The organism is Halalkalibacillus sediminis (assembly GCF_002844535.1).
Taxonomy (GTDB): domain Bacteria; phylum Bacillota; class Bacilli; order Bacillales; family Alkalibacillaceae; genus Halalkalibacillus_A; species Halalkalibacillus_A sediminis.
Genome location: NZ_PJNH01000001.1, coordinates 1,038,086 through 1,095,756 on the forward strand (window position 1 = coordinate 1,038,086; position 57,671 = coordinate 1,095,756).

Annotated in this window: 65 protein-coding genes, 2 tRNA genes, 1 riboswitch and 3 other annotated features (2 of these 71 running past the window's edge); of the genes, 10 read left to right on the forward strand and 57 right to left on the reverse strand. The window is 38.8% G+C overall.

The annotated features are described in order from the left end of the window. On the reverse strand, positions 1–64 hold the 5' portion of the coding sequence (locus CEY16_RS05510; RefSeq protein WP_162297874.1) for an XtrA/YqaO family protein. The gene continues 107 nt to the left of window position 1, outside the view; only the first 64 of its 171 coding nucleotides appear in the window; the start codon lies at positions 62–64; its stop codon lies off the left edge, out of view. Between the two features lie 97 nt (positions 65–161). Then, positions 162–243: riboswitch (cyclic di-GMP riboswitch) on the forward strand. 23 nt (positions 244–266) lie between these two features. Here CEY16_RS05510 and CEY16_RS05515 point away from each other — a divergent pair. Beyond that, a complete protein-coding gene (locus CEY16_RS05515; RefSeq protein WP_238378759.1) occupies positions 267–638 on the forward strand; it encodes a response regulator transcription factor in 372 nt (123 codons plus the stop codon). A gap of 36 nt (positions 639–674) precedes the next feature. Here CEY16_RS05515 and CEY16_RS15170 read toward each other — a convergent pair whose 3' ends face one another. From CEY16_RS15170 to CEY16_RS05575, 14 genes are all read right to left on the reverse strand, one after another. Continuing rightward, entirely contained in the window at positions 675–845 is a 171-nt protein-coding gene (locus tag CEY16_RS15170; RefSeq protein WP_162297866.1) for a hypothetical protein, read from the reverse strand. Continuing rightward, positions 846–1,067, reverse strand: coding sequence for a LexA family protein (locus tag CEY16_RS05520; RefSeq protein ID WP_101330946.1), 222 nt, complete (start codon positions 1,065–1,067; stop codon positions 846–848). Continuing rightward, positions 1,067–1,696, reverse strand: a complete 630-nt coding sequence (locus CEY16_RS05525; protein WP_101330947.1) for a hypothetical protein — start codon at positions 1,694–1,696, stop codon at positions 1,067–1,069. The genes CEY16_RS05520 and CEY16_RS05525 overlap by 1 nt, the downstream gene beginning before the upstream one ends. A gap of 12 nt (positions 1,697–1,708) precedes the next feature. After that, positions 1,709–2,152: a RusA family crossover junction endodeoxyribonuclease gene (locus CEY16_RS05530; RefSeq protein ID WP_101331155.1), complete on the reverse strand. Its 444-nt coding sequence runs from the start codon at positions 2,150–2,152 to the stop codon at positions 1,709–1,711. 46 nt (positions 2,153–2,198) lie between these two features. Continuing rightward, a complete protein-coding gene (locus CEY16_RS05535; RefSeq protein ID WP_238378760.1) occupies positions 2,199–3,116 on the reverse strand; it encodes a DnaD domain-containing protein in 918 nt (305 codons plus the stop codon). Positions 3,117–3,128: 12 nt separating this feature from the next. Further along, on the reverse strand, positions 3,129–3,302 hold the full coding sequence (locus CEY16_RS15025) for a hypothetical protein (RefSeq protein WP_162297867.1): 174 nt from the start codon (positions 3,300–3,302) through the stop codon (positions 3,129–3,131). Further along, complete coding sequence (gene recT, locus CEY16_RS05540) at positions 3,295–4,164, reverse strand: recombination protein RecT (protein WP_101330948.1); 870 nt, start codon at positions 4,162–4,164, stop codon at positions 3,295–3,297. Before recT ends, CEY16_RS15025 begins: the two co-directional genes overlap by 8 nt. Beyond that, a complete protein-coding gene (locus CEY16_RS05545; RefSeq protein WP_101330949.1) occupies positions 4,164–5,111 on the reverse strand; it encodes a YqaJ viral recombinase family nuclease in 948 nt (315 codons plus the stop codon). The genes recT and CEY16_RS05545 overlap by 1 nt, the downstream gene beginning before the upstream one ends. Then, positions 5,108–5,308: a hypothetical protein gene (locus CEY16_RS05550; protein WP_101330950.1), complete on the reverse strand. Its 201-nt coding sequence runs from the start codon at positions 5,306–5,308 to the stop codon at positions 5,108–5,110. The genes CEY16_RS05545 and CEY16_RS05550 overlap by 4 nt, the downstream gene beginning before the upstream one ends. A 94-nt stretch (positions 5,309–5,402) precedes the next feature. Next, positions 5,403–5,675 (reverse strand): hypothetical protein, encoded by a 273-nt coding sequence (locus CEY16_RS05555; protein WP_101330951.1) that lies wholly within the window; start codon positions 5,673–5,675, stop codon positions 5,403–5,405. Next, entirely contained in the window at positions 5,676–5,891 is a 216-nt protein-coding gene (locus CEY16_RS05560) for a hypothetical protein (protein ID WP_101330952.1), read from the reverse strand. Positions 5,892–5,907: 16 nt separating this feature from the next. Then, a complete protein-coding gene (locus CEY16_RS05565; protein WP_101330953.1) occupies positions 5,908–6,426 on the reverse strand; it encodes a helix-turn-helix domain-containing protein in 519 nt (172 codons plus the stop codon). Positions 6,427–6,468: 42 nt separating this feature from the next. Continuing rightward, positions 6,469–6,660, reverse strand: coding sequence for a helix-turn-helix domain-containing protein (locus CEY16_RS05570; RefSeq protein ID WP_101330954.1), 192 nt, complete (start codon positions 6,658–6,660; stop codon positions 6,469–6,471). 13 nt (positions 6,661–6,673) lie between these two features. Further along, complete coding sequence (locus CEY16_RS05575; protein WP_101330955.1) at positions 6,674–6,931, reverse strand: helix-turn-helix domain-containing protein; 258 nt, start codon at positions 6,929–6,931, stop codon at positions 6,674–6,676. Positions 6,932–7,084: 153 nt separating this feature from the next. Here CEY16_RS05575 and CEY16_RS05580 point away from each other — a divergent pair, with 153 nt between their 5' ends. The 6 genes from CEY16_RS05580 (at position 7,085) to CEY16_RS05610 (ending at position 13,054) form a co-directional block, all read left to right on the forward strand. Next, the gene (locus tag CEY16_RS05580) at positions 7,085–7,483 is read left to right on the forward strand and encodes a helix-turn-helix domain-containing protein (RefSeq protein WP_101330956.1); all 399 of its coding nucleotides are present in this window, start codon (positions 7,085–7,087) and stop codon (positions 7,481–7,483) included. Between the two features lie 73 nt (positions 7,484–7,556). Continuing rightward, entirely contained in the window at positions 7,557–8,210 is a 654-nt protein-coding gene (locus CEY16_RS15315; protein ID WP_202908599.1) for an SHOCT domain-containing protein, read from the forward strand. A gap of 18 nt (positions 8,211–8,228) precedes the next feature. Then, entirely contained in the window at positions 8,229–9,479 is a 1,251-nt protein-coding gene (locus CEY16_RS05590) for a thermonuclease family protein (protein ID WP_101330957.1), read from the forward strand. 170 nt (positions 9,480–9,649) lie between these two features. Continuing rightward, positions 9,650–10,672, forward strand: coding sequence for a hypothetical protein (locus tag CEY16_RS05595; RefSeq protein WP_101330958.1), 1,023 nt, complete (start codon positions 9,650–9,652; stop codon positions 10,670–10,672). 689 nt (positions 10,673–11,361) lie between these two features. Next, a complete protein-coding gene (locus CEY16_RS05605; protein ID WP_101330960.1) occupies positions 11,362–11,862 on the forward strand; it encodes an ImmA/IrrE family metallo-endopeptidase in 501 nt (166 codons plus the stop codon). A gap of 16 nt (positions 11,863–11,878) precedes the next feature. Continuing rightward, entirely contained in the window at positions 11,879–13,054 is a 1,176-nt protein-coding gene (locus CEY16_RS05610; protein WP_101330961.1) for a tyrosine-type recombinase/integrase, read from the forward strand. Positions 13,055–13,174: 120 nt separating this feature from the next. On the opposite strand, the gene CEY16_RS05615 is transcribed toward CEY16_RS05610, so the two are convergent. The 22 genes from CEY16_RS05615 to zapA all read right to left on the reverse strand — a co-directional run bounded on the left by CEY16_RS05615 (position 13,175) and on the right by zapA (position 34,222). After that, positions 13,175–13,248: transfer RNA gene (locus CEY16_RS05615), tRNA-Arg, on the reverse strand. A 14-nt stretch (positions 13,249–13,262) separates the two neighbouring features. Continuing rightward, a tRNA-Gly gene (locus tag CEY16_RS05620) sits at positions 13,263–13,336 on the reverse strand. A 276-nt stretch (positions 13,337–13,612) separates the two neighbouring features. Then, positions 13,613–14,203, reverse strand: coding sequence for an XTP/dITP diphosphatase (locus tag CEY16_RS05625; RefSeq protein WP_101330962.1), 591 nt, complete (start codon positions 14,201–14,203; stop codon positions 13,613–13,615). A gap of 12 nt (positions 14,204–14,215) precedes the next feature. Further along, positions 14,216–14,956 carry a ribonuclease PH gene (gene rph, locus CEY16_RS05630; protein WP_101330963.1) on the reverse strand — a complete coding sequence of 247 codons (741 nt, stop codon included), beginning with the start codon at positions 14,954–14,956 and terminating at the stop codon, positions 14,216–14,218. A gap of 320 nt (positions 14,957–15,276) precedes the next feature. Beyond that, complete coding sequence (gene racE / locus CEY16_RS05635; protein ID WP_101330964.1) at positions 15,277–16,083, reverse strand: glutamate racemase; 807 nt, start codon at positions 16,081–16,083, stop codon at positions 15,277–15,279. 14 nt (positions 16,084–16,097) lie between these two features. Beyond that, positions 16,098–16,544: a MarR family winged helix-turn-helix transcriptional regulator gene (locus tag CEY16_RS05640; RefSeq protein WP_101331158.1), complete on the reverse strand. Its 447-nt coding sequence runs from the start codon at positions 16,542–16,544 to the stop codon at positions 16,098–16,100. A gap of 195 nt (positions 16,545–16,739) precedes the next feature. Continuing rightward, positions 16,740–16,964: a helix-turn-helix domain-containing protein gene (locus CEY16_RS05645; RefSeq protein ID WP_101330965.1), complete on the reverse strand. Its 225-nt coding sequence runs from the start codon at positions 16,962–16,964 to the stop codon at positions 16,740–16,742. Positions 16,965–17,082: 118 nt separating this feature from the next. Then, positions 17,083–17,529, reverse strand: a complete 447-nt coding sequence (locus CEY16_RS05650; RefSeq protein WP_238378761.1) for an acyl-CoA thioesterase — start codon at positions 17,527–17,529, stop codon at positions 17,083–17,085. Positions 17,530–17,619: 90 nt separating this feature from the next. Next, complete coding sequence (gene sdhB / locus CEY16_RS05655; RefSeq protein ID WP_101330967.1) at positions 17,620–18,381, reverse strand: succinate dehydrogenase iron-sulfur subunit; 762 nt, start codon at positions 18,379–18,381, stop codon at positions 17,620–17,622. Between the two features lie 16 nt (positions 18,382–18,397). After that, positions 18,398–20,152, reverse strand: a complete 1,755-nt coding sequence (gene sdhA, locus CEY16_RS05660; RefSeq protein ID WP_101330968.1) for a succinate dehydrogenase flavoprotein subunit — start codon at positions 20,150–20,152, stop codon at positions 18,398–18,400. Between the two features lie 47 nt (positions 20,153–20,199). Then, positions 20,200–20,814, reverse strand: coding sequence for a succinate dehydrogenase cytochrome b558 subunit (locus tag CEY16_RS05665; RefSeq protein ID WP_101330969.1), 615 nt, complete (start codon positions 20,812–20,814; stop codon positions 20,200–20,202). A gap of 234 nt (positions 20,815–21,048) precedes the next feature. Next, positions 21,049–22,869 carry an excinuclease ABC subunit UvrC gene (uvrC, locus tag CEY16_RS05670; RefSeq protein ID WP_101330970.1) on the reverse strand — a complete coding sequence of 607 codons (1,821 nt, stop codon included), beginning with the start codon at positions 22,867–22,869 and terminating at the stop codon, positions 21,049–21,051. A 137-nt stretch (positions 22,870–23,006) separates the two neighbouring features. Next, positions 23,007–23,321, reverse strand: a complete 315-nt coding sequence (gene trxA, locus CEY16_RS05675) for a thioredoxin (RefSeq protein WP_101330971.1) — start codon at positions 23,319–23,321, stop codon at positions 23,007–23,009. A 292-nt stretch (positions 23,322–23,613) separates the two neighbouring features. After that, positions 23,614–24,585 carry an electron transfer flavoprotein subunit alpha/FixB family protein gene (locus CEY16_RS05680; RefSeq protein WP_101330972.1) on the reverse strand — a complete coding sequence of 324 codons (972 nt, stop codon included), beginning with the start codon at positions 24,583–24,585 and terminating at the stop codon, positions 23,614–23,616. Between the two features lie 29 nt (positions 24,586–24,614). Then, positions 24,615–25,388, reverse strand: coding sequence for an electron transfer flavoprotein subunit beta/FixA family protein (locus tag CEY16_RS05685; RefSeq protein ID WP_101330973.1), 774 nt, complete (start codon positions 25,386–25,388; stop codon positions 24,615–24,617). Positions 25,389–25,409: 21 nt separating this feature from the next. Further along, a complete protein-coding gene (locus tag CEY16_RS05690) occupies positions 25,410–26,183 on the reverse strand; it encodes an enoyl-CoA hydratase (protein WP_101330974.1) in 774 nt (257 codons plus the stop codon). After that, positions 26,183–26,785, reverse strand: coding sequence for a TetR/AcrR family transcriptional regulator (locus tag CEY16_RS05695; RefSeq protein ID WP_101330975.1), 603 nt, complete (start codon positions 26,783–26,785; stop codon positions 26,183–26,185). The genes CEY16_RS05690 and CEY16_RS05695 overlap by 1 nt, the downstream gene beginning before the upstream one ends. 85 nt (positions 26,786–26,870) lie before the next feature. Further along, a complete protein-coding gene (locus CEY16_RS05700; protein ID WP_101330976.1) occupies positions 26,871–28,571 on the reverse strand; it encodes a long-chain-fatty-acid--CoA ligase in 1,701 nt (566 codons plus the stop codon). A 306-nt stretch (positions 28,572–28,877) separates the two neighbouring features. Continuing rightward, the gene (locus CEY16_RS05705; protein WP_101330977.1) at positions 28,878–31,223 is read right to left on the reverse strand and encodes an endonuclease MutS2; all 2,346 of its coding nucleotides are present in this window, start codon (positions 31,221–31,223) and stop codon (positions 28,878–28,880) included. Between the two features lies 1 nt (position 31,224). Next, a complete protein-coding gene (gene polX / locus CEY16_RS05710) occupies positions 31,225–32,940 on the reverse strand; it encodes a DNA polymerase/3'-5' exonuclease PolX (RefSeq protein ID WP_101330978.1) in 1,716 nt (571 codons plus the stop codon). 408 nt (positions 32,941–33,348) lie between these two features. Beyond that, positions 33,349–33,897, reverse strand: coding sequence for a CvpA family protein (locus CEY16_RS05715; RefSeq protein ID WP_101330979.1), 549 nt, complete (start codon positions 33,895–33,897; stop codon positions 33,349–33,351). Position 33,898: 1 nt separating this feature from the next. After that, positions 33,899–34,222, reverse strand: coding sequence for a cell division protein ZapA (gene zapA, locus CEY16_RS05720; protein WP_101330980.1), 324 nt, complete (start codon positions 34,220–34,222; stop codon positions 33,899–33,901). 87 nt (positions 34,223–34,309) lie between these two features. Here zapA and rnhC point away from each other — a divergent pair, with 87 nt between their 5' ends. Then, a complete protein-coding gene (gene rnhC, locus CEY16_RS05725; RefSeq protein ID WP_238378762.1) occupies positions 34,310–35,269 on the forward strand; it encodes a ribonuclease HIII in 960 nt (319 codons plus the stop codon). 67 nt (positions 35,270–35,336) lie between these two features. On the opposite strand, the gene pheT is transcribed toward rnhC, so the two are convergent. From pheT to CEY16_RS05740, 3 genes are all read right to left on the reverse strand, one after another. Next, a complete protein-coding gene (gene pheT, locus CEY16_RS05730) occupies positions 35,337–37,766 on the reverse strand; it encodes a phenylalanine--tRNA ligase subunit beta (RefSeq protein ID WP_101330982.1) in 2,430 nt (809 codons plus the stop codon). A gap of 15 nt (positions 37,767–37,781) precedes the next feature. Further along, positions 37,782–38,816 (reverse strand): phenylalanine--tRNA ligase subunit alpha, encoded by a 1,035-nt coding sequence (gene pheS, locus CEY16_RS05735; protein WP_101330983.1) that lies wholly within the window; start codon positions 38,814–38,816, stop codon positions 37,782–37,784. 49 nt (positions 38,817–38,865) lie between these two features. Beyond that, positions 38,866–39,104, reverse strand: a binding site (T-box leader). 303 nt (positions 39,105–39,407) lie between these two features. After that, positions 39,408–40,151 carry a TrmH family RNA methyltransferase gene (locus tag CEY16_RS05740; protein WP_101330984.1) on the reverse strand — a complete coding sequence of 248 codons (744 nt, stop codon included), beginning with the start codon at positions 40,149–40,151 and terminating at the stop codon, positions 39,408–39,410. Between the two features lie 274 nt (positions 40,152–40,425). Here CEY16_RS05740 and sspI point away from each other — a divergent pair, with 274 nt between their 5' ends. Next, positions 40,426–40,638, forward strand: coding sequence for a small acid-soluble spore protein SspI (gene sspI, locus CEY16_RS05745; protein ID WP_101330985.1), 213 nt, complete (start codon positions 40,426–40,428; stop codon positions 40,636–40,638). A gap of 60 nt (positions 40,639–40,698) precedes the next feature. On the opposite strand, the gene CEY16_RS05750 is transcribed toward sspI, so the two are convergent. From CEY16_RS05750 to CEY16_RS05765, 4 genes are all read right to left on the reverse strand, one after another. After that, on the reverse strand, positions 40,699–41,784 hold the full coding sequence (locus tag CEY16_RS05750; protein ID WP_101330986.1) for a M42 family metallopeptidase: 1,086 nt from the start codon (positions 41,782–41,784) through the stop codon (positions 40,699–40,701). A gap of 70 nt (positions 41,785–41,854) precedes the next feature. Beyond that, a complete protein-coding gene (locus CEY16_RS05755; protein WP_101330987.1) occupies positions 41,855–42,343 on the reverse strand; it encodes a dUTP diphosphatase in 489 nt (162 codons plus the stop codon). 35 nt (positions 42,344–42,378) lie between these two features. Further along, positions 42,379–42,957 (reverse strand): TVP38/TMEM64 family protein, encoded by a 579-nt coding sequence (locus CEY16_RS05760; protein ID WP_101330988.1) that lies wholly within the window; start codon positions 42,955–42,957, stop codon positions 42,379–42,381. 65 nt (positions 42,958–43,022) lie between these two features. Further along, complete coding sequence (locus tag CEY16_RS05765) at positions 43,023–43,274, reverse strand: DUF1294 domain-containing protein (protein WP_101330989.1); 252 nt, start codon at positions 43,272–43,274, stop codon at positions 43,023–43,025. 139 nt (positions 43,275–43,413) lie between these two features. On the opposite strand from CEY16_RS05765, the gene CEY16_RS05770 reads away from it, so the two are divergent. Continuing rightward, positions 43,414–44,349, forward strand: coding sequence for an NADP-dependent oxidoreductase (locus CEY16_RS05770; protein ID WP_101330990.1), 936 nt, complete (start codon positions 43,414–43,416; stop codon positions 44,347–44,349). 181 nt (positions 44,350–44,530) lie between these two features. Here CEY16_RS05770 and rplT read toward each other — a convergent pair whose 3' ends face one another. The 13 genes from rplT to polA all read right to left on the reverse strand — a co-directional run. Next, positions 44,531–44,887 (reverse strand): 50S ribosomal protein L20, encoded by a 357-nt coding sequence (rplT, locus tag CEY16_RS05775; protein ID WP_101330991.1) that lies wholly within the window; start codon positions 44,885–44,887, stop codon positions 44,531–44,533. Positions 44,888–44,935: 48 nt separating this feature from the next. Then, complete coding sequence (gene rpmI, locus CEY16_RS05780; RefSeq protein WP_101330992.1) at positions 44,936–45,133, reverse strand: 50S ribosomal protein L35; 198 nt, start codon at positions 45,131–45,133, stop codon at positions 44,936–44,938. A gap of 35 nt (positions 45,134–45,168) precedes the next feature. Then, complete coding sequence (gene infC, locus CEY16_RS05785) at positions 45,169–45,675, reverse strand: translation initiation factor IF-3 (RefSeq protein WP_101330993.1); 507 nt, start codon at positions 45,673–45,675, stop codon at positions 45,169–45,171. A gap of 68 nt (positions 45,676–45,743) precedes the next feature. Continuing rightward, positions 45,744–45,897, reverse strand: a sequence feature (ribosomal protein L20 leader region). A gap of 202 nt (positions 45,898–46,099) precedes the next feature. Beyond that, a complete protein-coding gene (thrS, locus tag CEY16_RS05790; protein ID WP_101330994.1) occupies positions 46,100–48,043 on the reverse strand; it encodes a threonine--tRNA ligase in 1,944 nt (647 codons plus the stop codon). 357 nt (positions 48,044–48,400) lie between these two features. Next, positions 48,401–48,619, reverse strand: a binding site (T-box leader). A gap of 51 nt (positions 48,620–48,670) precedes the next feature. Next, complete coding sequence (ytxC, locus tag CEY16_RS05795) at positions 48,671–49,462, reverse strand: sporulation protein YtxC (RefSeq protein ID WP_238378780.1); 792 nt, start codon at positions 49,460–49,462, stop codon at positions 48,671–48,673. 179 nt (positions 49,463–49,641) lie between these two features. Continuing rightward, positions 49,642–50,577 (reverse strand): primosomal protein DnaI, encoded by a 936-nt coding sequence (gene dnaI / locus CEY16_RS05800; RefSeq protein WP_101330996.1) that lies wholly within the window; start codon positions 50,575–50,577, stop codon positions 49,642–49,644. Positions 50,578–50,582: 5 nt separating this feature from the next. Further along, complete coding sequence (locus CEY16_RS05805; RefSeq protein ID WP_162297868.1) at positions 50,583–51,980, reverse strand: replication initiation and membrane attachment family protein; 1,398 nt, start codon at positions 51,978–51,980, stop codon at positions 50,583–50,585. A gap of 17 nt (positions 51,981–51,997) precedes the next feature. Further along, a complete protein-coding gene (gene nrdR / locus CEY16_RS05810) occupies positions 51,998–52,462 on the reverse strand; it encodes a transcriptional regulator NrdR (protein WP_101330998.1) in 465 nt (154 codons plus the stop codon). Between the two features lie 198 nt (positions 52,463–52,660). Beyond that, entirely contained in the window at positions 52,661–53,683 is a 1,023-nt protein-coding gene (locus tag CEY16_RS05815) for a glyceraldehyde-3-phosphate dehydrogenase (protein ID WP_101330999.1), read from the reverse strand. 104 nt (positions 53,684–53,787) lie between these two features. Next, positions 53,788–54,393, reverse strand: a complete 606-nt coding sequence (coaE, locus tag CEY16_RS05820) for a dephospho-CoA kinase (protein WP_101331000.1) — start codon at positions 54,391–54,393, stop codon at positions 53,788–53,790. A 9-nt stretch (positions 54,394–54,402) separates the two neighbouring features. Continuing rightward, the gene (ytaF, locus tag CEY16_RS05825) at positions 54,403–55,035 is read right to left on the reverse strand and encodes a sporulation membrane protein YtaF (protein ID WP_162297869.1); all 633 of its coding nucleotides are present in this window, start codon (positions 55,033–55,035) and stop codon (positions 54,403–54,405) included. Between the two features lie 59 nt (positions 55,036–55,094). Further along, positions 55,095–55,928 carry a DNA-formamidopyrimidine glycosylase gene (mutM, locus tag CEY16_RS05830; protein ID WP_101331002.1) on the reverse strand — a complete coding sequence of 278 codons (834 nt, stop codon included), beginning with the start codon at positions 55,926–55,928 and terminating at the stop codon, positions 55,095–55,097. Between the two features lie 15 nt (positions 55,929–55,943). Beyond that, positions 55,944–57,671: the 3' portion of a DNA polymerase I gene (gene polA, locus CEY16_RS05835; RefSeq protein WP_238378763.1), read on the reverse strand. The gene runs 924 nt beyond the window's last position; the window shows 1,728 of its 2,652 coding nt (coding positions 925–2,652); its start codon lies beyond the right edge, outside the window — the gene reads right to left on this strand; its stop codon occupies positions 55,944–55,946.

Genomic DNA, 57,671 nt, shown 5'->3' on the forward strand with positions numbered 1-57,671 from the left:
TACAGTATACGATACAAAACGGGGAATCTCCTTCAAAATTTACCGAAATTTGTCGTTTTTTCATATCTACTGGTATTTCATGTCCTCGCAATGAGCAGGCCCCCTATGATATAATAAGTTTCCCGATACTTAGCTGAGGGCACTTGCTCTTGGCTTTTTTTAAAATAAAAGGGCAAACCTTACGAAAGTAAGAGACGCAAAGCCACGGGCCTAAGGAATTTCTATGGTAGCCGGGTTGCAATCACTTGTCCCTTTCCTGATGGAAGGTGATTTCTATTTATAATGTTTTATTAGTTGATGATTCATGGTTTATTCGACAGTGGTTAAAACACATCTTAGCACAAACCGGTCGTTATCACGTCATTGCTGAAACCTCAACTGGTAGAGAGGCTTTACCTTTATATAATGAGCACCAACCAGATATAGTAATTTTGGACGTCATAATGGATGGCTTAGATGGCTTTCAAACCTTGTCGCTTATGAAAAGGCTTTTTCCAAGTGCTAAAGTCATCATGTGTTCTTCTTTAGCCCAAAAACATGTCATCCAGCGATGTTTGGACTTGGGTGCTAAGGATTTTATTGAAAAGCCTTATTTTGATGACCTTATTCAAAAATTAGATAACGTTTTAGTAGATTAAGCTAGGAATTCTAGCTTTTTTCTTTCCACCTTGTTATTAAAAATATGGGCTTTCTTTCACATTTTTAATTCGTTCAATTGATAACTGATTTTTTACCTGTGAGTATGTTGCTTTCTCCAGTTGCTTTCTGTTATAACCGAAATCATTTTCTAACTCATCGATCATGTTCTTTTTGATAACCTTCACTTGCCTAGACAACATAGCCATCTACTCACCCACTTTCACAACTTGCAGTGCCCTTGGGCTACCTTTAATTTTTTTCACGTAACCTTTACTCACTAGTTGTTGAACATGCGCATGTGCCGTTGATCCAGAATTAAGCTTCACTCCCTCAGCAATTTCCCTTACAGTTGGCGCATAACCATTTCTCAAGGTTTGCTGCTTAATATATTCAAGGACTTCTTCCTGTCTTTTAGTCAGAGGGTGCATTAGGCAGCACCCTCGTCTGATTCATTATCATCATTTCCCTGATCGTTGTTATCGTTTTTGCCTTCACCTGGTTTTTGTTCCTGCTTCCATTCCCACCATTTCTCAGCTAAAGGAGCTATTTGTTTAAAGTATTCATCAATCACTTTTGCTATTTTTCCTGAATTCATGTTTAAATCGCTGGCTATTTTTGAATAGGATTCTCCTTCTAATTTTCGTTTCACAATTCTAGTAATGTTTTCTGGAAAGTCGTCTAAATCTGGGGCCATGTCATTTAAGACAAATTGTTCTAATGCTTCTTTATCGACTTCTAGTTCTTTCTCCTCCGTCTTCCGCTCTTCTTTTGGAATGCCAGGTAATTCTAATTGCTCTGGATCCTTAACTTCTTGAACAATGCCTCTCTTGTCAACTTTATACTCTTTAAGTGGCTTATGAGATTGGGCGTCCACTGTCACGTTATACCGTACAATCGTTGATTCGATATCAATGTAAGCCTGGGTATCAATCATGTTTGCTAAATTTTCGAGTTGCCCTCTTGTTTCTGCATCAGAAACCTCCAGGACAACTTCTTGAATACCCTTGGGTTTTAAGTTCACTTTTTTAACAAGCGCTTTAAAGTTCGTATATGTCATTTGTGTCACTCCTTAATTTTTTAATAGCTGTTGTTGCTCGTTCAATTCGAGGCTTTCAACTTTCACTTTTACCCGAGGAATATCTGAATACCATTTGCGAACCTGTAAATCGACTATCTGCCGATCATCTTCCCAGATAACGTTTGATAGACCATCTTTGATTCCTTTGACATAATTGTCTACATCAGGTTTTGTAACAGGTCTTAGATCTCCGTTTTGAATCCATGCCCGCTTGTACTTCGGCATGCTCTTAGGAATTGGTCGATAGATATCAATCTCGACAGCTAACGGCCCGTTTAGCAGTTCCTTGGGCCGGTGTTGTGTTGCTGATAACTTGATATAGTGCTTATAGTCTCGCGATTTAACAGGATCATAAACTCTCGTATGACCGTTAATGGTCGTTGCTCTCGGTCTCCCTTGAGCGACTGGCTCACCGAATATCTCAAATTCAATCACGTTCCTCTGGCTTTCTAGCGTTTCCAAACAATTCACCCTTTCAACTTCAGTTATAATTGCTTCTTGGTCCGTTGCTTTCCTTAGCTCTCCCTTTGAAAAAATGCTCAAGGTCCTTCATTTCTTCGTCAGAAACTTTTGGCGGAGTTTGGGGCCGTTCTGGTTGTTGTTTTTTCTGTTGTTGCTCTTGGTACCACTTAGGTAATACTGCTTTGGGTTGTTTAGGCTTTCTGAAAGATTGATAGTTTGCTTGTTGATTCTCAAACTCTACTTCTTCCGCTTTGGCCTGTTCCATGGTTTTAATGCCTTTGCTAAACCAATCTTTTAAAATCTTCTCAGCATATCCCCATGATTTTTTATTTCGCTTAACTGCTCGGTCCATGGCTTCAATTACAAGATCATCCCCCATGTCGTCAATCCAGCTCAGCATGAGTTCAGCAATTCTCGGTGAGACGCCTCCGAAATTTTCTTGATAAAATTTGGTCGCGTCTGTAGTAGTAGATATATTCTTTTCATTCTTCTCTTTCTTTAATTCTTCTTCTGGTTCCAGCTTCGTTCCAGGTTCGTTCGGACTTCGTTCCAAGTTGGTGTCACGTTCTGTTCCATGTTCTTTTTTGGAATCGCCTTCAAACCCTTGATACTTCTGATAATTCAAGATAGTAAATAGTGTTCCAAGTTCTGTTTCACGTATCTCAACTATGTTGTTTTGAATGAGTTTCGAAACGGAACGCTTAATTGTACTTTTCGCTACCTTCTTGTATCCACGACCCTCGCGATATTCCAAATCCTCTTGTAATTTGGAATAAGATCTAATGTATTGTCCACGTTTCAATTCCATATTACGGACTTTCATACCGTCCTTGTGTGCTGCTTTTAGTAAAAGAAGGGTTAATAACCTAAACGTTGTCGGGTCATTCCAGAGATCATTATCCAGTATTTTTCGATGCAGTTTAATCCAACCGTCCAAACCATAACCCTCCTACTGATCTATTTTTTCAATGACAGCTATCTTTTTATTTATTCTCTTTAGACTCCATCCTGGGCAGTTACGGCGCACATACGCCGCAACATACCTTTTATACAATTGACCAGGATTCTTCGACTGCTTGGCCATCCACACGTAATCATGAGGAATGACAATCTCTCTAAGCATTTTTAGTTGCTTTCTCCTCTTCTGGACGTTCATTTTCGCCCTCTGTAGGCTCTTTCTCTTCTATCGACTCTTGATAGACCATTTCGATATACTCATCGTCATAAACGCTTTTCGCTTCATCTGTGATATCTTTACGAACAGTTTCATCTTGTGCTCCATGTTGCTGAAGCTCCACGCTAATCGGCAGGTACTTCCACATATGCCGGATAACCGTTTTCTTAGCCATCTCTTCATAATCAGTAGACCAAGGGCTGTATTTGGAACCAGCGGCTTTTGAGCGCTTTTTTCGTTTCTCTATTTCGGCCTTGGGCATGAATTCAAATTGATATCCACCATCTTTGAAATGAGCGACCGCATAAGCGCCAATGAAACCTCCCTTATTGCTATCCATTATGGGTTTATGATCGAGCTTGGGCTCTAGCCCTAACTCGTAATCAAATTCATCATTTTCATAAACTGAATGGGCATAGATGTTTTGAATTTGTCCCGAGCGCCTGGCTAAGTCGATCATTCCTTTATATCCGATAATGAATTGAACCTCGGTGATACCTTTTTTATTATTCTTGAATGGGAGAAGGTAACAGTGTCCGATCAATCCTGGTTCTAAGCCTAGCTGGGCTGCTTGCATGACCGCCCCTAACAAACTACCAACATCCGCTTTTTTTAAATCGGGGTTGGTTCGAATCGTGGTGGTGGCTAATCGCATGAGCCGATCAATATCCATGTGTTTCGGGAGCGCTTGCTCCATAGCTGGGGCCATTTTCTTAAGGTAATCTTCAATCGTTTTTGGTTTATTCGTTTCTTGCGGTTCCCCGTTTTTCTTCTGACTTAATTCGTTCTTTACAGCTTCATTCGTTGCCATTAGTTAGCCTCCTTAATAGTGAACCTTCGATAACTTGAAGGTTTAGCATATTTTTTAAACAAGTCTGGATGATCTTTTTTAAATGATTTGGAATCAAAGCGATTGGTTTGAATAGATTTCCATGAAACGATATGTCGTGAACTATAGGCTTTCTCAGCTTCACCAATCATTTGCTTCACCTTATTTTCGTACTCTTTCTTACGAGTCTCTAAATCTTTCATTTCAGTTTTAATAACCTCAATAGCATCAAAATAAGAATCCATGGCATCGGGTAACTCGACTTCATGTCCAGGTTCCGACTCTGGATACATGGAGGATAAAAACGATTCTGATGCTTCTGTTCCATCAATTTCAGGAGGTTCATCTTTTAACACATGCTGCTCCCAGAATTCCATTTCAATTTCTATTAAGTTATTAATTAATTCCTGATCTCTTTCAATACGTTTGTAGATAAATTTGTTTCCGCCTACTAAAACAGCTATCCACCAAACTTCATAACCTGTAACCGCCATGTAATGCTGACACTGTAGCAAATAGGCAGTCGGAATCTCTTCCCCTTCCCAGTCTTGTTTGGCATATTCGTTAGCCGTCTTACACTCAAGTCCTTCTTTTTTGCCGACAATCAGTCGGTCTACGTTCGCCAGCATCCAACCATATTCAGGATGCTTCAAAATGGCGTTGCGTTTTCGAACTTTCATTCCTGTCCGTTCTGTGAACTCTTTAGCTACTACGTCTTCCATCACGTTTCCCCAGTACATGGCTTCCTGATTGCGTATTTCTTCCTGTGGGGCTTTGTCCACTTTCTCCATAAATACTTGGAAAGGAGACTTCCAACGATTGAGTCCAGCAACAGCTGCCGCATCCGAACCGCCTATTCCTTTTTGTCTCGCTTTTAACCATTCCTCACGTGATAATTGTTCTGTTACAGTCAGTACTTCTGCGCTCATAGCGTGACCTCCTCATAAGTAGCATTTTCGAGCAAGTGGTTTTTCAGGCACTCTTCATCACAAAAGTATTCGCCTTCATGTAGTTTTACATCTTCATATCCTGAATAAAGCGTTTCATGACAAGACTCACACTCTTTTTCAGAATTAGGCATGTTGACTCGATCCATATTAGTTACCAATGGATTTTCTAACCCCATGAGATCTACCTCCTCTTGTTTTTACCGATAAACCATGGTTAAATAGAAGTATCAAAATAATTTCTTTTCGTTCCACTCATTTGCCGATGAGTGGTTATTTTTTTGTGATAAAAACCATGTGATGAAATGGAACTTCACTCATCATCGCTTTTCTAGTCATCTCGTATATTCGATCTTCCTCTGTCTTTTCTTCTCTCATTTTCTTTAATGCTTCTAATGATCGGTTCAAATCCTTCTGACGTTCTAATGCTGTCTCATAATCCCCTTGGTCAATCAACCGATCAATTCTAATAACTAACAACCTTGAACACTGAACTTCCATTTTCGCTTGTGGTAAGTCGCATATTCTAAAGTGACTGAAATTCATTTATGCTACCTCCAGAATCGACATTTCTAATTGAATGGCTTGGTGCAATTTCGATAGTTCTCGATTACTAGGATCCTTTAAATCAAATGCCTCTCGCATGTCCGAACAAATTAAATCCATAGCCCTCATAGGTTGATTGCTTTTAAGGGCTCTCTTAAATCGATCTACATACACTTCCAATGCTTTATTTAACGTTACAAACTCCCCGTGAGTCATTTTTCATTTTCCTCCTCTAGCTGAGTACGTATTTTCTAGCAACTAACTTATTGGTATGGCGATTCCAAACCTCAGTGACTGGTAGGTTATACTCGTCACAAACAACCGCGACAAAATTATGAACTGCTGTTACGACGTCAATACATTCTTGCAATGCTTTATCGATGTTTTGAATTTCGTGTGGTTCAACAAACTTGGGAGCCCTTGTTACATCCGTTTTACTTAGCTGATCTAATGCTTCCTGCAGCTCTTCTTTCGTTTTTAGATAAGTAGTTGTCCGATTTAAATCAACTGCTAACCCATCTAGTTTCATTGCGCCGAATGCTTTCGCATATTCTCCCGCTCGTTCGAGCGCTACAAATGGATCCTCAATTCTTTCTGTAACTTCTGGGCCTATTTTTCTTTCTCCTCGCTCCATCTTGGTGATTAATTCTCTGGATGAAAAAAGGTCGAAAGATAATTGTTGCTGTGTTTTTCCTTTTTTGAGTCGGTAAGCTCTTAATGCTTTTCCGGCTCTGCTTGTACCTTCTTTCATAATGTTCTCCTCTCTACGTACCGTAATAGTAAATATTGAGTGCTAGAATGAACTTACCGATTGATTTTGTTGTTGCTGATCTTTAATCCATTCATCGATCGTCGATTGTGAAAAGAAAATACGAGTTCGAATTTTATAATGTGGTATCTCTTTACGTCGCACCATGCGATAGATGGTATCTAGATGAACCCCAAGATATTCAGCTGTCTGTTTTGCTGTCATTTGACCTTGCATGTTCTCACCTCCTTCAGATAATTTCTAAAATTGAAGACACCTCCTGTTCTTCCTGTCCCTTGGACGAAACGTCCAGATTTTGGTCAAAAAAAAGTTCGTCTACTGTATGATCCAAGGCATCAGCAATCTTTTTAGCTAAATCAATGCTTGGAGTTCTTTTTCCTTGTTCTATTTTGTAATAGTAAGATGCTGATATACCAATATTTGCCGCAAGTTTGTCCACTTCCTTATACCCTTGCTTCATTCGAATGTTTCGTAGGTTCATTCGCATTTTTACACCTCCAATTTCTTGGACATTTTGTCCTGTTAATGTCTACTATAATGGACATTTCGTCCAAAGTCAACACTTAATTACCCGTTTTGTCCAAAAATATTTTATTAGTTGGACAAATAGTATAATATAAGTCTATATGGAGGCTTGAACATGAATAAATTTAGCAATAGATTAAGAAAGCTGAGAGAGAGAGAAAAATTTTCTAGAGAGCAATTAGCTAATAAATTAGGTGTTTCCTATTCAACTATCGCTAAATACGAAAGTGGAGCTAGAGAACCTGATTTCAATACCCTCGAGAAACTTGCTATTTTATTTGATGTATCCATAGATTATCTTCTCGGGAAAGTTGATAAAGAAAAAGAGTCAGACTTCGAGGCCATGGCCGAACACAACCGCCTTCTCGAAAAGTACGGCATTGAAGACTCAGGTTTCTTCGACATAGAGAAATGGAAACAGATGGGTCCAGAGGAATTAAGGCAGCTTGAAGAATACTTTCAGTTCATAACAGAAAAAGCTAAAAAGAGAAATCAAGATACAGATAGCGAATAAATACACATCATGATTGAGGCACACTAGGAATAGTGTGTCTTTATTTGTAACTACTTTTACCAGGAGGTTGAAAATGTCCAGATTAAATAAGATGTTCAGTAAGGCCAAAGAAGGATGGCAAAAGGCCAAAGAAGAAACTGATAAGAAAGAACAGCAAAGAAAAGAGAGAAAGTCTATTAAAAACAAAGAGAAAAATGCTTCATACCTAATATGGTTTGGTGGCAAACCGAGCTTCTCTGAAAAGCTCACATATAGTACTCACAAAGCTTCATTTAAATATGGAGAGCAATATGTACTTAATGATGAGAACCCATTGTATGTTGTAGATTGTAAATACAAAAACAAGAAATCAACTGGTATTCTAATTGCACTTGAAGATCATCTATATTTTATTCATGGGGCTGGAGAGGCCCAAAATGTAGAATGTTTTACATATGACAAAGTTTCAAATTTCAAATTTCAAACTAAGAAAAATTCAAAAATCGAAGTTGTTATTAAATACAAGGGGCGAAATCATACTTTCGAAAATTTAATGGCTGGAAAAGAAACAGACAAAATGATAAACATCCTCAGGTCTAAATTAGGAAATACGGTTCCAAGTAACCCCCAAACCACTTCTCAAAGCAATGATAAATATAACCAACTAGAAAAATTGGGTGATTTAAAAGAAAAAGGAATACTTTCTGAAGAAGAATTTAATAAGGAAAAAGAAAAATTGTTGAAATAACAGACAGGAGGAAAACAGATGGATATTATTGCATTTATATTTTTTGTTTTATTCATTGGATCTTTGTTCGCATTATTTAGAGGCCACCTAAATCTATTTAAGGTCATACCTATTCCAAATCGGAAAATCGCATCAATTCTAACAATCGTATTCTTCGTAGCATTTTTCATAGCGGTACCTGCCCCTACTGAAGACCCAAATGCTCAAGCAAATAATGAATCGGACCCCGAGACCAATTTAGAGAATGAAACAAGTGATATTGAGGAAGATGAATCGAAAGACAATACAGAAGAACAATCAGAGGAACAGGAATCTCAAGACGATAACAATTCTGCTAAGCAATCTGAAGATAGTAATCGTAATTCAAGTGATGATGATAAAGAAAAAGAAGATAAACAAGATGATGAAAATAATTCTAGTGATAGTAATGAGCCATCTAACAACTCTAGTAACGATAAAGAAAAAGAGGATTCTTCCAAAGAAGATTCGTCTAAGTCAGAGGACTCTTCATCCTCAAACGATAATAAAGCTAACTCTTCAACAAAAGAGAAAAATAAATCTAAAGATGATGGAAACAATTCCAACTTAGATACTGCTACTGTTACTCGAATTGTGGATGGTGACACCATTGAAATTAACCTTAATGGCACTGTTGAGAGCGTAAGACTTCTGCTAGTAGATACACCTGAAACGAAGCATCCTTCTAAGCCAGTTCAGCCATTCGGTCCAGAAGCAAGTAAATTTGCAACAAATGTATTATCTGGTAAAGAAGTTAAAGTCGAATATGATGGACCTAAACGAGATCACTATGGGAGATTACTAGCTTACCTGTGGGTAGATGGAAAAAACTTTAATAAAATGCTTCTTGAAGAAGGATTTGCACGTTTAGCTTACGTTTATGACCCACCTTATACTCATATGGATTCATTTACAAAAGCACAAACAAGAGCAATGAATGCTGGTAAAAACATTTGGAGTATTAAGGGGTATGTTCAATCAGACGGTTTCAATTACGAAGAGTCAACTACGAAAAACAATAAAGAGGATAAACAAGAAACAAAAGAAAAAGAAAAAAGTGATACATCTGATACTGCTTCTTCTGGTTATGATGGTCCTTATGATCCAAATGGTCCAGATCGTAATTGTGGAGACTTTGATACACATGCAGAAGCCCAAGCCTTCTACGAAGCAGCTGGTGGGCCTGAGAGCGATCCACACGGGCTAGACGGCAACGATAAGGATGGATTAGCTTGTGAGAGTTTACCTTAGGATATAAAGGCACACTAGGGAATGTGCCTTTTATTTTTACCATTGTGGCAAAATTTGTTGAGTTTTGCTGATTAATCAAACAGTTAATTCGGGGATTCGATGATAAAAAGTTCTCAATATTTATTAATCAAGAACTGAGAGAATAATTTAAAATGTAAAGGGGTATATAATTGACTACTACTTTGAATTTCTATAATTATTATTTTACTTATAATGGTGAGCTTACAAACTACAAAATTAGTGACTTTTTTAAATCTTTTATGAGGATCGATGAAACAAAAAGATTAAGAAATTTACCAAAATATGGTGAATTCACACTCTTTGGTGATTATATACCTACGAAAAGAGCTGACTTAAAAGCTGATGGTTTTGCGCATAAATTCAGTAACTTCGATAGATTAGTTTATTTAGGTCAATATCGTGATGATAAACCATATACTGGAACTAAAGGCAAAGATATTGCGAATGAAATAAAACAAGATGTATTGGAAATTACTCATTGTGCATTCTTTCCAAATTCTCAATTGTTAGTATTACCATACAAACATTTTGGAGCAAAAGCAGTTCATTTAGAGAGATATATAAATAGATTTTTACCCTACAATGAGGAAAATGGAGGGTGGCAGTTTTTTTTATACCAAATTGAAGACGGAAAAGGTCTGAGTACTATATTAAGATCAAATGAAATACGGTCAATTGATCTCAAAATAGATGTAACTGGTGATTCGAAGATTGAAGATTATCTTCCCAAGGACAAATTGTTTAAGGAATTCTTCACTAATTTTTTCAATACCCAAAAAAAAGTTGGATCAAATGTTGGAAGTGTTAATTTTAGTACAGGAAGGAAGACTTCTCAACCAATGGACACTAAAAAAATAATATATTTTTTAAGCGAGTCAAAATTAAGTGGTACTATGTTCGAAAGCGCAAAAGTAAGGTATGTAGATCCGGATACTAAAGAATTGGTTACGACAGATCTAAAACACGAGGGTCAGCTAAGAACTGAGTTAGAACTTAAAGATGGGGAAAACGGAAAAGAATTCATAGCTAAAAAGATATTAGAAAAATATATAGAAAGTGATAAAATGGGAAGTAATAAATACAAAGAACACAAAGATATAAAAAGGGATTATAATAAAGATGAAATTACAACTCACATCACAAAAAATTTTTTAGATAAAAAGAAGGGATAAAATGACCTTTTTTGAAGACTGGTTTCCTAGTACAACTGTTGTACTGTATTACATTTTCACTATATTTTTATCTATAGGTGTATTCCTTACTAACTTAATATCCATAGAATTTTGGAGAACTTTTATCATTCAAATTAACAATTTTTTTATAGACAATAGTAGTATCTTGTTAACGATAAGCTCTATATTAATTGGTATTTTCTTCACAGTATTTTCAATTCTAGGGAGCCTCAACGTAAACAGCACTTTTGCTATGATTAGTAGAGAAAATTTTATTAAGCTTATAAGGTTCATTTTATACTCATTCTCCTCTTCAATCTTGTTCCTTTTTATTATAATGCTTGCTCTTAATTTACCGATTAATATACAGATGTATTTAAATACTTTTATTTTACTTCCGTTGCTGATATATATTTTCTGTTCTTCTTTTAGACTAGGTTTTTATTTATTCCTTTTATACAGAAGAGAAATCGGCAATCTGCATAAAAAATTAGAGGACGAAAAGAAGAAAAATAACCATTTTGATGATATACTGCATAGATTAGATAATTATCTTAGTGATTATGAGGAAAATAAAGAGAAAGAATATTTGGATAAAAATAATGAATAACCTCTCCTTTCAACGGAGAGGATTTTTTTGTTGCCAAAACGAACATTTGTTCGTATAATGACACCAATGAGGTGATTCAATGTTCGAACATTACACAACTGCTTTAGAAGATTGGGTATCACATTTCTATAAAAAACAAAAAATGTATTCTGTACAAGATCTAAGTATTCGGAAGATTGCTAGATACTATCACATCTTTGTACATCAAAAACCAGTGCCCGCACGCCATGACATTGTGCATAGATACCGAGGAATTATTGTAGACAGCAGAGATCCCATTGAGCACCAGCGGGAACAATTTTTCCATGAGCTTTGCCACATCCTTAGACATTGTGGTCATCAATCGATGATGCCTGAGGCATTTCGTGAGCTTCAAGAATGGGACGCACGACATTTCACCCTCTATGCAGCTCTCCCCTATCATATGCTGCGATTCTATGATTTCAGTGACGATTTAATTATAGGTACAATCGCTGAAGACTTTAAAGTAACGAAAGAGCTTGTCTCAGAACGCCTGAATAGAATCTATCGCAATCAGAAGTGTACCAACACAACTGCTGATGGCACGCTATGGTATTAGTGAGGAGGTGTGAAGAATGGGAAGTGTTGAAAAAAGAGGGAAAAATAAATTTAGACTGTCTATTGTAACCGGCTATAATGAACGCGGCAATCCAGTCAGGATCAGAAAAACGATAACGGCAAAAAACAAAACTGAAGCTAGAAAAATACTATCACAGCTGGAGTCAGATTATCTGACTGATCAATTAATTGAAACCACAGATATGCGCTTAACAGACTTTTACCCCCTATGGCTTGAAAAACACGCACAAGAAGCTTATTCACCTGGTACGAGAGGTGACTATATCAATATCATTAATAAGCGTATCTTACCTAAATATGGCCACATCAAACTAAAAGACTTTAAAACCATTCACATCGTAGACTTTGTAGACGATCTAAAGAAGCCAGGAAGGCGTTTAAATGACGAAGAAGGGTATTTATCCGCATCTACCATAAGAAACTGTTATAAGGCATTTAACAGTCTTCTTAAACATGCGCATAAATGGGGATTAATAAAAGCAAATCCTGCAGAAGGGGTTGCCCTTCCCTCAGCTAAGCAGAAACATGACGTAGATTATTCTTCTGAGATTATATGGAAGATGATTGAACGCATCAGTCACGAAGACATTGAAAAGCAATTGATTTTCTGGACAGCCTTTATTACAGGTTGTAGACAAGGAGAATTAGCAGCAATCGAAGATCGGCATGTTGTTTTAAAGGATGGAAAGTACGCCATATATATCGAGCAATCTTTAACGGAGGAAAAAGGTAAAGGATTAGTTCTTAAAAGCATCAAAAATAATGTAGCTGGATACGTAGCCATTCCGGAGCCGTTAGCCGACATGTTGAACAAACAAATTCTTAAGAAACGTAGAGACAAACTCTTATTGCAAAATCAGTGGGCCTACCCAGGTAAAGTATTTATTTTCTCCAATGAAGTTGGCAAACCCTATCGACCCGATTCCATCAGTCAATGGTGGATTCGATTTAGAAAAAGAAACGATTTAGGAAATGTCCGCTTTCATGACTTACGGCATTTGTCAGTAACCTATCTCATTCATAAAGGTTTACCGATTAAAACCATTAGCGATCGTGCGAGACATACAAATATCGGAACCACGATGAATTTATATGGCCATAACATTGTAGAAATTGATCAAGTAGCTGCAGACCATTTTGGAGAGTTTTTCACCACGAAAGAAGTAAAATAAAAATCCTGCCCCAATTCTGCCCCAAAATCGCATTTACTTTAGTCGGATAAAGTGAAAGAATAACAAAAAGAAAACGCTCAATTCCTTTTATATCAAGGAGTTGAGCGTTTCTTTATTTAGCGTCCCAGGAGCGATTCGAACGCCCGACCGACAGCTTAGAAGGCTGTTGCTCTATCCTGCTGAGCTACTGGGACATTTTTGCATAAAATGGAGCGGGTGAAGGGAATCGAACCCTCATCATCAGCTTGGAAGGCTGAGGTTTTACCACTAAACTACACCCGCACATTGAAATATTATATTAATTAACTTGCTTCCTATCGTTTCGGACAAGATTCATTATATAAAACTGTCCGTGCTACTGTCAACACTTCATGTAATATTTTTATAAAGTTTTCCTAGATCAATTGTGCTTTATAAATAATTAACGTGCTTTCATCCAATTGATGTATAAATAACTCTATTTGTTTAACTCTTAATGAAGGAATTAATCAATTAAGTTACTCTTCACTGAATCATAAAATCAAAAAGGAAAGATGCGCCTTCGCGCATCTTTTCACCTTATAGTAATGGTTTGATTTGATCAATCATGGAATCAATAGCACGTTTACGGTGACTGATCTTATTCTTTTCATCTGGACCTATCTGGGCCATTGTTTCATTATAGCCTGCTGGGACAAAAATCGGATCGTATCCGAATCCACCCTCGCCTTGAGGTTTTTCACTTATGTGGCCATCACATGTGCCATCAGAGATAACCGTTTCCATGCTTGGTCTGGCGAAAGCCATTACACACTTGAATGAAGCACCACGATCTTCCTTACCTTCTAATTTCTCTAAAACTTTATTCAAGTTCTCCTGATCATTTTTCTCTTCACCAGCGTAACGAGCTGAATAGACACCAGGTTCTCCGCCTAAAGCATGGACTTCTAAGCCAGAATCATCAGCTAAAACCGGTATTTTATAAATTTCAGCAATCGTCTCTGCTTTTAATCGTGCATTTTCTTCGAAAGTTACTCCTGTTTCTTCAACATCTTCAACGTCGTCGAACTTATCAAATACACTGACAACATCCATTTTAATTTTAGAAAAAATCTCACGTAATTCTCTCAATTTACCTTGATTAGTAGTTGCTACATAAATGGTTTTCATCGATATCACCTCTTAGGATTGAATTTGTTCTGCAATATCGCCTAAACTTTCTTTTTGAATGGAAAATAACTCTTGGATGCCTTTTGTGGCGAGTTCGATCATCTCACTCAATTGAGCTGGTGAAAATGTCGCTTCCTCACCTGTACCTTGTAACTCAACGAATTCTTGTTCATCTGTCATTACAATATTCATATCCACAGCAGCTGTCGAGTCTTCTTCGTAACAAAGATCCAAAATGGATTCTCCTTGTTCGGTAACTCCAACTGATGTTGCTGCCAGATAGTGTTTGATCGGCATTTCTTCAATCAATTCGTCTTGAAGTAATTTCCCACATGCAAGAGCAACTGCAATAAATGCACCTGTAATCGAAGCCGTACGCGTTCCGCCATCTGCTTGTATGACATCACAATCTACCCAAATTGTCCGTTCGCCAATTTTATTCAAATCAATAACTGAGCGAAGTGAACGGCCAATCAACCTTTGGATTTCCATTGTACGACCCGATACTTTACCTTTTGAGGATTCACGGATGTTCCGCTGATCAGTCGCCCTTGGCAACATTGCATATTCTGCTGTAATCCACCCTTTTCCTTCTCCTCGCATGAAAGGTGGTACTTTTTTCTCCACGCTTGCGTTACAAATCACTTTGGTATCACCAACAGTGATTAAAACAGAGCCCTCTGGGTGTTTAGTGAATTCAGTTACTACCTGAATATCTCTTAATTGATCGTTTAAACGACCATCTACTCTCATTTGATAACCTCCAATAAGAACTATTAAACATAATTACATATCATTTTTGACAACGATTAGTATAACATAATGAGAAAAACTTGGCTTACCGCCAAGTCCTAATGGCGAAAGCCTTTGTTTTTCACATACTTTGATCCTTTAACAAAGGTAAACATTTTTAAAGTAGAACAAGTGAGACACTTATACTTATATCCTCGTGAATACTCAATTCAGTCACACAAGCTTCTTGCAAACATCCTAGCTTACCATCTGTAACATCTTAATATTTACCCACATAAAAAAACTTATACCAATCATCTAAAGAAGGTATAAGTTCAATATTAAGTCAACGTAATATGAGCCATCTGAGCACTTTTGAATTGAAAAAGTTCTTCTTTTATTTGATGGAACGTATGCAAACTTCCTGTGGTCAATATAATTGGATCTTGACGATCAATGTTATCGTCTGTTGCTTGCATACTGTGATAAGTCAAAACAGAACTTACTTCAAATCCAGTTTCTAGCGCTGACGACAAAACGGTAATCTGGCCCCCTACAACTTCCTCGATGATCGATTGGATAATTGGATAATGAGTACAACCTAATATCAAAGTATCAATCGTTGGAAATTCCTTCAGTTCTATTAAGCTATCTTCAACGATATGGTATGCATCGTATCTGTCGAACGTACCACCCTCTATTAATGGTACAAACTTTGGACATGCTACACCATATGTCTCTAGGTCTGGCTTGATAGATAATAATTCTTTTTCATAAGCTTGGCTATCGATCGTATTTTGGGTACCGATAATCGCTACATGATTAGTTTGAGTAGCCTTGATTGCAGCCCTAGCACCAGGTGCAATGACCCCAATTACCGGTATAGGTAGCGTTTGTTTCAATTGCTCAAGAACAATTGCGGTGGCTGTATTGCATGCAATCACTAACATTTTAATATCGAACTTTAGTAAGTAATGGACAATATCCCAAGTAAACTGTTCCACTTCTTCTTTTTCTTTCGATCCATATGGGCAACGTAATGTATCTCCCAGATAAACAAAGCGTTCTTTCGGTAGCTGACGCTTTAGCTCATGGAGTACGGTTAGTCCACCTACACCTGAATCGATTACTCCGATTGGCTGATTCAAGATGACTATCCCCTTTATTGCTGTTCTTCTTCGTGTGTTTTCATCTCTTCGAATAGCTGGGTTAAAGAACTTCTTAAGTCATTGACTTCATCTGTAGAAAATTCTTGTAGTATTTCTTTTAAGTACAATTGACGCTTTTCAATAACTTCAGCAATAATCTCTTTCCCTTTTTCTAATAGATGTATTCGTACAACACGACGATCTTTTGGATCACGAACACGTTCTATCAGTTCATTCTTCTCCATTCGATCGACTAAGTCGGTTGTCGTACTGAATGCTAAATACATCTTTTTAGACAACTCGCCAATTGTGAGGTCGCCTGAATCTGAAAGCCACTGTAAAGCCACGAATTGTGGGGGTGTAATCGGGTAATGATCAAGGATTTCACGTCCTCGTTGTTTCACGATGTGATTTATGTAACGAATATTCTTTTCGAGTTCTGCTATCACTTGCAAATCCATAGTTGAGTGCACAAAACTTCCTCCTTAGAAACGCTTCATAACTTCTATTCTCGTGGTTTTTTAAGAAAAATTCAAGTATATCGACTAAAAATGCAGAAAATCATCGTTTTTTCGCTTTAAATAATCATGAAATTTGGGCGATTGGGCTTTCAGGCAAGCATTAATAGCTTGCCGAAAATCCCCGCATCCAATTCATTACAATTGAATTTCGCCCAGCCGAATGAGTTCGACTACGGCTTGCGATCGCCCCTTGACTTGCAGTTTCTGAATTGTATTGGATATATGATTTCGAACGGTTTTTTCGGAGATGTATAGCGCATCTGCGATTTCCTTCGTCGTTTTATCCTGCACCAACAATTCAAAAACTTCTCTTTCCCTTTTTGTTAGGATGTTGCTCGGTCGATATTTGTCGTTACTCAAGCTGTAACCCCTCCTCTGTCTAGAAGTGAGCTACTTGACCATTTGAGGAAAAGTGTGTTCATGATAATTTATGAAATAATCGGCTTTACCGTTCGAGATAAATGACCTGTATTTTAGATTATTCATTTACTCCGAGTTTTTTCCTTTGTACATCATCGAAAGGAGTAGGTGTCCCAGTCTGGGAATCAATTTGAACGACTCGCCCACGCCCAACAATACACAACTCCTCTTTTTGGTTCAAAGCCATGTAATGAATGTCTAAGGAGCTTTTCCCTACATTATCGGTTTTTACATACATCTTTAATTGGTCTCCAAAATACATTTGTTTTAAATAGTTACATTGTAAATCTGCAACGACGGGGACCTTTTTTGTTTCTTGGGACATCGGGCCGAATAAGTCGACTTCATTCATGTAAGCAATCCTTGCCTCTTCAAAATAAATGAATGGCGAAACATTATTAACATGCCCAAACATGTCCGTTTCAGAAAAACGTACATTAACTGGAATATAAAAAGAAAACTCTTGTTGCCATGTTTGAAAGTCTTCTATGTAAGCGATATTCATTAGTATCATCTCTCTTTCTATAAATCTTTGGAATTAAAAATAGGGCTGACATCGAAGTCAGCCCTATTCGTGTTGTTGATCCAATTAGTTTTAGTAGTCACTGCCAAAGAAACTCTTGAATGAGTGTGCAGTAGCATCTCTGTTAAGAGCAGCAATTGAAGTTGTCAAAGGAATCCCTTTTGGACAAACTTGCACACAGTTTTGAGAGTTCCCACAGTCTTGAAGACCACCCTCACCAGTTACTGCATCTAAGCGTTCGCCCTTATGCATTGCACCAGTTGGATGAGAATTGTGTAGACGGACTTGTGATAGTGCAGCTGGACCAATAAAGTCCGAATTGCTGTTCACGTTCGGGCAAGCTTCTAGACAAACCCCACAAGTCATACATTTAGAAAGCTCATATGCCCATTGTCTTTTACTTTCAGCCATACGAGGACCTTCACCTAAATCGTACGTTCCGTCAATCGGTACCCATGCTTTCACTTTCTTAAGTGAATCGAACATGCGGCTACGATCAACTGCCAAGTCACGCATTACCGGGAATGTCGTCATTGGAGATAAGCGAATCGGTTGCTCTAACTGATCAACTAGCGCTGTACAAGACTGCCTTGCAGCACCGTTGATATACATAGAACACGCTCCACAAACTTCCTCTAAACAACCCATTTCCCAAAATACAGGTGTAGTTTCTTCACCTTTAGCGTTAACAGGGTTTCTGCGGATTTCCATCAATGCAGAAATCACGTTCATATTCGTACGATAAGGTACTTCAAATTCTTCTTCGTATGAAGCAGATTCTGGGTCATCTTGGCGTTGAATGATAAATTTGACTGTCTTTTGTTCTTCCGCCATGAATCTCTACCCCCTTTTATTTTGATTTCGAATAGTCACGTTTACGCGGTTCAATCAATGATGTATCGATTTCTTCATAAGTGATGTCTGGACCATTTTTCTCAGGATTAAATGTCGCGATTGTCGTTTTCAACCAATCTGCATCATTACGATCAGGGAATTCTGGTTTGAAGTGAGCTCCACGGCTTTCATTACGATTGTAAGCACCTTTAGTGATTACACGTGCAAGTTGAAGCATGTTGTTCAACTGACGAATGAACATTGCCGTTTGGTTGGCCCAGCGAGAGGTATCATGAATATTGATATCTTTCGCTCGTTCCATCAATTCCACTATTTTTTCATCTGTTTTAAGTAACTTTTCATTATCACGAACAACCGTTACGTTATCTGTCATCCACTCACCAAGTTCGCGGTGGATTTGATAAGCGTTTTCTTTACCAGTCGTCATATTCATGATTTGATCGAATTTATCTTGTTCAGTTTTAAGTTGTGCATCGAAAAATTCTTCATTCTGATCTTCAGCTAGATCTTCTAACCCATCAATGTACTTGATTGCGTTTGGTCCAGCGACCATACCACCATAAATACATGATAGAAGTGAGTTAGCGCCCAAGCGGTTTGCACCGTGGATCGTGAAATCACACTCACCAGCAGCGAAGATACCTGGGATGTTTGTCATCTGATCATTATCAACCCACATACCACCCATAGAGTAGTGTACTGCAGGGAAAATCTTCATTGGTACTTTACGAGGATCTTCACCAACGAATTTTTCGTAAATCTCAATGATTCCACCAAGCTTAACATCTAACTCTTTTGAGTCTTTATGAGATAGATCAAGATAAACCATGTTTTCACCGTTAATACCAAGTTTTTGGTTTACACAAACGTCGAAGATCTCACGAGTTGCAATATCACGAGGTACAAGGTTACCGTAAGCAGGATATTTTTCCTCTAGGAAGTACCAAGGTTTACCGTCTTTGTATGTCCAAACTCGTCCACCTTCACCACGAGCAGATTCACTCATGAGACGAAGTTTGTCATCCCCAGGAATAGCTGTAGGGTGGATTTGGATGAACTCACCGTTCGCATATTTGACACCTTGCTGATAAAGTATTGAAGCTGCAGAACCAGTGTTGATAACTGAGTTCGTTGATTTACCGAAAATGATTCCAGGTCCACCTGTAGCCATGATCGTTGCATCTGCTTTAAATACTTTCATTTCATGAGATTGGATATCTTGAGCAATTACTCCGCGAGAACGTCCGCTCTCATCAAGAACTGCTGATACGAATTCCCAACCTTCATATTTTGTCACAAGTCCATTTGCCTCATGGCGTCGAACTTGTTCGTCTAATGCATATAGTAACTGTTGACCAGTTGTCGCTCCAGCAAAAGCTGTGCGGTGGTGTTGAGTACCACCAAAACGACGGAAATCCAACAGACCTTCAGGTGTACGGTTGAACATAACACCCATACGATCAAGCATGTGGATGATGCTAGGTGCAGCGTCACACATTGCTTTTACTGGTGGCTGATTCGCTAAGAAATCCCCACCGTAAACGGTATCATCAAAGTGTAACCAAGGGGAGTCCCCTTCACCTTTAGTATTAACCGCACCGTTGATTCCGCCTTGTGCACATACTGAGTGGGAGCGTTTAACAGGTACAACTGAAAGTAAATCTACGTGGACGCCTGCTTCGGCCGCTTTAATTGTTGCCATCAAACCAGCCAAACCACCGCCGACTATAACGATATTTTTTTCACTCATAGAAATCTTTCACTCCCTTATAATTACGAAATTATGTTTACTTCATTTTATGAAACAAATGCTAGTATGGATGCAATACCCATGTAAGTGAAAATGACGAACACACCTAAAGATACATAAGTCATAACACGTTGAGATTTTGGTGTTACAGTAATTCCCCATGTAACCGCAAAAGACCATAGCCCGTTTGCGAAGTGGAAGACTGTAGAAATTACACCGATGATGTAGAACCAGAACATGAATGGTGATGACAAAATAGTAGCCATCATATCGAAGTTCACAGGTGTTCCGAAAATCGCGTTAGCTAGACGCGTTTCCCATACGTGCCATACGATGAATATCAATGTGATGATACCAGTGATTCGTTGGAACATGAACATCCAGTTACGGAAAAAGCCGAAACGCTTAGCATTCGGTTGTGCCGTAAAAGCGATGTACACCCCGTAAATCGCATGGAAAATAATCGGTAAAGCAATAATGAAAATTTCTAAACCGACACGTAATGGTAAGCTCTCCATGAAGTGTGCAGCAGCATTGAACGTTTCACGACCATATGTAGCGAAGTGGTTGACGACCAAGTGCTGAATCAAGAAGATACCAATAGGAATGACACCTAATAGTGAATGTAATCTACGATTAAAGAACTCACGGTTTTCCGACATGTGTTACCCCCCTCATTTTGCTGTGAAAAAATCAATTTTTCTAATGATTATCACGAATGGATCCATATATATGGATGCTAATATGTAAAAAAATAATGGCAACCACCGCTTATTTCGGCTTCCAACCACACTTTTTTACATTTAAAAAAAGTATAGAAGACATGTATTATTGTACTTCTATCGAGTGATAGCGTCAAGAAAACATGTCATGATAATGACATGTTTCAACATTTATCATGACCCATTTTCAGCACTGGTATCCTCAGCATCCGAATGTTCTTCCTCTTGTGCAAAATATAGTTGAATATTTTCTGCTACATTTTCCGGAATACCCAGGCTTTTTATATCTTCTAAGTCCGCATCTTTTATACGATCAATCGATCCATAATGTTGAATTAATAGTTGCTTCCGTTTACCACCAATTCCTTCAATTTCATCTAGACTGGATTTGAAAGCGTTCTTCCCGCGCAATTGACGATGGAAGGTAATGGCGAACCTATGAACTTCATCTTGAATCCTCTGTATCAGATAAAATGGTTGATCATTTCTCTTCAAATTCACAGGCTGAGGAGGATCGCCGTATAATAATTCGCTCGTTTTATGCTTATCATTCTTTGCTAGACCACAAATCGGGATATCTAGACCTAGTTCATTTTCAAGGACATCTCTTGCAGCAGACATTTGCCCTTTTGCCCCATCGACCATTAATAAATCTGGTAGCGGAAGCCCTTCTTTTAATACGCGTTTATAGCGTCTTCGGACAACTTCACGCATCGTCTCATAGTCATCGGGTGACTCCACAGTTTTAATTTTATATTTGCGGTAGTCATTCTTCTTCGGCTTGCCATCGATGAAAACGACTAACGCTGATACAGGATCTGACCCTTGGATGTTCGAGTTATCAATCGCTTCGATTCGGTGAGGGGTTTCTACATTCAACGTCTCTCCTAATTCTTCAACAGCTTTAATGGTTCTCGCCTCATCTTGCTCAATTAACGAGAATTTCTCTGTCAGAGCGATACTTGCGTTTTCTAAAGCTAGATCAGCTAACTTTTTCTTTTGGCCCCTGTAAGGAGATTTCACTTTCACTTCTAGATAATCTTCGAGTAACTGAGTATCTGTGCCAACAGGAACTAATACTTCTCTTGGCTTGATATGGTTAGAGTGTGAATAAAACCTTGCTACATAACTGACAAACGCGTCCTGTGCGTCATCATAAAATGGAAACAGAGCGACATCTCTCTCGATCAACTTTCCATTTCTGATGAAAAATACTTGGACACACATCCACCCTTTATCAAAAGAAAAACCGAAAACGTCACGGTCAATAAGATCAGGAAGTTCCATCGTTTGTTTTTCCATGACAGACTCGATATGTTCAATTAAATCTCTGTATTCTTTTGCTTTTTCAAAGTCTAGATTCTCGGAAAATTTGTGCATCTTCTCTTTTATTTCTTCTTTAATCTTTTTATGTCCACCACTTAAGAACGAAGTGATTTTTTGCACAATCTCTTGATTGGTCTGTTTCTCTACAGGAAATTCACATGGACCTAAACACTGACCAATATGGTAATATAAACAAACACGCTTAGGCATGACGTTACACTTACGTAATGGATATAGGCGATCAAGCAATTTTTTCGTTTCGCGAGCTGCGTACACATTAGTATAAGGTCCAAAATACTTTCCGCGATCCTTCTTAACTTTACGAGTGACAATTAATCGTGGATGCTCTTCACTTGTAATTTTTAAGAAAGGATAACTCTTGTCGTCCTTAAGCATGACATTATATTTCGGGTCATATTTTTTCACTAAGTTAAGCTCTAGAATAAGTGCTTCCATCTCAGAAGCTGTAACGATATATTCAAAGTCTGCAATCTCATTCACCAGTCTCTGGGTCTTCAGATCATTTGCACCGGTAAAATAAGAACGCACCCGATTTTTCAAAATCTTAGACTTACCTACATAGATGACTTCGTCTTTTTTATTTTTCATTAAGTAACAACCAGGTTTAGCTGGAAGAATTGCTAATTTCTCTTGAATGCTTGTAGCCATCGTAGACACCTCTGAACGCTTTTGTATTTATTGTAGCATGATTAAATGTATGTAGAAAAAGATAAACAGAAAATACGTTCGGGTATTTAACAAAAATAAAGAGCTGAACCTTCATGAGGCCAGCTCTCTATCCAGTTTTACGCGTTCTTTTCAACAAGTTGTTGTAAAGCTTCTTTTGGTTGGAAACCGTGAGCTTGATCCACTTGTTCGCCATCTTTGAATAAGATTAGCGTTGGAATGCTCATTACACCGAACTTTTGTGCAGTTTCTTGGTTTTCGTCAACATCAAGCTTAACAATTTTCACTTGATCACTTTTTTCTGCATCTAGTTCTTCTAGTACAGGAGCAATCATTTTACATGGACCACACCAAGGTGCCCAGAAATCTACTAATACTAAACCATCAGAAACTTCTTCATTAAAGTTTTGGTCTGTTGCACTTACAATTGCCATAATTAAATTCCTCCTACTCAATCAATTTCAAAATCAGTATAGCATGTTAAAGATTATTCTTACCAATAGTTTGTTTGTGATTCCCATAAAAAAGTTATACATTTAAAAAACCTTTTATTATTACCCTGTTTATAGAGAAAACTTAACAGTGCTTCATGAGAAAAACTTGGCTTTTCGCCAAGTCTTAATGGCGAAAGCCTTTGTTTTTCACATACTTTAATCCTTTAACAAAGTTAAACATTCTTAAAAGTACAAAAAAATACGGAGAGCTTAGCCTCCGCATTTTTGGTTATTATCCTTTTAGAGCTTTGATTTCTTCAGTCAGTTTTGGAACAACATCAAATAAATCCCCGACAATTCCGTAGTCAGCTACGTTAAAGATATTTGCTTCCGGATCTTTATTGATCGCTACGATCACTTTTGAGTTAGACATACCAGCTAAGTGTTGGATTGCACCTGAAATACCACAAGCGATATATAGATCAGGAGTTACAACCTTACCAGTTTGTCCAATTTGAAGTGAGTAATCACAATAACCAGCGTCACATGCACCACGCGATGCACCTACAGCTGCGTCTAATTCGTCAGCTAATGAGTAAAGAGGTTCGAAACCTTCTTCACTTTTCACACCACGTCCACCTGCAACAATGATGTTCGCCTCAGATAGATCGACCCCATCTGATGCTTTACGGATAACTTCTTTGACGATGGTACGAAGATCTTTGATCTCAACGTCCACTGAGGTCACGTCACCTGAGCGACTATCATCTTTTTCTAGTGGAGCGATGTTATTAGGACGGATCGTAAAGAATGTTTTTCCATCTTTGATAACTTTCTTTTCAAAGGCTTTACCAGAATAGATTGGACGTACAAATTGAACTTCGTCACCTGTTCCTTCGATTTGAGTTACATCTGAAATAAGACCACTGCTTAATTTACTTGCTACACGTGGAGATAAATCTTTACCTGCAGATGTATGCCCCATAACGATAGCATCTGGATCTTCTTGTTCAATTACAGCCATAGCAGCCTGAGTGTATGCGTCAGCTGTGAATTCTCTTAATTTATCATCAGAAACAGTAACTGCACGATCTGCTCCGAATTTAATCATTTCATTACCTAATTCTTCTAAATCAATTCCACCGAAAACAACTGCTACTACTTCTCCGCTTTCATCGATATGACGAGCGGCAGCAACTGTTTCGAACGAAACGTTACGTAGTTCTCCTTCACGTACTTCTGCAAATGCTAAAATTTTACTCATTGTTTCAATCTCCTTTCTTCACCTGGTTGTTACAGTACTTTTGCGTCGCTGCGTAGTAGAGATACAAGTTCTTTTACTTGATCGTCGATTTCTCCTTCTAACACTTTACCTGCTTCTTTTTCAGGTGGAAGGTAAATCTCCACAGTAGCTGTTTTAGCTTCAACATCATCTTCATCAAGATCTAAATCATCTATTTCTAATTCTTCTAAAGGTTTCTTTTTCGCTTTCATGATTCCTGGTAGTGAAGGATAACGTGGCTCGTTTAAGCCTTGCTGACAAGTAACTAGTAACGGTAGAGAAGTTTCCACTTTTTCTACATCACCTTCAACATCACGGTCGATCTTCACAGTTTCACCATCAACAGAGATTGCTGTAATAGTAGTTACAAATGGGATGTCCAATTTTTCAGCCAGACGTGGACCTACTTGACCACTTGCTTCGTCAATTGCTACGTTACCAGCTAGAATAATATCGACATCTTTGTCTTTGAAGAAGGCTTCTAGAATCTTAACAGTTGTAAACTGGTCGCCTTCTTCTAAATCATCTTCAGTATTGATTAATACTGCTTGATCAGCTCCCATTGCAAGTGCTGTGCGAAGTTGCTTTTCAGACTCTTCGTCACCTACTGTAACCACTGTTACCTCGCCACCGTGTTCGTCGCGAAGGTTGATTGCTTCTTCAATCGCATATTCATCGTAAGGATTGATGATGAATTCTGCACCCTCTTCGTCAATTTTTCCACCATTAATCTGAATTTTTTCTTCAGTATCAAAGGTTTTTTTCATTAAAACAAAAATATTCATTGGATGACCTCCTTTAATTCGCTATTGATCATTGAAGTTTGGTTTTCTTTTTTCCATGAATGCTTGAATCCCTTCCTTGGCATCGTCGTTTCCGAATACTTTTCCGAATTCGACTGCCTCTTGCTCTACACCATCTTTGAATTGTGATGTTCGAGCATATGGTAGAAGTTTCATGATTGCTTTGATTGAAGGACCACTTTTTGATGCGAATTTGTTCGCAAGTTTCAAAGTTTTTTCCTCTAACTCATTTTCATCCACGGCATGATTAGCTAGACCTAACCTAGCAGCTTCTTCACCAGAAATAGGTTCACCAGTTAGAAGCATCTCATACGCTTTAGGTAATCCTACATATCTTGGTAAACGCTGTGAACCTGCAAAGCCTGGAACAATCCCAAGATTCATCTCAGGTAGTCCCAATTTCGCGTCTTTCGTCACAATCCGCACATGACAAGCCATTGCTAATTCAAGACCTCCACCAAGTGAAGCTCCATGAATCGATGCAATGACTGGAATGTGATATTGCTCGATACGATCGAATAATTCTTGACCTTTTCGAGCTAATCCAGCGTAATCGCTTTCATTCTGGAATGAAGTGAATTCCTTGATATCTGCTCCTGCAGAAAAGAATTTGCCTTCACCTTTCAACACGATCGTCTTAACTGATGCATCTTGATCGATTTCATCTAGAATCGCTGAGAGATCTTTCAGTATTCCGGACGATAGCGCGTTTGCTGGTGGGCTTTGGATGGTGACGATTGCGAGATGGCCTTCTTTTTTCCAAGAAAGATTCTCCATTATGCCAACTCCTTATTACTATGGATTTTCAGCCCATTGGATATTACAAAATGGACTTCTTCCGCCTGTTCCATCAAATCATAACGTTGATCTTTCATCACCCAGTTTGTCACGATCTCATCAAGCGTACCGAAAATGACTTGACGGACAAGCTTGACGTTCAAATGGCCGTGGAAAGTCCCTTCCTCCATACCTTGTGTAAGAATATTGTCGACTAATGCTAAATATCCTTTAAGTACGTCGTTGATTTTCATACGAAGGTTTTTGTTGGACTGACGTAATTCGAGCTGAGTGACGATCGCCAAATGATGATTTTCAGCTAACTGACGAAAATGCATTTCTATTAAAGCATACAACTTTTCGTCCGCTGTGTCATTCTCATCGATGACAGATTCGATTCTTTCGATAAATTGTCCCATTTTTTCTTGAAAAAGCGAGACGAGAATATCTTCTTTATTGTCGAAATAAAGATAGATCGTCCCGTCCGCTACTCCAGCTTTTTTGGCAATTTTCGAAACTTGTGATGCATGATAGCCATTTTCTGCTATGACTTCAACAGCTGCATCTAATATTTGTTTGTACTTCGGTTTGTTCTTCTTCATTGCAATATCTCCCTAAAAATGAATGAATGGTCATTCACCAACTATATTATAAATAATATGAGTTGGTGTCAACCAGTTCGATTGATTATTGTGTTTGTTGATTTGCAAGCTTCTCTTTTTCTTCATCAACAAGTTTTCTCCTTAAAATTTTACCTACTGCTGTCTTAGGCAGTTCTTCTCTAAACTCATATATTTTAGGGACTTTATATGCAGCTAAATTTTCTCTACAAAATTTATCTAAATTGTCTTCTGTTACTTCGTGACCCTCTTTTAATACGATATAAGCTTTCACAGTCTCACCGCGATATGGATCTGGAATCCCAGCTACAACTGTTTCTAAAATTGCATCATGTTCATATAATACTTCTTCAACTTCTCTTGGGTAAATATTGAATCCACCTGCAATAATCATATCTTTCTTTCGATCGACTACGTAGAAGTATCCATCTTCATCCATATAACCCATGTCACCAGTCAACAACCAACCATCTTTCAACGTATTAGCTGTTTCTTCTGGACGGTTCCAGTAGCCTTTCATGATTTGTGGACCTTTGACAACGATTTCGCCTACTTCTCCAACTTCAGCTTCTTCGGTAGTCTCCATCTTGAAGATTTTAGAATCTGTATCTGGCCATGGTACACCAATCGTTCCACCACGACGGTTTTCCCAAACAAAATTCGAATGAGTAACAGGTGAAGATTCGGTGAGTCCATAACCTTCAACTAGACGTCCACCAGTCACTTTTTCAAATTGTTCCTGCACTTCTGATGGTAACGGAGCAGAACCACTGATACAAGCTTCAATTGAAGATAAATCATATTTTGATAACTTAGGATGATTCAATAAACCAATATAAATAGTTGGTGCTCCTGGGAATAACGTCGGTTTTTGTTTGTCGATTGCTTTTAGAACACCATCTACATCGAATTTCGGAATAAGAACCATTTTTTGAGCCATCATGATTGAATTATTCATCACAGTTGTCATTCCATATACATGGAAGAACGGTAAAATGCCTAAGACGACTTCTTTCCCGTATTCTGTTTTATAAAGCCATTTAGAACACATTTGAGTATTGGAAACTAAATTAAAATGCGTCAACATGACTCCTTTAGGATAACCTGTCGTTCCACCTGTATATTGCAATAACGCCAAATCTTCTTTTGGATCGATCTCAGGCTTTTCATAATCTCCGGTAGCCTCTTCCATGACACGGTTCCATACATGAGTACCGCCACCATGTTCAGGTTTTACTACAATATTGTATTGTTTCTTTTGAATCATTGGATATAACATATTTTTCGGAAATGGAAGGTAATCTTTGATACCGGCTACTATAATATGTTCAACGTCGGTATTTCCTTTGACGCTTGATGCACGAGGTAATAATATGTCCAAGCATACTAAGAATTTAGAGCCTGAGTCCTTCAGTTGATACTCCAGTTCCCTTTCAGTATAAAGTGGGTTCGTTTGTACAACAATCCCGCCGGCCATTAATGCTCCATAATAAGAAATTACTGCTTGGGGTGTGTTCGGTAACATGATTGCTACCCGGTCCCCTTTTTGTAAACCTAAATCTTGAAAATAACTTGCCATTTTTTTTGATGAATCGAAAAGTTCTTGATAGGTTATTTCTTTACCCATAAAATGAATAGCAACTTTGTCTGGTAATTTTGTCGCAGATTTTTCTAGAAAATCTTGAAGAGGAATGTTGTCATATTCGATTGACGTAGGAATCTCCTCTGGATAATGCTTAAACCATGGTTTGGTTACATTTACCCCCATATTCATACTCCTCCTTTTATTGGTTACTACTTTTATTATAAACATGAAACGGATAAATTTAAAATATTATTTGAAATTATCTGAAATTTATTACTGGAATGTACTTCAAAATTCATCCGCCATGAGTTGGATAAAAAAATCTCCTCACAACCGGGAAAATTGGAGGAGATTCTTTAGATCAGTTCATGTATATAAATATCGCACCGACGAGTACAAATGCTATTGCTACCCATATTAAAACTTTTGCGAGAGTTTCCATCAGACTTCATTCCTTATTATCATATTCATGGATGATAAATTTTAGAATTATTTTAGCTCTAAAATTGTCACTCCACTTCCGCCTTCATTGGCATGACCAAACTTGTATCCCTTAATTCTTGAGTGGCCTTGGGCAAATTGTTGCACACCTTTCATCAAAGCGCCAGTACCTTTTCCGTGAATAATCGACACTTGATGATAGTTAGCCAAGATTGCGTCGTCAATATACTTATCTAAACGATTCAATGCATCTTCATAACGTTCGCCACGAAGGTCTAACTCTGGTTTCACGTGATAATTCTTTCCTTTGATTGTTGATAAAGGCTTTTTCTCCACTGGCTCCGGGCGCTTAACAAATTCAAGGCTTTTAACAGGGACCTTCATCTTCATGATTCCGAGTTGGACTTCATATTCTTTGGCGTTCACTTTCGCCACGACATATCCATTTTGATTGAATGTCAGCACGTGGACTTCATCTCCTGGTTTTAGTTCCTGAGATGGTTTTTTAGCCGTTTGAGTTTTTGAAGTCTCCTTCGTTTCAAAGCTTTCTTTTTGATCAGATAATTTCTTTTTTGCATCAATAAATCGATGCTCTTTAATATTCGCTTCATCACGCATTTCACGAATTTCTTGCAAAATTTCTTCAGCTTGTTTCTCGGCTTTTTCCACGATGGATTTAGCTTTTACTTTAGCGTTTTCATCTAGCTTTTCTTTCTTCTGTAGATATTGATTGAATTCATGTTGTAGCTCTTGGTGAATCTCTGTTGCTTGTTCAAGGATTTCTGCTGCTTGCTCATGGTCTTGCTCAGCCTTTTTCCTAGAGTCTTCCAAAGAAGCAATCATATTTTCTACAGAGCGTGAATCGTCACTTACCATAGATTGAGCCTGTTTAATTACACCTTCACTCAACCCGAGACGCTTGGAAATATCAAACGCATTACTGCGGCCAGGTACTCCTAGTAATAATCGATAGGTCGGCTGTAATGTTTCAATATCAAACTCAACTGATGCATTCGTAACTTCATCTCTGTTGTACCCATAAGCTTTGAGTTCCGGATAGTGAGTGGTAGCAATAACTCGTGCCTGCTTTTGTACAACATCGTCTAGAATGGCCATTGCTAAACTTGCACCTTCTTGGGGATCCGTCCCAGCTCCGAGTTCATCGAATAAAATCAGTGTGTTCTCATGCACTTTTTCCAAAATACTTACGATATTCGTCATGTGAGAAGAAAATGTACTTAAGTTTTGTTCAATGGACTGTTCGTCCCCGATGTCTGCGAACACTTGATCAAATACGGCCATTTCACACCCATCGAGCGCTGGCACTTGTAAGCCGGATTGAGCCATTAATGTGCACAGCCCGACCAATTTAAGAGTTACCGTCTTACCACCAGTATTTGGTCCAGTAATGACGATAGCGGTAAAATCGGTTCCGATTTCGATATCATTCGCAACTACTTCATCCTCTGGAATCAACGGGTGACGGGCCTGTTTCATCCGGATGCGACCTTCTTGATTCATCGTCGGCCTAGCAGCACGTTGTTTTTGAGATAACTTCCCTTTAGCAAACATGAAGTCGACTGCTTTCAGAATACTCACGTTATAAGAAAGGGGTTCGCTATCCTCATTAATTTGGCTTGTGAGCTCTTGAAGAATGCGATCAATTTCCTGCTGTTCTTTTACACGCGCTTCCTGTAATTGATTATTCAATTCAACTACAGCTTGAGGTTCTACGAACATAGTCTGACCAGAAGAAGATTGATCGTGTACCATTCCCCCGAAGTTTGCACGATATTCACTTTTTACTGGTAAAACATAACGATCATTACGAATGGTCACAATTGCATCAGAAAGCATTTGACTCTTAGATTTCGTCAACTGTTCTAAATGGTCTCGAATCCTACTTTCGTGTGTACGGATTTGAGTTCGAATGGTACGCAGTTTGCTAGAGGCTCCATCCATCACTTGCCCATAGTCATCGATACACCCTTTAATCGACTGTTCTAAGGAGGTTAATGGAGTGATCTGTTCCATTTTATCTAACAAAATAGGTATCTCAACGTCTTCAAGTTCTTCAACGAATTTTTTCAGTTGCTTTCCACCGTAAATTGTACTGGCAACATCTAGACATTCAGAAGGACTTAATAAAGCACCAATATTTGCTCGCTTGATATGCGGGCGGATATCGGTGATCCCCCCTAGAGGTACATGCCCTTTCAATCTCAACACAGATACTGCCTCATCTGTTTCAGCTTGCCATTGCTTCACCTCTTCTAGATCAGGTGAAGGTGCCAACTGTTGAGCTTGTTCCTTTCCAAGACTAGTCGATGCATTTTCATGCAACAAATGTTTGATTTTATCAAACTCAAGTTGTTTATATATTTTTTGATTCATGTTATTCACCTTTTTTCTGGTCTAAAAATGAAATCAGTTCATCTTTTGACCAAGCGTTTACGATATTCTCCTTCTTCAACCAACCTTTGCGGGCAGCTTGGACACCGATTCTCATATCCGATAACATTTTGTAATTATGAGCATCGGTATTGATGGCTATCTTTGCACCACGCTCTTGTGCCTCATGAAGAAGTTCCCATGAAAGATCTAGTCGATTTGGATTTGCGTTTAATTCAATAATCGTATCCGTTTCCACTGCTAAATCTATGAATTCGTCCGTATTCAAAGGATAACCCTTTCTTCGGCCAAGCAAACGGCCGGTCGGGTGAGCAATCATATCCACATACGGACACTCCATCGCGCGCTTCATTCTTTTCATGATCTGATCTTCTGATTGATTGAAACTAGAATGGATCGATGCGATGACGAAATCCATCTCTTTTAAGAATTCATCAGAGAAATCAAGTTCACCGTTTGGTAAAATATCCATTTCAATTCCACAAAGTACGTGAATCGATGGGTATTTTTCACTTGCCTTTTGTATGGCTTCGCGCTGCTTCCTTAAACGATCTTCATTCAAACCATTTGCTACTTGCAAAAATTTGGAATGATCAGTAATAGCCATAAAATCATATTCATACTCTACACATTTTTCGATCATCTCATCAATTGATTGGGCCCCGTCACTCCAGGTAGTGTGCATGTGTAGGTCACCACGGATGTCACTCAACTCAATCAAAGATGGTGATTTTTTAACCCCAACTTCTTCTCCTGTTTCACGAACTTCAGGTGGGAGATAAGGAACTTCTAGAAATTCGAAAAATTCCTTCTCTGAATTAAAAGTATGCAGTTCTTCTGTTTCAAGATTTTCGATTCCATATTCACTGATTTTATAACCTTTTTGTTTTGCCAATCCTCTCATTTCAACATTATGATCTTTTGACCCCGTGAAATGATGCAAAGTAGTTATAAAATGTTCAGGCTCTATCAATCTGAAATCCACCGATATATTCCAGTCTCCAGAAACTACAACTGTCACCTTCGTTTCCCCGTGAGATACGACCTCTTTTACATTCGATAATTTCGTCAATTGTTCAGATACTTGTTCAGGTTCTTTAGTAGCAATGATAAAATCTATGTCTTTTGCTGTTTCTTTTAACCTTCTGAGACTACCAGCCACTGAATATCGATCAATACCTTCTAGTTGGTCTAATTCTCGTTCAATCTCTTCAGCCACAGGTAGTACATCTGCAATCGGTAAACGTTCGGGCCGAGTTCCTGCATCGTCCAATGCCTTCAATATTTTCTCTACGGATTTTTTTCCAAAGCCGCCTAGCTCCTCAACTTCACCATTTTCACATGCTTTGCGTAAAGTGGCTTCATCGATAACACCTAGTTCTTGGTATAATTTTGCTAGTTTCTTACCACCAAGCCCTTGGATTTTCAATAAAGGAACAAGACCTTCAGGAACCTTCTTTTTAAGTTCATTCAAGGTTTCAGTCTCGCCATTTTCAATAAATTCTAAGATAACAGCATTGGTTCCTTTGCCGATTCCATTCATGGAAGAAAAATCATCTATTTCACCTAGCGAACGATCATCGCGCTCCAGTGCTTGAGCCGCCTTGCGATAGGCAGAAGTTTTGAACGCATTTTCACCATTTAACTCCAGATAAACCGCGATAGTTTCCAAATGTTTGATCACTTGTTTCTTATCCATAAACGATGACCACCTTTTTTATAGACACTTTTAAAACTCAAAGTTGATTTTGAAAGACTCCTCTGCCTCGCTGGTTCTGACGAATCGTTAGAGGTGGCGACTCTTAGCCGGCTATAAACGGCCACGTCCTGTGGCCAATGCCGACACTAGACCATCCAGGTCGTCGGGGGAATTGATTGCACGGTCTGAAAATCACGCGAAACTCGTGGAAAACGAGTTTTGGGAAGTTGAAGCCGTGCCCCAGGTCAGCTAACACCCAATACATCCTGTATCGAACACCGACATTAGACCGTCCGGTTCGTCAGAAAGCGTCCACCTATAAGTGATTCGTTAGAATCAACAACAACTTTAAGAGAGTCTTTTTATAAAAAAACAAAGAAAAGAGGTTGACCCTGATAGGAGTAACCTCTAAGCATTTCTCTCAATCTCTGTAAACCATTTTTCCTTCAATTGTTCTGAAAAAACGGGCGTTTGTTCAATAATAAATGTAGCTAGTGATGACTGACTTACAAAGTCTTGAACGAAACCTGATGGAACCAACGAAAGGACAAATAGAACGACAAAAATGATCAAGTACATCTCTATAAAACCTACTATTGCTCCAAGCAAATTATTGACACTATGTAAGACAGGAAAATGTGCTACAAAGTCTAGCAAATTAGCAATGATTTGCATTAATATTTTCACCGTGAAAAATATTGCAAAGAAGGAGATTCCGTAATAAAAAGCACCTTCAATCACATCTGACTGGAAAAAGCTAGACCAGAAATGACCATCTGATGGTGCAGGGAAAGGGATCCATAATTCTAGTTGATCTCCTAAATCCCTATAGTACAAGAGGGCCACAAGAAATGCTACGATGAAGCCTGCTAAGTGAAATACTTGCAAGATAAACCCACGTTTAAGCCCGATTAAAAATCCTAAAATAAGTAGTATTAATAAAATAATATTCAACATGTTACCTGCGATCCTCTTTCCTATCTTTATAGTTAAACTGTTTTTGATTTGTATTGTTGTTCATTGATTTTTGATTGAATGATTGTTGTTGCTTCAAATGATTATAGTCTTCTTTAAGTTTCATATAATCGTTCATTGTATTAAGAGCTGTTAAAACAGCAAGCTGAGCAGAGTCGATCGACGGTTTTGCATGTCTAATCTCATCCATTTTTTGATCCACCATACTTGCTACCTTTTTGATATGATCGGATGATTCTTCGCCTACAACAGTATATTTACGGTTATGAATTTCAACCGTGATTTTTGACTTTCCATTTTGCGACATTCGAAAGCCTCCTCACACGTATTCTAAACCATATAGTAACACGTTTTGCTAGTATTAGGGAAGTACTGTATCATTTAAGGTAGATTTTTGGCAGAATTAATAGATATGAATATTTTTCAAAAGGAGTTCGACATGGGACAGACCGTCATTAAAGTAGATCAAGATACGATATTCAAAATGAAAAAACATTACCACTCATCCATTTCATCTAAACAACCTCCACACGCAACCTTTGTTGCTAAAAAAAACGGGCTGACAATTACAGCCTATACATCTGGAAAAGTCATGTTCCAAGGGGATCAGCATGAAGAAGAAGCTTCTCTATGGGGAAGTGGAGTGAAGTCTAATAATAAGAAAAAATCATCAGGCGAGCCTGAACTTCCTAAGTTCCTTTCACAAGATCATATTGGCTCTGATGAAGCAGGAACAGGTGATTACTTTGGTCCAATTACGGTAGGAGCTGTTTTTGCAACTGCACAGCAACAAGAATTATTGCGTGAATTAGGCGTGCAAGATTCGAAAAATATGAAAGACGATACGATCAAGAAAATCGTCAAAGATATTTTGAAAACGGACATCGTTTATAGCACGGTTACATTGTCGAATGAAAAATACAATTCACTAAAACAGAAAAATTGGTCGCAAGTACGAATGAAAGCATGGATGCACCATCAAGCAATTAAACACGTGATTGGAAAACTAGATGGGCAAGAGTCAAAAGGCATTCTCGTCGATAAATTTTGTGAACCAGGGATTTTTTATAATAAAATTCGCGCGTCGAACGAGCAACCACTTGAAGGAATGACTTTCTTAACAAAAGGAGAAAGCAAATCCACCTGTGTTGCGGCCGCTTCCATGCTTGCAAGATATCGCTTTGTTCAAGAAATGGATAAACTATCTGGAATGGTTGGTTTCAACTTACAAAAAGGTGCCTCAAACATCGTTGACAAACAGATTAAGCGAATCATCAATTCTAAAGGAGAACCTTTCTTAGATAAAATCGCGAAAGTTCATTTTGCTAATACAGACAAAGCCAAGAAGTTGTAGATGAACAAAATAAATTTAGAAAAAAGCTGAGCATTCGGGCCATAACCCGATCACTCAGCTTTTCTTTTTAACCTCTTAATACAGCGTTATATTCTTTTTCTAAGTGGGACACAATTGCTCCACGTGCTTGCTCGATTTCTTCGTCTTTGAGTGTACGTTCCTGGTGCTGGAACATGAGGTTGAAAGCGATTGATTTCTTCCCTTCTTCCATATGTTCACCTTCATACACGTCAAACACTTGAACTGAACGCAAATGAGGCTGTCCTTTATCCATTATAGCATCCTCTAGTTGCTTAGCAGGTAAATCAGCATCTACTACGAAAGCCAAATCCTGTGCGATTGCAGGATACTTCGTGATTGCTTCATAAAAATCATGATCATTAACCTGTTCTAATACTGCATCAAGATCTACGTCAAACACATAAGTTTCTTGAAGATCATATTCTTTTTGAACAGTTGGATGTAACTGACCAACATAACCTATGTTTCGTTCATCTAGTTTAATCACTGCTGTTCGACCTGGATGCATTCCTTCAAGTTCAGCTTTCTCGAAAGTAACAGACTCTTCTAGTAAGTAGTCGAATAATCCTTCCAAGATTCCTTTCATTACATAGAAGTCCACTGCTTTTTTATCTGCTTGCCAAGCATGATTTTCCCATAGACCGGTCACTACTGAAGATAGTCTAGCTTTTTCTTCAGGTTGTTGTGTATCTTGGAGTGAACGTACGTAAACTGGACCTACTTCATATAAGCCGACATTATATTGATTTCGAGCTACGTTGTATTGAACACTAGCCAGCATTTCAGGTAGTGCACTTAAACGTAAATGACTATGCAAGTCTGTCATCGGCATAGCGAGCCCAACTGGTTGAGGATTCAACTGTTTGATTTCTGGACTTACAAATCGTGTCGAGCGATCCTCTGTAGTCAGCGAGTATGTTACAGCTTCATTCAACCCAGCTTTTTGCATATATTCATGTACTTCTCTTAATAACTTCTGTCGTTTAGTCAAACCGCCTTTGTTCATCTCTCCAAGCGGCAACGTATAAGGGATATTGTCATAACCATACAGACGAGCAATTTCTTCAACCATATCCTCTTTGATCGTCATCTCATTTCGGCGACCAGGGATAGTTACAACAAAATTACCACCGTTCTCTTCATACTCTAAACGTAAACGTTCTAGAATATTTTTCATCTGGTCCAACGGGATATCTGCACCGATACGGTCCACCATCTCTTGATGATTGAAACTGATTTCGGCAGGGGTCCATTCAGTTGAACCAGCTTCTACCATAGATTCACCTAGTACTGTTCCACTACCTAATTCAGCAAGTAATTGAACCGCACGCATAGCAGCTTCTTTAACACGGGTGATGTCGAGACCTTTTTCGAAACGGACACTTGCTTCACTACGTATACCATGATCTTTTGAAGCACGGCGTACCGTTTGGGGATCGAAATAAGCCGCTTCTAATAAAATTGTGTTCGTGTCTTCTTGAACTTCTGATTCTTCGCCACCCATTACTCCAGCGATTGCGTGCGCTTTCTCTCCGTTAGTGATGACGAGCTGATCAGCTTTCAACGTGCGCTCCTCTCCATCGAGGGTCACAATCGTTTCACCTTCTTTAGCAGCACGAGTGACCACTTTATCTGACCCGAAACGATCGAAATCAAACGCGTGTAAAGGCTGACCATATTCAAGCAATACATAGTTCGTAACGTCGACAACATTGTTGATTGGACGGATGCCTGCACTGATCAAACGGTTTTGAAGCCATAGTGGTGAATCGTGTACTGTTATATCCTTAATAATCCATGCTCCGTAATAAGGATTCATTTCTTTGTCTTCAATTGAAACTGAAACATGGTCACTAGATGGTTCTTCAGATATCTGCACAGTTGTATCTGGTAGCTCAATATTACGATCATAAATTGCAGCAGTTTCGTATGCCATCCCTAGCATACTTAAACAATCCGCGCGGTTAGGTGTTAATTCAAACTCGATAACCGTGTCATCCAGGTTCAATAGAGGACATGCTGGCTCTCCAGGAGTAACCTCTTCTTCAATTACATATATTCCGTCTTGGTACTTCTCAGGGACGAACTTTTCATCCATTCCAAGCTCTTGCAGAGAACAAATCATTCCTTCTGATGGCTCTCCACGTAGCTTAGCTTTCTTGATTTTCATACCTCCTGGCAAACGAGCGCCAGGCTTTGCAACTATGACATGTTGGCCAGCCGCTACATTAGGTGCCCCACAAATGATTTGTGAAGTTTCTTCGCCCGTATTGACCTGGCAGACATTCAATTTGTCCGCATTAGGATGTTGTTCACATTTTTCAACATAACCAACGACGATTTGATCGTTGTCCAGTTGTGGAGGAATGACCTGTTCGACTTCTACTCCACTTTTCGTAATTTTTTCAGCTAATTCTTCTGAATCAAGGTCATCAATTTTTACATATTGATTTAACCATTTTAAAGATACTAACATTGTCTCATTCCTCCTTTATACTCTGTGAAATTGTTTTAAGAATCGGACATCATTCGTGTAGAAATGACGGATATCTTCAATACCGTATTTCAACATGGCAATTCGTTCAGGCCCCATTCCGAAAGCGAAACCTGTATATTTGTCCGGATCGAATCCAGCCATCTCTAGAACGTTCGGATGGACCATTCCTGCACCAAGAATTTCAATCCAGCCTGACCCTTTACATACGGAACAACCTTCTCCGCCGCAAACCTTGCATGAAATATCCATCTCGACAGAAGGTTCAGTAAACGGGAAGTAACTTGGACGCAAGCGGATTTTACGATCTTCACCGAAAAGATGCTTCGCTAGCACATTCAATGTCCCTTTTAAGTCACTCATGCGAATTTTTTCATCAACATACAGTCCTTCAATTTGTGTGAACTGGTGCGAGTGTGTTGCATCATCCGTGTCACGACGGTAAACTTTTCCAGGACAAATGATTTTGACCGGACCGCGACCTTCGTGTCTGTTCATCGTACGTGCTTGAACAGGTGATGTATGTGTACGCATTAATAATTCTTCGGTAATATAAAAAGTATCCTGCATATCTCTTGCCGGGTGACCTTTAGGTAGGTTTAGAGCTTCAAAGTTGTAATAATCCGTCTCAACTTCTGGACCCTCAGCCACTTCATACCCCATACTGGTGAAAAGGTCTTCGATATCACGAATAACATCCATCAAAAGATGCGATCCACCAGCTTGAACAGGTTTACCAGGAAGTGTTACGTCAATCGCTTCTTCCCTCAATTGTTTTTCGATTTGTTCATTTTCAAGTTGTTCAGATTTTGAATCAAGTGCTTCTGTGAGCGTGTCTCTAACTTCATTTGCTAGTTGACCAATCACTGGACGTTCCTCTTTAGACAGTTTACCCATCCCTTTAAGAACATCTGTAATTTGGCCCTTCTTACCAAGATAGTAAACGCGTACATCCTGGAGAGCTTTCGTGTCATCAGCAGCTTGAATTTTCTCAAGTGCTTCCTGCTTTAATTCTTGTAATCGCTCTTTCACGACTTGTTCCTCCTTTATATATGACAAAATAAAAAAACTCCTCCCATAAAATAGGGACGAGTTTGCATTCCGTGTTACCACCCTGGTTGAACAGTCACGAGACTGCACCACTTCATTCAAATAACGGATTGATCTTATCCGGGCTACCTTTACTCTTTGTGAGAGGTCCAAGCGCCAGCTCCTGAGTGAAATTCAGTTCTAATCCGAATAAAGACACTTTCAGTCAAGGTATCTCTTCCCTGCAAACGGATTTGGTAGGAACTTACTAGGCTCATTCATAGCTTTTTCGATTCATTTGTTCTCAATGTATTATAGAAAAAAATCCGGTATTGCGCAAGTTTTTATTTAGAAAAGCTCAAGCGCCCTCTTATCAACGTATCAATTGGAGAAGAGTATCAGAAATAAAGGAAACACCGTGAGTTAGCGAACGGATGTTGACTTATTGACTGATCCTCTTTGAAATTGACTAGTTGATGGGCGTTTGGGTTAGACAAGTTTTTATTTAGAAAGGCTCAAGCGCCTACATTGAAACGTAGTGATTCGAGCTAGACAATTATATGCCACTCTTTTCACACATGTTTAAAAAGCCTTTCAATCCGTTGAAAAATGATACAGCATAATACTTGTAGCTACTCCCACATTCAACGATTCACTTTCGTCTTGGATGGGAATGAACACTTTTTGATCGACTTGAGATAAGATGTCATCTTGAATTCCACTCCCCTCATTTCCTACCACAATAGCGAAACGATCAGTTTTGTGGAGTTCCGATAGAGGCGTCGCTTCACGATCCAAAGCACTTCCGTATACAGGTATATCTTTAGTCTGAAGTTGTGTAACCCATTCATTTAAATCTCCTCGAACCACCGGTAGATGAAAAAATGCTCCTTGGGTTGATCTAAGAACCTTTTCATTAAAAAGATCTACTGAACCTTTACCAAGAATGACTGCATCGATTCCGAAAGCCAGGGCACTACGAATGATTGTTCCAACGTTTCCTGGATCTTGTACACCGTCTAATAACAGAAGCTTCTCATGGTTGAAATCAGTCATGTCTTTCTGTCGAACAACCGCGATAATCCCCTGAGGTGTTTCCGTCTGTGATATTTCAGAAAATATCTTTTTAGAAACTAATGTGACTGGCACGTGACGCCAATGTTCAGGAATATCGATATTTTCTGTGCGGATGATATTTTCCACATGCCACTCGCTCTGCATCGCTTCTTCTACAAGATGCCACCCTTCGACTAAAAAGAGTTGCTCTTCTTCTCGATATTTCTTTTTATGAAGTTTCTTCCATTGCTTTATATGTTGGTTTTGATTCGATTCAATCATTGGAGTCCCTCACTCTTTTTTTAGACTCTGTTAATACTCATTGTTGATATTTATCGTTGTTTTAGAAAAATGGCGAGACTCCTGCGGGAAAAGCAACAGTTGAAGACCCCGCAGAAAGCGTAGCTTTCGAGGAGGCTGAGGCGTTGTCCGCGGAAAGCGAGCTATTTTTCTGTATCGACAACAAACTTTAAACAAAGTCTTTTTTTAAGTTAATCATACATAGTCTTCCTTCAATTGGTCAAACTAGAATCAAAATGCATATGAGGTGGTTTAAATGGATTTAAATTTACGTCAAGCAATTAGAAGTAATGTTGCAGGAAATAACGAAGAACAACTTGAGGCAACAATCATTGATGCGATCCAAAGTGGTGAAGAAAAGATGCTTCCAGGCTTAGGTGTGCTTTTTGAAATGATATGGGAGCAAGCTTCTGAAGAAGATAAAGATCAGATGCTAAACATGTTGCACGAAGAAGTTCAAAAGTTATAGATTTGGTACACCCCATTATTGGAAAAAGCCTTCGGAACAGTATCCGAAGGCTTTAATTATTTAGCTAAATGTTAACTTTTCAACTGTTTCACGGTCTAAACGCTTGATTACTTCAACCACTAATTTAACAGTGTTTTCGAAGTCATCACGGTGTAGCATAGCAGCGTGGGAGTGGATGTAACGAGTTGGAACAGTGATTGATAACGAAGGTACACCATTCGCTGTCAGGTGGATGTTACCTGAATCAGTTCCGCCTCCTGGCATCGATTCATATTGATATGGGATGCTTAATTCATCTGCTACGTCTAATACAAAATCACGGACACCTTTATGAGAAACCATCGACGCATCATAAAGGACGATCTGAGGTCCTTCACCCATCTTACTTGCTGCATCTTTATCAGCAACTCCTGGCATATCACCAGCAATACCTACGTCAACACCGAAACCGATATCTGGTTGCACCGCATGAGCTGAAGTACGAGCTCCACGCAATCCGATTTCTTCTTGAACTGTACCGACACCATATACCGTGTTAGGGTGACTCTGACCTTGAAGCTGCTTCAATACATCGATTGCGATTGCACAGCCAATACGGTTATCCCATGCTTTTGCTAGTAATAATTTTTCATTATTCATCACCGTGAAATCAAAGTAAGGAACAACAGAATCTCCTGGACGGACTCCGAATTCTGCCGCTTCTTCTTTGCTAGAAGCTCCGATATCAATGAACATATCTTTGATTTCAACTGGTTTCTTACGTGCTTCCGGAGACAAAATATGTGGAGGCTTCGATCCGATTACCCCAGTCACATCCCCTTTGCGTGTCATTAGAGTCACACGCTGAGCAAGCATGACTTGGTTCCACCAGCCACCGACTGTCTGAAAATACACAAATCCATTATCATCAATTCGAGTTACCATAAAGCCAACTTCATCCAAGTGACCAGCAACCATTACTCTTGGTCCATCCGCATCGCCAACTTTTTTCGCGATTAAACTTCCCAAACCATCGGTTGTCACCTCATCTGCATGAGGAGCTATGTACTTTTTCATTACCTCACGAGGTTCTTTTTCATTTCCAGGGATCCCTTTTGCGTCTGTAAGATCCTTTAGCATCGTTAATGTTTCATCTAATTTTGCCATTTGAATTCCTCCTTTTGGTATCGTTTACACAATTGATATTATAACTTTATTACGGAAAATTCACAAAAGTTTAATATCCTGAATGCTGCCTTTCATGATTTACTTGGTTTTTCTCCGCATAAGCTTTCATAATATTTTGTTCAGAAAAGTCAAGAATATAACCAAGTGAGAGATAAGTCGCCATCATATCCTGATAACCCTTACTTGTGGGATTATTTTTAAAAGAATAAATCGTTTCATATACGTTATGAAAAGCTTCTGTCAAATCAGTAAACGACTTCTTTGAGTACTGGCCAGGATCGAATCGAAAATTAAAGTCCAACCCTAAAGAAAGAATGAAGTGAAAACCATCTACATACTCTTCTAGAATGACTTCGCGTTTATTCGGTCCTTTCTTACTCCAATACTTAAAACATCTAGTTTCGTTGGCAAGTTCGCTGATTTCAACGACGAGCGCCAACGTTTTTTCTGAAATAACATCCTCACGATTCTGCGGAATGTTAGAAAGAATTTTTTCGTCTAACTCAGTTTGCATCTCATAAAGCTCGTCCCATTTCATCGAATCACCCTCCTTCGCCTATTATAACATCGGATTTATTTTTGTAGGTCAGGTTGAAAAAAATCTTCCCATTTCATGATGATTTCTTTTTTTCGGATGACATAAAAAAGTATCAGAATAGCAGCTAATAGGATGAGAGCGTATTCGATTTGTAAAGATTGGAACCATTGACCAAACGAAGTATATACCACAGCCAAAGGGAGGTTACTTACCAATGAAGCCTTGGCGTATTCTTTGAAGTTACGTGTCATTTCAATGATGCATAATGAGATCAAGTGAAAGTGAATGAATGGAATGATGCGTAAAAGCATTACTTGCGGCAAATTGAATGCCTGGTGCTTCCCGAAAATCTTCTCACGCATACGGTTGAATCGTTCGAATAAGTCAGGCATTTGTTTGATAAAAAAATAGAAAATAAGACTAGAGAGTGTAACCCCTATAAAAGAATAGATAGACCCGAATGTCATACCGAACATCAGACCGCCAGCAATACAAATAAATCCGACCGGGATAAAAAGGAACGGTCGGATAATATGAAAAAAGATAAATAATACTGGCGCGAAGTAAGGCGTTGTGTCCGCTGAACTATTCACCCATGTCATGACCTGCTCCATTTACAAACCCCTTCCGCTCGTCTTTCTAGATGTATATGACAAGAGACGAGCTATTATGACAGAGGTCAGAGCAGAAAAATCATCCAGATGATTGTGAGAATAGGTAGGCCGTATTTGAATTGTATGTGCTTCGTCTTATGGCGGAAGACCATCATTCCAAGCCACATTCCAGGAGCACCTCCAGAAATTGCTACCGCCCACAAGGTGCCTTCAGAAATACGCCATTGATGACGTTCTGCTTTACGTTTGTCGCGCCACATCATGATGAATCCTACGATGCTTGCGAAAAATACTAGAGAGAATAAATATATGTACATGATCTCACCTGTTTTCTAATAAATTCTATGGACTATTGTAGCATATCCTTTTTCTGTGAGCTGAATATTTTTTTAACGAGAGGTCAACACTTATAATTGCAGATGTGTTACGAAATCACATCATAAGAGGGTGAGAACAATGAAAGCAATCGTAATTGAACAATACGGTGGAAGAGATGAATTAAAAGAAGTAGAAATGGAACAACCCACACCAGCGGAAGGTCAGGTTGTCGTGAAGCAAAAGGCAAGTTCGATTAACCCGATTGACTGGAAGCTGCGTGAAGGATATTTACAGTCGATGGTACCTTTTGATTTCCCAATCATACTAGGATGGGACTCTGCAGGTATCATTGAAGAAGTTGCTGACGACGTTAAAGATTTCAAAGTGGGAGACGAGGTATTTGCACGTCCTGAACTGACCAATAAAGGAACGTATGCAGAGTATACCACAATTGATGCACACCTACTTGCGAAGAAACCTAATAATATAAGTTTCCAAGAGGCTGCCTCTGTTCCATTAACTGCGATGTCAGCGTGGCAATCTCTTTACGACTTCGGCAACATCCAAGAAGGAGACCGGGTCTTAATTCATGCTGGAGCTGGCGGTGTCGGAACTATGGCTATCCAATTAGCCAAAAATACTGGGGCTTATGTCGCAACCACAGCTAGCACGAAAAATGTAGAATTTTTAAAGTCATTAGGTGCAGATGAAGTTATTGATTATACTAAACAAAACTTTGATGAAGAGCTAACTAATTTTGATTTTGTGCTAGATACGCTCGGTGGAGATATTCAAGAAAAAAGTTATGAAGTATTAAAAGATGGTGGTGCATTAGCATCGCTTGCGGCACCTCCAGATGAAGATCTTGCATCCAAGAAAAATGTAAAAGCTGGTTTCGTATGGTTAGAGCCAAAAGGGGAACAGTTGAATAAAATTGCTAAATTATTAGCAGATGAAAAGGTTAAACCAGTCGTGGGACATTATTTCCCTCTATCAGAAGAAGGAATAAAAGAAGCGCATGCACTCAGTGAAACTCAACACGCAAAAGGAAAAATCGTAATCGAAATAGCATAATAAATGAATTCCATGTTCCTAATTAGAGGAGCATGGAATTTTTTATGTTCAATTTAATTCCTTCGATCTATAAAAGCACAATGTAACCTCTTTTTGACGTAGACTTCTCCTCTCTATCTCAACACCTTTTTCAAAAACAAAAAAACTCTCCCCGCCGTCGGAAAGAGTTTTTAAACTAAAATTATTTCAATGCTGATTTTGCTTGGTCGGCAATTGCTGTGAATGCTTGTTCATCATTTACAGCTAATTCAGCTAGCATTTTACGGTTAACGTCAACACCAGCAAGTTTCAAACCGTGCATTAGACGGCTGTAAGAAAGATCGTTCATACGAGCTGCAGCGTTGATACGTGCGATCCATAATTTACGGAATTCACGTTTCTTTTGTCTGCGGTCACGGTATGCATACTGACCTGACTTCATTACCTGCTGTTTTGCTGTTTTAAATAAAGTTCTTTTCGAACCATAATAACCTTTTGCTAATTTCAATATGCGTTTACGTCTTTTACGCGTAACTGTTCCACCTTTAACACGTGGCATTGGAATCCCTCCTAAATAAACTCGATGTTATGAAAAGTAAGCTCTAGCTTACTTGTATGGTAATAACTTCTTCAAACGACCTTCATCACCTTTAGAAACTAAACCAGATTTGCTTAAGCGACGCTTTTGCTTCTGAGTTTTGTTTCTGAATAAGTGACTAGTGAATGCGTGTGAACGCTTGTATTTTCCAGTTCCAGTTTTGCTGAAACGCTTCTGAGAACCTTTGTGCGTTTTCATTTTAGGCATAATAATTTCCTCCTCTAATGATTTTATTCTTCCGATTACTGCTTTTCATTCTTTGGAGCAAGCATTAAGAACATGCTACGGCCTTCCATCTTCGGTTTTGATTCGATGTCTGCCAAGTCTTTGCAGTTGTCCGCAAAACGATCAAGGACTTTTTTACCGAGATCCTTGTGTGTAATCGCACGTCCACGGAAACGAACAGAAACTTTGACTTTATCACCTTTAGTGAGAAATTTATGAGCATTACGCAATTTCGTATTAAAGTCATGTTCTTCGATTACTGGCGTCAGACGCACCTCTTTAACATTGATGATCTTCTGTTTTTTGCGTGCTTCTTTCTCTTTCTTCTGCTGCTCAAAACGATATTTACCGTAATCCATGATACGAGCAACAGGCGGTTTAGCTGTCGGAGCAACCAGAACTAAGTCTAGATTTGCATTTTCAGCAATATCCAATGCTTCGCTCTTTGTTTTTACTCCCAACTGATCGCCATTCGAATCAATTAGTCGAACTTCTTTAGCACGAATGCTTTCATTCACATTCATATCTTTGCTAATAGTGAGCCACCTCCACGAATTTCTTAAAAAATTAAGGCATTATCGACAAGATTTTTTACATAAAAAAAGTGTCGGTACACAGACGGCACCCACACGACATTTCGTTCATCATACGCACTACAATAGTGCGAAACTAATTAGAAAAATGCGAGACCTGCCAACTGCTTCATGCGCCGATCAGGTGAGAAGCGGGTGCTTCTACTTGTCATTAATAAGCCTTATTCAATTACCTTACCTAGTATATAAGGCAATCCTTTGATTGTCAAGAAAAAATTGGGCAGCCACGCTCCATGCGTAACGACCCAACAATTATAAATGTGATTACTAGCTTCGTCAAGCTCAACACGCACAGTCTTAATTATAACCTAAACACCGAATCCTTGCCCAACGGTTACTATTTCAACTTTCTCAGCTATTTCAAATTACGATTGCTGATTTCTTTGGCGATATCTACTGCGAATTTTTCTAATGATACAGTCTCACTGTCTTGTTCTCCATATTTGCGGACATTAACCGCTTCATCGTTCATTTCGTTGTCACCTAGAACAAGTGAATAAGGTATCTTTTGAGTCTGTGATTCACGTATTTTATATCCAAGTTTCTCTTCTCTAGTATCAAGCTCCACTCGTACGCCATTCTCGCGAAGTAGATCTTCTACTTTCTTTGAATATTCCATATGTGCATCCAATGATACAGGTATGATTCGAGCTTGAACCGGAGCTAACCATGTTGGGAATGCACCTTTATATTCCTCAATCAAGAAAGCTACGAAACGTTCCATTGTTCCAACTACACCACGGTGGATAACGACTGGGCGATGCTCTTTGCCATCTTCACCGATATACGTCAAGTCGAATCGCTCTGGTAAGTGGAAATCAAGTTGGACGGTAGACATTGTTTCGTCTTTTCCAAGTGCTGTCTTCACTTGAACATCTAATTTCGGACCGTAGAATGCTGCTTCTCCAGCCGCTTCTACATAGTCAACATCCATCTCTTCCATGGTATCTTTCAGAAGAGCTTCTGCTCTGTTCCACATTTCATCGTTATCAACGTATTTTTCCTTATCCTCAGGATCACGATACGAGAGACGGAAGTAATAATCTTCAATACCGAAATCCTTGTATACATTCTGTACCAAGCGTACTACTCGGATGAATTCTTCTTTCAATTGATCAGGACGAGCGAAAATGTGTGCGTCATTCAATGTCATACCTCTTACACGTTGAAGCCCAGCAAGTGCACCCGACATTTCATAACGGTGCATCTGACCAAGTTCTGCAATACGTACCGGAAGATTACGATAGCTGTGCAGCTGATTTTTATAAACCATCATATGATGCGGACAATTCATTGGGCGAAGAACTAAATCTTCGTTATCCATCGACATTTCAGGGAACATATCATCTTGATAATGATCCCAGTGACCACTTGTCTTATAAAGATCGACGCTCCCTAGTACAGGAGTATAAACGTGGTCATAACCTAAACGCTCCTCGATATCGACAATATAACGTTCGATCGTACGACGGATTGTTGCCCCTTTCGGAAGCCACATTGGTAGACCTTGACCAACTTTCTGGGAAATCGTGAAGATCTCTAGTTCTTTACCTAATTTACGGTGGTCACGTTCTTTTGCTTCTTCTAATAAATGCAAGTATTCTTCTAGCTGACCTTTTTTCTCGAATGCAGTTCCGTAGATACGCTGCAACATTTTGTTGTTGCTGTCTCCACGCCAATAAGCGCCTGAGATTGATAACAACTTGAACACTTTGATTTTACCTGTATGCGGAACATGAACTCCTCGGCATAGATCAAAAAATTCACCTTGTTCGTAGAAAGAAATGGCTTCACCTTCCGGAATATCATCGATTAATTCGAGTTTCAAATCATCACCAATTTCACGGTACTTTTGTTTCGCTTCTTCGCGAGAAAGTTCGAAACGCTTTATTTCATGTGCTTCATCAACGATTCTTTTCATTTCTTTTTCAATTTTCGGTAGATCTTCAGGAGTTATTGATTCTTCCATGTCTAAATCGTAATAGAAACCATCTTCAATAGTTGGACCGACTCCCAGTTTCACATCGGGATATAGACGTTTGATTGCTTGAGCCATCAAGTGTGCTGTAGAGTGTCTTAACACATCGATGCCTTCTTCGTCACGATAAGTGACAATCGCAATCTCTCCGTCTTTTTCTAAACCAGTTCGAAGATCGACCATTTCGCCGTTGAACTTCCCTGCAAGAGCTTGTTTTTTCAAACCGGAGCTGATCGATCCAGCAATATCTTCGGTTGTCGACCCTTTAGGAAACTCCTTAGTATTTCCATCTGGGAACGTAATTTGAATCATGTCTGCCATAGCTAAAACACTCCTTTTTAATTGGCGCTGCTGAAGTTTGTTGTTGCTTCTAACGAATCGCTTAGAAGCTTTCGTTTGTGACGACCTGGATGGTCTAATGACGGCGTTCGTTACAGGACGTAACGGACTTTAGCCGTCCCTAGGGGCTTGCCCTTTCCCTCAACTAATTTTTCCATCATTGTCATTCTGGAGAAATGGATTTTCGGACTGCGCTCATCCCTTAGGCGTCTCGGCTTCACGCGATTCTTCAGATTCATTGAAGTACGAATAGTACTGCCCCTATCTATCTTTTCAACAATGAACTTTAACAACACTTTTCTAAAATAATTGCAAATAAAAAACACTCATCCCTAAATTAATAGGGACGAGTGTATATACCCGTGGTTCCACCCTGATTCTGCATAATGATGCAGCTCTCAGTTCATCGATAACGCCGATGATACGTTGATTACTACTCTATTCATAATCAATGCTCTGAGGTGGTCAACAAATCTCCATACTTGAAAGCTTTCAGCCGCGGCTTTCTTCTCTGTAAAGCTGGTTTTAACTTGTCGTTGTCCTCTTCTTCGCATAGCTGTTTACATTTATTATGTACGTATTATATCGAGGACACTCCATAAAATCAAGTTATTCTTTTATTTTGTACGGAAATTGTTCGATTGGGAATAATTTAACCTTTTCTTGAAACACATTCAAAAGAAAGTAAACGAGGTGCATTTGCTCGTTAGCTGTATACAGATTCACTTCTTCAGGTGCTATAGATAAGAGACTGCTTAATACTTCTGGATACTCATGATCTAGTACATTGAATCTAAACTGATTATTAAAATGAGTAGGCTCAATGATTTGACCATTTCGGTCGTAGAAAACAGCTGACCCATCGAGATACACTGTGACTGAATCAATGGCCGGGGGTTCATTTTTTAAATACTGTCTGAGTTCATGCATCTTTTCTTGAAAATGAAGTTCATAGAGCCATTCCTCAATTCCGTAACCGACAATTTCTTTCCAGCTTTCTTCATGCTCAAAAAGCTCAGCATAAAGTCTTCCCATATCTACTTCTGAACGCTGCATATATCCATATAAAAAATAAATCAGGCGTTCATATAAGGAAAAGCGAAGACGGCTGTGTAGAAGTTTTGTCGTTTCGCAAATAGATGTGATGAAAGGAATGATTTGCTCCACTTCATCACGTTGATAGTAATAGGTATCCATAAGAATCTTTTCTGAAATTTTCGGGACATAACTTTCTAGGATGTATGGATAAATCAAATCAATCAGGCTCGTTTTTTTCAAGACATGGAAGTCTCTCAGTTGAACCGAATGACCCTTTAGAAAAACTTTGCCGTTGAATTCAGTATTCAACACGTAAAAATAAAATTGATTAGCTTCTTTCTCTGTAAGAAAATTAAAATTCATAACTCTCACACATCATCCCTCTTTCGTCATAACCGTATTACAGTTTATGAACAAAGAGTTGAAAAAATGAGAGCCTGGATGAAACAGTGAGAAAAACTTGGCTTATCGCCAAGTCCTAATGGCGAAAGCCTTTGTTTTTCACATATTAACCCTTTACAAAGTTAAACATTCTTAAAGTGTTATAAATCTCTGTGATTCAAGCCTTTAACTTCAATAGGCTGGCTCACTTGACGAATTCGTTCCATGATTCTCGCAGCTTTCAATTCATCGTATTCACCTTTTCCAGACCGAGCGAGATTATTCTTCAGTTCATCCAAATCATAATTAGAAGTAAAGAACACTGGCAATCGCTCCATCATACGGTACTGTAAGATTGCTCCCAACACTTCGTCCCTGAACCAAGGAGATAAAAATTCTGCACCAATATCATCAAGTACAAGCACAGATGCTTTCTTAAAACGATCAATTTTTTCATTGATTGTGGAATCAGAGATTGAGGCTTTAATTTCACGCACGAATTCCGGCATGTAAATGAAATAAGTATCGATTTTGAGCTGAGCGAGTTCATTAGCGAGTGCACCTAATAAGTAAGTTTTCCCCACACCGAAACTTCCGTGTAAGTAGAGCCCTTTTTGAGGTAGCTCATTTTGACTGTCAACGAAAAATTTACGTACTTGTGCTAGTGCTTGTTTCCGCTCGGGATCAGTCAAATCGACTTTATCAAAAGATGCTTCGTAAATTTCTTTCGGCATGTGCAAGCTTTTAATTAGTGAACGATGCTCATTTTGTGCAATTTGCTTTTCTTTTCGTGGGCATTCATGATAACTCAAGCGAATGCGTTGGTTCTCCACGATAGCATGTGGGACGAAGCCAGGTATGACATTGACACACTTATCTAATGATGCGCACTTTTCACAAGCTTTCGACTGGACGTCATATTCATAAAGTTTAATAAGTTGTTTTTCAACTTGTTCATTCGTGAGTTCTGGGTGCTGTTGCAATAACTGTTGGACATCACTTGATGCAAGCACCTCTTTTTTCACTTCTTGTAAAGATGACTGAAAGCTTTCATTACTTCTCATCCATTGTTTTAAAGCAGATTGTATTGGTTTCATTCGATTCACCCTTTATGATTCGATCGCGAAAAACTTTTGAAAAATTTCTCGAGCTCTTCTTGTTCCTTATCATCTTGAGGAGCAGAACGTTGCTGAGCTGGTTGCTGTGAAGTTTTCTTCTGATTCTTCTCTTCCTGATACCATTTAGGTAGGACTTCTTTTGATTTCTGCTGTTTATTATAACTCTGAGTTTTCTGTTGATTTTTTTGTTGCCATTTTTGATACATATTGTTTTCTTGTTTTGCTAGATCCATTGCTTCCTTCGCGGTTGTAATATGCGCACGACTCCAGTGTGCAGCAATTGTTTCAATATAATTTTTCGATAGTTTATTTCCGATTTTATTCAACACATAATGAACGAGTACATTCATCACGGGCTGTGACAGTCCGTGCTCCTCCATCATATCCGTCAGCATATTGACTTCTTTCATAGAAGCTTTGCCTGAAGAAGAATGATCTTCAAGGATTTCACGGTGAGTTACAGACTCGAAATGCTGAATGATCTGAGCCTCTTTTTCATTTGCAGGTTGTGGTTTAGTTTTTGAAGGTTGTTCTTTTAATGAAGTATTTTGAGTATCTTCGTTTTTTGTATATAGCCTTGGAGGAATACTACCATGTTTTTTGTAGTAGATATCCTTACACATATCGAGAAACTCTTTACGATCAAACTGTTGTTGTTCGTCCACTGCCCACAACACAGCTTTCTCTAACTCTAAGAAATCGACATCATAAATATGAGTCATTTTCTCTATGAACCGGATGTTGCCTGTTGATAAAATATTCTTCGGGTTCACTTTCTGTTGTTGAAGCATTTTATGAAGCCACTCAACCGGCAGCTTCGTTTCAACGACTAAAGTATCATCACTCGGTGCTTGTGTGGCCTGCTGCATCACCATTTCTGGTTTGATCGTGGTAAACACTTCATCGAAGCGTTTTGTCACTTCTTTTACATTAGTGGGACGAGAGGTTTTAATTAGTAACTTTCTCTTTAGTTGATTCAAATCCTCTTTACCTAAATGGTGTTCTAAGAGGACAGAAAGCATCGGATCTTCAAAGAAACCTTTGACTGAATAAGGTCGATTCAAATAGTAATAGAAAGTAGTGAAAGATCCTTCTTCCTTAAAAGATTTCAGAAGTCCAATCGCTTCGATTTTTTTACGAGCTTCATAGAAATCATCCAACGTCATATTTAAACGACTCATCATCTGATGGTGTGAAATCGATGATTGGCTCGGTTGAACGCTAGCCTCTTTCCACAACGATTGAAAAACAGCTACGCTTTTCATACCGATCAGTGGTTGATAAAGCATTGCAAGAACTAACTCCGCGTCTTCATTAAAAGCATCTTCTTGAAAGATTTTCATTCTATCATTAGGTAAAAGATGCTTCATTCGATCATTCATCGATTCCACCTCCCTCATTAATCATTTTTTGTCTTTTGAATCATATCGTTCAATTCCTTCATGAACACATTGATATCCTTGAACTGACGATAAACTGAAGCAAAGCGGACGTATGCAACTTCGTCTACTTCAGCTAACCTTTCCATCATGAGTTCTCCAATATCATGACTGTATATTTCTGAATTCCCTTGATTACGCAGGTCTTTTTCAACTTCAAAAGCCATTCGTTCAATTTCTTCAATAGAAACCGGACGTTTTTCACATGCTTTAATTAAGCCACGCTTAATCTTCTCGCGGTCAAAAGCTTCGCGAGTACCTTCTTTTTTCACGACAATCAATGGAATTTCCTCTACACGTTCAAAAGTAGTGAAACGGTAATTACACGTCTCACATTCCCTGCGTCGACGAATTGATCGACCTTCATCGACAGGGCGCGAGTCTAACACTTTTGTGCTTTTTGCATCGCAATTTGGGCATTTCATCTATTTTCACCCCGACTAATTTCTATCTTTATTCTTATAATTATAACAAACATCGACAACAAGCTGCTAGGCAAATCTTATAGATGTGTTATTTAAGAATACTTTCCAACTCTAAATAGTTAAGCATTATTATTCAACATTATAAAAAGGAGCGGAAATCTTTCTTAGATTTCCACCCCTTATATTTTTCAATATTATTTATATTTTAGAATAAGCAAGTTTTTTTCCAACGTATTTAGCTAAGTCGACCACACGGCATGAATAACCCCACTCATTATCGTACCAAGCGAGTACTTTGACTTTACGTTCACCAATGACCATCGTAGATAATCCGTCTACAATCGAGGAATATGGGCTAGTTGTATAGTCGATAGAAACAAGTGGCTCTTCATTGATTGCAAGAATACCGTTCATTTCACCTTCCATCGCTTGATAAAATGCTTGGTTTACTTCTTCTGCTGTTACATCTTTTTCTAAGTCAACGACTAGATCCACTAATGAAACGTTTGGAGTTGGGACACGTAAAGCTGTTCCGTGTAATTTCCCTTTTAAATCTGGGAGAACTTCATTGATAGCTTTTGCTGCACCAGTTGAAGTCGGAATGATTGATTGGGTACAACCACGTGCACGACGTAAATCCTTATGAGGATTATCTAAGTTCTTTTGATCATTCGTGAAAGCGTGAACAGTAGTCATCAAACCATTAACGATACCGAACTGATCGTTCAAGACCTTTGCTACCGGAGCTAAACAGTTCGTTGTACAAGAAGCGTTAGAAATAACATCATGTGCATCAGCATCATAATCTTCTTCATTAACTCCCATTACGATTGTTCCATCAATCTCTTTACCAGGTGCAGTAATGACAACTTTTTTCGCACCCGCTTCAATATGCCCTGAAGCTGATTCTTTAGTTTTAAATACACCTGTGGCTTCAATCACCACATCGACTTCAAGTGCTTCCCAAGGTAAATTTGCAGGCACTCGATCAGATACTTTTTGAATGAGTTGTCCATCTACAGTAATCGTTTCATCACTTGATTGAACTTCACCATCGTATATTCCATGTACAGAATCGTACTTGATTAAATGTGCTAAAGTATCTGCTGGGTAGCTCGCATTAATTGCAACGACTTCTACTTCTTCATCTTTCATAGCGCGGCGAAAAACCATGCGCCCTATACGGCCGAATCCATTGATTGCTATCTTTGTTTTCCCCATCAAAAAAACCTCCCAAATCCATTCGTGTTATACTTTTGTCTAAAAATCACAAAAACAGTATAACACATTAAACCTTGAAAGTGCTATCATTTTTAAAATTAATTCTAATCAATGTCGATTTCCCACTTTTTGAGGATATCTTTCAACTGCTGGTTACTTTCTTCAACCGTTCCACCGTTATCTATAATCGCATCAGCGCGTTCACGTTTTTCCTCGATCGAGATTTGTGACTTGATTCTTTCTGAAGCTTCTTTTTCTGTTGAGTTATCTCGTTCCATCAATCTTTCGAGCTGAACAGAAGGATTCACATAGACAACTAAAATCTTCTCAACATAATCAAATAGTTCACTTTCAAATAACAAAGGGATGTCCATTACGACGGCATCGACATCTTGATTAACATGATGGTCCCTTTGTTGCAACATTTCTTTTCGGATCTCGGGATGAATGATTCCATTCAGTTCCGTTCTTCGTTCTTCATTCTGGAAAACGATACTCCCCAATGCTTTTCGGTTAAGTGTTCCGTCCTCATATAATACATCTTCACCGAAAGCTTTGACGATTTTCTTATAAGCTTCCTCTCCTGGTTCGACAACCTTGCGAGCTATTTGATCTGCATCGACCACAGGGATATTCCACTCTTTAAACATTTCAGAAATCGTCGACTTACCTGTTGCTATACTTCCCGTCAGTCCAATTACTACTGTCACTATACTCACCTACTTTATGAAATTCCAGATTCCTATAAATATAAAAATAATGCCGGGTAAAAAAGATAAAGGTTGGACCCAAGAAACAGATCGAATCCATTTTCCAGTTTGATTCCCTAACGCGAGGAAAAACATAGAGCTGATACCAATCATGCTAGCAGCAACCATAAAAGGAAGTTCAGTGAACCCTACACCAATCCCACTTCCAAGGGAGTCCATAGATAAAGCTGTCGCTACAAAAAACGATTCCTTTCCGGTGATAGATCCAGAGTGGTCGACATCAGCTTTGTGAGGTTGTTTTAATATCAACCAAATCATTTTCAAATTCCATTGTTGACCTTTTGAAAGGGTGTATTGTTTCCACTTCGTCTTTTGTTCCTGAAGCCATTGCTTTAAAATCATACAACCGATGACGACAAAAATAACGCTGCCGATATACCTAGACACATGAGGCAAGATCGTCTCGATCAAGTCCCCCATACTATACCCTAGTATGAAACTGAGTCCAGTCATTAAGCCAATGATACCATAGGTTGACCCTCCTACGTGAATCGAACGGAGACTGTAGGTCAATCCAAAGAAATAACTATCGAAACTGACAGCAAAACTTAGTAGAATAAGTACTATTATTAACTCTTCCAAAAGAAAGCTCCTTCCATAAGCATTCAAACTATCTTATGAAAAGAGCTTTCTCTATGTGTTTATTCAATTATCGGCTGGCAATTGGGACAGAAATGAGTGCCTCTGCCACCCACTTTTATTTTCTCAATAATGGTTTCGCACATCTTACACGGTTCGGTTTCCTTCGCGTATACGGCCAGTTGTAGCTGGAACATACCTACTTCACCGAGTGAGTTCACATAAGAACGGACGGAAGAACCTCCTTGGTCCACTGCGTCTTGTAGAACTTTAACGATGAACCGTTGAAGCTCGACCGCTTCTTCCTCAGTTATTGTATTTGCCCTACGTTCAGGATGGATGTGACTCCAGAACAAAGCCTCATCTACATATATATTTCCTAGCCCTGTAACGATTGATTGATCAAGTAAAGCGGGTTTAATCATGCGAGTAGTCTTTTGCAATCTTTTGAAAAGATGCTCCGTCGTGAAGCTTTTATCAAATGGTTCTACTCCCAATTGATTGATCGGCTTAGAGTCATGCTCTTCACCTATTGCTTTGACATGCATCGTACCAAATTTTCGAACGTCTCTGTAACGTAATTCTTTTCCATTGTCTAATGAGAAAATGACATGTGTATGGGCATCAACTGGTTCTCCAGCTTCATAAATTCCATAACGACCTTCCATACGTAAATGTGAGATCATCACATCGTCTTCCAGGTAAAATAATAGAAATTTACCTAAGCGGTCGATTTTCTGAAACTGTTGATTAGTTATCCTATGTTTGAAGGCTTCAGTATCAGTCGGTTCCTTGATGATACCGGGATAATGAATTGTAATCGATTCGATTCGTTGCCCCTGGATGATCGGTTCTAATGTTCTTCTGACGGTTTCTACCTCTGGTAATTCTGGCAACGTTGTACATCCTTTCTATTTCGCATCATACCACGTGTCTCCATATGAGGCATCAACGACAAGCGGTACTTCCAGTTCAACAGCGTGCTCCATCGCATCTTGCACGAGTTGTTGTAATTGATCCACATCTTTTTTATCCACTTCAAAGATAAGTTCATCGTGAACCTGTAATAAAAGATTTGCCTTCAGACTAGACTCATTGAATTTATCCATTACATCAAGCATCGCTTTCTTGATTACATCAGCAGCACTTCCTTGTATTGGTGAATTCATTGCAGTTCTTTCAGCAAAACTGCGCTTATTAAAGTTTCTGCTTGTAATGTCTGGAAGGTATCTTCTCCGGTTCATAATTGTTTCTACATAACCATCGCGCTTTGCTTGCTGAACGATCTCATCCATATAATTTTTAACACCAGGATAACTTTCCAAGTACTTCTGTATAAATTGATCCGCTTCTTTTCTAGAAATCCCTAAGCTTTGGCTCAAACCATAATCACTGATTCCGTAAACGATACCGAAGTTTACGGCTTTGGCCTGTCTACGCATATTGGAATCCACCTCATCTGGCTTCACCTGGAAAACGTCCATTGCTGTCTGAGTATGGATATCCTTCTTATTGTTAAACGCATCAATCAATTTTTCATCTTTAGCAATATGAGCTAACACACGTAATTCAATTTGAGAGTAGTCAGCCGCGAAAATGACCCAATCTTTTTCAGATGGAATGAAGGCTTGTCTAATCTTTCTTCCTTCTTCCAAACGAATTGGGATGTTTTGTAAGTTAGGATCGATTGAACTTAACCTTCCTGTTTGAGTCAGGACCTGGTTAAACCTTGTATGAATCTTCCCTGTATCTTCATGGACAACTTTAAGTAAACCTTCAATATAAGTCGATTGAAGCTTTCCAAGTTGGCGATATAACAGAATTTGTTCAACGATTTCATGTTCGTTCTGTAATTTTTCAAGTACATCTGCAGAAGTGGAATATCCCGTTTTTGTTTTCTTGATTACAGGTAACTCCAAGTTTTCAAATAAAATTTTTCCTAACTGTTTTGGTGAATTGATATTGAATTGTTCACCAGCCAGTTCGTGAATCTTACTTTCAATGACACTCAAGCGCTCGTGAAGGTCCTCCTTCATTTCTTTCAGACGTTCGATATCCGCCATGACTCCTTGATGTTCCATATCCGCCAAAATTAGTGAAAGAGGTATTTCTAATTCATAATATAGCTGCTCTTGCTCGTTCTGCTCCAACTCTTTTTCCAGTTGTTCATACAACTTTTCTGCCATGATTCCTTTTCTGACAACATGTTCGGCAACAGTTTCTTCTTCAGGGACTTTTTGTTTGGCTCCTTTACCGTAAACCTCTTCATTGTAGGAAATGCTCGTCCAACCATACCCATGTGCCACTGCTGGAATATCATCATAGTTATTTGAAGGGTTAACGATGTAAGAAGCCAGCATAATATCGAAAACTACACCTTTGACTTCCAAGCCTCGCCATTTAAGAGCTACCTTCAGTTGTTTAAGCCCTGAGACAATCTTCTGACTTGATTCGTTTTCAATCCATGATTTGAAGGCGTCTGATGCTAAAGCAACATCTGTGGGAATAAAATAATTACCGTTTTCGTTACGGATCGCAAATCCTAATATATCACCCTCATGATAGTTTTCATCAAGCATTTCCATCATTAAATAATTCTTTTTTGAAAAAATGTCTTCATTCACTTCACGCATAATTTC

Bases quoted from the DNA above. Each gene is read 5' to 3' on its own strand.
- CEY16_RS05565 (WP_101330953.1), bottom strand. From the start codon at position 6,426: ATGAAAGAAGGTACAAGCAGAGCCGGAAAAGCATTAAGAGCTTACCGA.
- pheT (WP_101330982.1), bottom strand. From the start codon at position 37,766: ATGTTAGTATCTTTAAAATGGTTAAATCAATATGTAAAAATTGATGAC.
- sspI (WP_101330985.1), top strand. From the start codon at position 40,426: ATGGATTTAAATTTACGTCAAGCAATTAGAAGTAATGTTGCAGGAAAT.
- CEY16_RS05680 (WP_101330972.1), bottom strand. From the start codon at position 24,585: ATGAGTAAAATTTTAGCATTTGCAGAAGTACGTGAAGGAGAACTACGT.
- zapA (WP_101330980.1), bottom strand. From the start codon at position 34,222: ATGTCGCAAAATGGAAAGTCAAAAATCACGGTTGAAATTCATAACCGT.
- CEY16_RS05740 (WP_101330984.1), bottom strand. From the start codon at position 40,151: ATGATTGAATCGAATCAAAACCAACATATAAAGCAATGGAAGAAACTT.
- trxA (WP_101330971.1), bottom strand. From the start codon at position 23,321: ATGGCAATTGTAAGTGCAACAGACCAAAACTTTAATGAAGAAGTTTCT.
- sdhA (WP_101330968.1), bottom strand. From the start codon at position 20,152: ATGAGTGAAAAAAATATCGTTATAGTCGGCGGTGGTTTGGCTGGTTTG.
- CEY16_RS05700 (WP_101330976.1), bottom strand. From the start codon at position 28,571: ATGGGGGTAAATGTAACCAAACCATGGTTTAAGCATTATCCAGAGGAG.
- CEY16_RS15170 (WP_162297866.1), bottom strand. From the start codon at position 845: ATGGCTATGTTGTCTAGGCAAGTGAAGGTTATCAAAAAGAACATGATC.
- infC (WP_101330993.1), bottom strand. From the start codon at position 45,675: ATGAATGTGAATGAAAGCATTCGTGCTAAAGAAGTTCGACTAATTGAT.
- CEY16_RS05650 (WP_238378761.1), bottom strand. From the start codon at position 17,529: ATGAATATCGCTTACATAGAAGACTTTCAAACATGGCAACAAGAGTTT.
- rph (WP_101330963.1), bottom strand. From the start codon at position 14,956: ATGAGAGTAGATGGTCGTTTAAACGATCAATTAAGAGATATTCAGGTA.
- CEY16_RS05520 (WP_101330946.1), bottom strand. From the start codon at position 1,067: ATGCACCCTCTGACTAAAAGACAGGAAGAAGTCCTTGAATATATTAAG.
- CEY16_RS05805 (WP_162297868.1), bottom strand. From the start codon at position 51,980: ATGAATGATCGAATGAAGCATCTTTTACCTAATGATAGAATGAAAATC.
- CEY16_RS05765 (WP_101330989.1), bottom strand. From the start codon at position 43,274: ATGTACATATATTTATTCTCTCTAGTATTTTTCGCAAGCATCGTAGGA.
- CEY16_RS05750 (WP_101330986.1), bottom strand. From the start codon at position 41,784: ATGGCAAAATTAGATGAAACATTAACGATGCTAAAGGATCTTACAGAC.
- CEY16_RS05640 (WP_101331158.1), bottom strand. From the start codon at position 16,544: ATGGATTTGCAAGTGATAGCAGAACTCGAAAAGAATATTCGTTACATA.
- CEY16_RS15025 (WP_162297867.1), bottom strand. From the start codon at position 3,302: ATGCTTAGAGAGATTGTCATTCCTCATGATTACGTGTGGATGGCCAAG.
- CEY16_RS05760 (WP_101330988.1), bottom strand. From the start codon at position 42,957: ATGGAGCAGGTCATGACATGGGTGAATAGTTCAGCGGACACAACGCCT.
- CEY16_RS05705 (WP_101330977.1), bottom strand. From the start codon at position 31,223: ATGAATCAAAAAATATATAAACAACTTGAGTTTGATAAAATCAAACAT.
- polX (WP_101330978.1), bottom strand. From the start codon at position 32,940: ATGGATAAGAAACAAGTGATCAAACATTTGGAAACTATCGCGGTTTAT.
- CEY16_RS05580 (WP_101330956.1), top strand. From the start codon at position 7,085: ATGAATAAATTTAGCAATAGATTAAGAAAGCTGAGAGAGAGAGAAAAA.
- recT (WP_101330948.1), bottom strand. From the start codon at position 4,164: ATGGCAACGAATGAAGCTGTAAAGAACGAATTAAGTCAGAAGAAAAAC.
- CEY16_RS05665 (WP_101330969.1), bottom strand. From the start codon at position 20,814: ATGTCGGAAAACCGTGAGTTCTTTAATCGTAGATTACATTCACTATTA.
- rplT (WP_101330991.1), bottom strand. From the start codon at position 44,887: ATGCCACGTGTTAAAGGTGGAACAGTTACGCGTAAAAGACGTAAACGC.
- CEY16_RS05525 (WP_101330947.1), bottom strand. From the start codon at position 1,696: ATGACATATACGAACTTTAAAGCGCTTGTTAAAAAAGTGAACTTAAAA.
- nrdR (WP_101330998.1), bottom strand. From the start codon at position 52,462: ATGAAATGCCCAAATTGCGATGCAAAAAGCACAAAAGTGTTAGACTCG.
- CEY16_RS05570 (WP_101330954.1), bottom strand. From the start codon at position 6,660: ATGCAAGGTCAAATGACAGCAAAACAGACAGCTGAATATCTTGGGGTT.
- dnaI (WP_101330996.1), bottom strand. From the start codon at position 50,577: ATGAAACCAATACAATCTGCTTTAAAACAATGGATGAGAAGTAATGAA.
- thrS (WP_101330994.1), bottom strand. From the start codon at position 48,043: ATGGCAGACATGATTCAAATTACGTTCCCAGATGGAAATACTAAGGAG.
- sdhB (WP_101330967.1), bottom strand. From the start codon at position 18,381: ATGGCGGAAGAACAAAAGACAGTCAAATTTATCATTCAACGCCAAGAT.
- CEY16_RS05605 (WP_101330960.1), top strand. From the start codon at position 11,362: ATGTTCGAACATTACACAACTGCTTTAGAAGATTGGGTATCACATTTC.
- CEY16_RS05685 (WP_101330973.1), bottom strand. From the start codon at position 25,388: ATGAATATTTTTGTTTTAATGAAAAAAACCTTTGATACTGAAGAAAAA.
- CEY16_RS05715 (WP_101330979.1), bottom strand. From the start codon at position 33,897: ATGTTGAATATTATTTTATTAATACTACTTATTTTAGGATTTTTAATC.
- CEY16_RS05815 (WP_101330999.1), bottom strand. From the start codon at position 53,683: ATGGGGAAAACAAAGATAGCAATCAATGGATTCGGCCGTATAGGGCGC.
- CEY16_RS05560 (WP_101330952.1), bottom strand. From the start codon at position 5,891: ATGACTCACGGGGAGTTTGTAACGTTAAATAAAGCATTGGAAGTGTAT.
- CEY16_RS05610 (WP_101330961.1), top strand. From the start codon at position 11,879: ATGGGAAGTGTTGAAAAAAGAGGGAAAAATAAATTTAGACTGTCTATT.
- CEY16_RS05770 (WP_101330990.1), top strand. From the start codon at position 43,414: ATGAAAGCAATCGTAATTGAACAATACGGTGGAAGAGATGAATTAAAA.
- rpmI (WP_101330992.1), bottom strand. From the start codon at position 45,133: ATGCCTAAAATGAAAACGCACAAAGGTTCTCAGAAGCGTTTCAGCAAA.
- uvrC (WP_101330970.1), bottom strand. From the start codon at position 22,869: ATGGCTACAAGCATTCAAGAGAAATTAGCAATTCTTCCAGCTAAACCT.
- CEY16_RS05590 (WP_101330957.1), top strand. From the start codon at position 8,229: ATGGATATTATTGCATTTATATTTTTTGTTTTATTCATTGGATCTTTG.
- CEY16_RS05690 (WP_101330974.1), bottom strand. From the start codon at position 26,183: ATGGAGAATCTTTCTTGGAAAAAAGAAGGCCATCTCGCAATCGTCACC.
- CEY16_RS15315 (WP_202908599.1), top strand. From the start codon at position 7,557: ATGTCCAGATTAAATAAGATGTTCAGTAAGGCCAAAGAAGGATGGCAA.
- CEY16_RS05550 (WP_101330950.1), bottom strand. From the start codon at position 5,308: ATGGGGTTAGAAAATCCATTGGTAACTAATATGGATCGAGTCAACATG.
- CEY16_RS05575 (WP_101330955.1), bottom strand. From the start codon at position 6,931: ATGCGAATGAACCTACGAAACATTCGAATGAAGCAAGGGTATAAGGAA.
- CEY16_RS05625 (WP_101330962.1), bottom strand. From the start codon at position 14,203: ATGAAAACCATTTATGTAGCAACTACTAATCAAGGTAAATTGAGAGAA.
- CEY16_RS05555 (WP_101330951.1), bottom strand. From the start codon at position 5,675: ATGAATTTCAGTCACTTTAGAATATGCGACTTACCACAAGCGAAAATG.
- CEY16_RS05695 (WP_101330975.1), bottom strand. From the start codon at position 26,785: ATGAAGAAGAACAAACCGAAGTACAAACAAATATTAGATGCAGCTGTT.
- CEY16_RS05545 (WP_101330949.1), bottom strand. From the start codon at position 5,111: ATGAGCGCAGAAGTACTGACTGTAACAGAACAATTATCACGTGAGGAA.
- CEY16_RS05755 (WP_101330987.1), bottom strand. From the start codon at position 42,343: ATGAAATGGGACGAGCTTTATGAGATGCAAACTGAGTTAGACGAAAAA.
- ytxC (WP_238378780.1), bottom strand. From the start codon at position 49,462: ATGAATTTTAATTTTCTTACAGAGAAAGAAGCTAATCAATTTTATTTT.